Origin of the sequence: Mitsuaria sp. CC2, from assembly GCF_048957715.1 — a bacterium.
Lineage (GTDB): Bacteria > Pseudomonadota > Gammaproteobacteria > Burkholderiales > Burkholderiaceae_C > Roseateles.
This window is the reverse complement of the sequence record NZ_JARVXN010000018.1, coordinates 1-55183: the sequence shown is the minus strand read 5'-3', so window position 1 is coordinate 55183 and position 55183 is coordinate 1. Positions and strand designations below refer to the sequence as shown.

Annotated in this window: 57 protein-coding genes (1 of these 57 cut by a window edge); 48 read left to right on the top strand and 9 right to left on the bottom strand. The window is 69.5% G+C overall.

Features of this window, described 5'->3' with window-relative positions:
* Together fghA and PV762_RS12915 are read left to right on the top strand one after the other, a co-directional pair.
* A protein-coding gene (gene fghA, locus PV762_RS12920) for an S-formylglutathione hydrolase (protein ID WP_421035417.1) crosses the window boundary here: on the top strand, window positions 1-800 show its 3' portion. The gene continues 61 nt to the left of window position 1, outside the view; only the last 800 of its 861 coding nucleotides appear in the window; its start codon lies beyond the left edge, outside the window; it ends in the stop codon at window positions 798-800.
* A 43-nt stretch (window positions 801-843) separates the two neighbouring features.
* The gene (locus tag PV762_RS12915) at window positions 844-1587 is read left to right on the top strand and encodes a metallophosphoesterase family protein (protein ID WP_421035416.1); all 744 of its coding nucleotides are present in this window, start codon (window positions 844-846) and stop codon (window positions 1585-1587) included.
* 202 nt (window positions 1588-1789) lie between these two features.
* Here the strand turns inward: PV762_RS12915 and PV762_RS12910 are convergent, their stop codons facing one another.
* Window positions 1790-3076 carry a flavin-dependent oxidoreductase gene (locus PV762_RS12910; RefSeq protein WP_421035415.1) on the bottom strand — a complete coding sequence of 429 codons (1287 nt, stop codon included), beginning with the start codon at window positions 3074-3076 and terminating at the stop codon, window positions 1790-1792.
* A 125-nt stretch (window positions 3077-3201) separates the two neighbouring features.
* Here PV762_RS12910 and PV762_RS12905 point away from each other — a divergent pair, with 125 nt between their 5' ends.
* Together PV762_RS12905 and PV762_RS12900 are read left to right on the top strand one after the other, a co-directional pair.
* Window positions 3202-3720: a MarR family winged helix-turn-helix transcriptional regulator gene (locus tag PV762_RS12905; protein ID WP_421035414.1), complete on the top strand. Its 519-nt coding sequence runs from the start codon at window positions 3202-3204 to the stop codon at window positions 3718-3720.
* Between the two features lie 67 nt (window positions 3721-3787).
* Window positions 3788-4783 (top strand): Bug family tripartite tricarboxylate transporter substrate binding protein, encoded by a 996-nt coding sequence (locus tag PV762_RS12900; protein ID WP_421035413.1) that lies wholly within the window; start codon window positions 3788-3790, stop codon window positions 4781-4783.
* Here the strand turns inward: PV762_RS12900 and PV762_RS12895 are convergent.
* Entirely contained in the window at window positions 4705-5925 is a 1221-nt protein-coding gene (locus tag PV762_RS12895) for a CynX/NimT family MFS transporter (RefSeq protein ID WP_421035412.1), read from the bottom strand. The genes PV762_RS12900 and PV762_RS12895 overlap by 79 nt on opposite strands.
* 12 nt (window positions 5926-5937) lie before the next feature.
* On the opposite strand from PV762_RS12895, the gene PV762_RS12890 reads away from it, so the two are divergent.
* Both PV762_RS12890 and PV762_RS12885 read left to right on the top strand, forming a co-directional pair.
* Window positions 5938-6069, top strand: coding sequence for a hypothetical protein (locus tag PV762_RS12890; protein ID WP_421035411.1), 132 nt, complete (start codon window positions 5938-5940; stop codon window positions 6067-6069).
* A complete protein-coding gene (locus PV762_RS12885) occupies window positions 6066-6647 on the top strand; it encodes a helix-turn-helix domain-containing protein (protein WP_421035410.1) in 582 nt (193 codons plus the stop codon). Before PV762_RS12890 ends, PV762_RS12885 begins: the two co-directional genes overlap by 4 nt.
* 146 nt (window positions 6648-6793) lie before the next feature.
* Here the strand turns inward: PV762_RS12885 and PV762_RS12880 are convergent, their stop codons facing one another.
* On the bottom strand, window positions 6794-8221 hold the full coding sequence (locus tag PV762_RS12880; RefSeq protein ID WP_421035409.1) for a cytochrome P450: 1428 nt from the start codon (window positions 8219-8221) through the stop codon (window positions 6794-6796).
* A gap of 147 nt (window positions 8222-8368) precedes the next feature.
* Between PV762_RS12880 and PV762_RS12875 the strand changes: the two genes are divergently transcribed.
* Together PV762_RS12875 and PV762_RS12870 are read left to right on the top strand one after the other, a co-directional pair.
* Window positions 8369-9283: a helix-turn-helix domain-containing protein gene (locus tag PV762_RS12875; RefSeq protein WP_421035408.1), complete on the top strand. Its 915-nt coding sequence runs from the start codon at window positions 8369-8371 to the stop codon at window positions 9281-9283.
* 99 nt (window positions 9284-9382) lie between these two features.
* Window positions 9383-11260: an ATP-binding cassette domain-containing protein gene (locus tag PV762_RS12870; RefSeq protein WP_421035407.1), complete on the top strand. Its 1878-nt coding sequence runs from the start codon at window positions 9383-9385 to the stop codon at window positions 11258-11260.
* A 451-nt stretch (window positions 11261-11711) separates the two neighbouring features.
* Here the strand turns inward: PV762_RS12870 and PV762_RS12865 are convergent, their stop codons facing one another.
* On the bottom strand, window positions 11712-12497 hold the full coding sequence (locus tag PV762_RS12865; RefSeq protein WP_421035406.1) for a fumarylacetoacetate hydrolase family protein: 786 nt from the start codon (window positions 12495-12497) through the stop codon (window positions 11712-11714).
* A gap of 33 nt (window positions 12498-12530) precedes the next feature.
* Window positions 12531-13973: a PLP-dependent aminotransferase family protein gene (locus PV762_RS12860; RefSeq protein ID WP_421035645.1), complete on the bottom strand. Its 1443-nt coding sequence runs from the start codon at window positions 13971-13973 to the stop codon at window positions 12531-12533.
* 119 nt (window positions 13974-14092) lie between these two features.
* Between PV762_RS12860 and PV762_RS12855 the strand changes: the two genes are divergently transcribed.
* From PV762_RS12855 to ppk2, 40 genes are all read left to right on the top strand, one after another.
* Window positions 14093-15307: a PLP-dependent aminotransferase family protein gene (locus PV762_RS12855; protein WP_421035405.1), complete on the top strand. Its 1215-nt coding sequence runs from the start codon at window positions 14093-14095 to the stop codon at window positions 15305-15307.
* A 157-nt stretch (window positions 15308-15464) separates the two neighbouring features.
* Window positions 15465-16304, top strand: a complete 840-nt coding sequence (locus PV762_RS12850) for a PhzF family phenazine biosynthesis protein (protein ID WP_421035404.1) — start codon at window positions 15465-15467, stop codon at window positions 16302-16304.
* A 10-nt stretch (window positions 16305-16314) separates the two neighbouring features.
* The gene (locus tag PV762_RS12845; RefSeq protein WP_421035403.1) at window positions 16315-16965 is read left to right on the top strand and encodes a VOC family protein; all 651 of its coding nucleotides are present in this window, start codon (window positions 16315-16317) and stop codon (window positions 16963-16965) included.
* 18 nt (window positions 16966-16983) lie between these two features.
* On the top strand, window positions 16984-17703 hold the full coding sequence (locus PV762_RS12840) for an alanyl-tRNA editing protein (protein WP_421035402.1): 720 nt from the start codon (window positions 16984-16986) through the stop codon (window positions 17701-17703).
* Entirely contained in the window at window positions 17700-18335 is a 636-nt protein-coding gene (locus PV762_RS12835; RefSeq protein ID WP_421035401.1) for a glutathione S-transferase family protein, read from the top strand. The genes PV762_RS12840 and PV762_RS12835 overlap by 4 nt, the downstream gene beginning before the upstream one ends.
* 58 nt (window positions 18336-18393) lie before the next feature.
* Entirely contained in the window at window positions 18394-18885 is a 492-nt protein-coding gene (locus PV762_RS12830) for a GNAT family N-acetyltransferase (RefSeq protein ID WP_421035644.1), read from the top strand.
* Between the two features lie 105 nt (window positions 18886-18990).
* A complete protein-coding gene (locus PV762_RS12825) occupies window positions 18991-19935 on the top strand; it encodes an SMP-30/gluconolactonase/LRE family protein (RefSeq protein ID WP_421035400.1) in 945 nt (314 codons plus the stop codon).
* A 343-nt stretch (window positions 19936-20278) separates the two neighbouring features.
* Window positions 20279-20725 carry an ATP synthase subunit I gene (locus PV762_RS12820; protein ID WP_421035399.1) on the top strand — a complete coding sequence of 149 codons (447 nt, stop codon included), beginning with the start codon at window positions 20279-20281 and terminating at the stop codon, window positions 20723-20725.
* 16 nt (window positions 20726-20741) lie between these two features.
* The gene (atpB, locus tag PV762_RS12815; RefSeq protein ID WP_421035398.1) at window positions 20742-21611 is read left to right on the top strand and encodes a F0F1 ATP synthase subunit A; all 870 of its coding nucleotides are present in this window, start codon (window positions 20742-20744) and stop codon (window positions 21609-21611) included.
* A gap of 98 nt (window positions 21612-21709) precedes the next feature.
* Window positions 21710-21979: a F0F1 ATP synthase subunit C gene (gene atpE / locus PV762_RS12810; RefSeq protein WP_421035397.1), complete on the top strand. Its 270-nt coding sequence runs from the start codon at window positions 21710-21712 to the stop codon at window positions 21977-21979.
* 38 nt (window positions 21980-22017) lie between these two features.
* Window positions 22018-22488, top strand: coding sequence for a F0F1 ATP synthase subunit B (locus tag PV762_RS12805; RefSeq protein WP_421035396.1), 471 nt, complete (start codon window positions 22018-22020; stop codon window positions 22486-22488).
* 2 nt (window positions 22489-22490) lie between these two features.
* Entirely contained in the window at window positions 22491-23024 is a 534-nt protein-coding gene (locus tag PV762_RS12800) for a F0F1 ATP synthase subunit delta (RefSeq protein WP_421035395.1), read from the top strand.
* A 91-nt stretch (window positions 23025-23115) separates the two neighbouring features.
* Window positions 23116-24669, top strand: coding sequence for a F0F1 ATP synthase subunit alpha (gene atpA, locus PV762_RS12795; RefSeq protein ID WP_377158330.1), 1554 nt, complete (start codon window positions 23116-23118; stop codon window positions 24667-24669).
* 59 nt (window positions 24670-24728) lie between these two features.
* Window positions 24729-25604 (top strand): F0F1 ATP synthase subunit gamma, encoded by an 876-nt coding sequence (gene atpG, locus PV762_RS12790; protein ID WP_297530792.1) that lies wholly within the window; start codon window positions 24729-24731, stop codon window positions 25602-25604.
* 48 nt (window positions 25605-25652) lie between these two features.
* A complete protein-coding gene (atpD, locus tag PV762_RS12785) occupies window positions 25653-27065 on the top strand; it encodes a F0F1 ATP synthase subunit beta (RefSeq protein WP_421035394.1) in 1413 nt (470 codons plus the stop codon).
* Window positions 27066-27146: 81 nt separating this feature from the next.
* Complete coding sequence (locus PV762_RS12780; RefSeq protein ID WP_421035393.1) at window positions 27147-27563, top strand: F0F1 ATP synthase subunit epsilon; 417 nt, start codon at window positions 27147-27149, stop codon at window positions 27561-27563.
* Window positions 27564-27635: 72 nt separating this feature from the next.
* The gene (locus PV762_RS12775) at window positions 27636-28457 is read left to right on the top strand and encodes a beta-ketoacyl synthase chain length factor (protein WP_421035392.1); all 822 of its coding nucleotides are present in this window, start codon (window positions 27636-27638) and stop codon (window positions 28455-28457) included.
* Between the two features lie 9 nt (window positions 28458-28466).
* On the top strand, window positions 28467-29276 hold the full coding sequence (locus PV762_RS12770; RefSeq protein WP_421035391.1) for a lysophospholipid acyltransferase family protein: 810 nt from the start codon (window positions 28467-28469) through the stop codon (window positions 29274-29276).
* On the top strand, window positions 29257-29523 hold the full coding sequence (locus PV762_RS12765) for a phosphopantetheine-binding protein (protein WP_421035390.1): 267 nt from the start codon (window positions 29257-29259) through the stop codon (window positions 29521-29523). The genes PV762_RS12770 and PV762_RS12765 overlap by 20 nt, the downstream gene beginning before the upstream one ends.
* A gap of 27 nt (window positions 29524-29550) precedes the next feature.
* A complete protein-coding gene (locus PV762_RS12760) occupies window positions 29551-29814 on the top strand; it encodes an acyl carrier protein (protein ID WP_421035389.1) in 264 nt (87 codons plus the stop codon).
* A gap of 17 nt (window positions 29815-29831) precedes the next feature.
* Window positions 29832-30389, top strand: a complete 558-nt coding sequence (locus tag PV762_RS12755) for a hypothetical protein (RefSeq protein WP_421035388.1) — start codon at window positions 29832-29834, stop codon at window positions 30387-30389.
* A 12-nt stretch (window positions 30390-30401) separates the two neighbouring features.
* Window positions 30402-32177: an AMP-binding protein gene (locus PV762_RS12750; RefSeq protein WP_421035387.1), complete on the top strand. Its 1776-nt coding sequence runs from the start codon at window positions 30402-30404 to the stop codon at window positions 32175-32177.
* The gene (locus PV762_RS12745) at window positions 32174-32908 is read left to right on the top strand and encodes a glycosyltransferase family 2 protein (protein WP_421035386.1); all 735 of its coding nucleotides are present in this window, start codon (window positions 32174-32176) and stop codon (window positions 32906-32908) included. Before PV762_RS12750 ends, PV762_RS12745 begins: the two co-directional genes overlap by 4 nt.
* Window positions 32905-33897, top strand: coding sequence for an acyltransferase (locus tag PV762_RS12740; protein WP_421035385.1), 993 nt, complete (start codon window positions 32905-32907; stop codon window positions 33895-33897). The genes PV762_RS12745 and PV762_RS12740 overlap by 4 nt, the downstream gene beginning before the upstream one ends.
* Window positions 33884-35440, top strand: coding sequence for an HAL/PAL/TAL family ammonia-lyase (locus PV762_RS12735; RefSeq protein ID WP_421035384.1), 1557 nt, complete (start codon window positions 33884-33886; stop codon window positions 35438-35440). Before PV762_RS12740 ends, PV762_RS12735 begins: the two co-directional genes overlap by 14 nt.
* Window positions 35430-35906, top strand: a complete 477-nt coding sequence (locus tag PV762_RS12730; RefSeq protein ID WP_421035383.1) for an acyl-CoA thioesterase — start codon at window positions 35430-35432, stop codon at window positions 35904-35906. Before PV762_RS12735 ends, PV762_RS12730 begins: the two co-directional genes overlap by 11 nt.
* A 14-nt stretch (window positions 35907-35920) precedes the next feature.
* The gene (locus PV762_RS12725) at window positions 35921-36610 is read left to right on the top strand and encodes a LolA family protein (RefSeq protein ID WP_421035382.1); all 690 of its coding nucleotides are present in this window, start codon (window positions 35921-35923) and stop codon (window positions 36608-36610) included.
* Between the two features lie 7 nt (window positions 36611-36617).
* A complete protein-coding gene (locus tag PV762_RS12720; RefSeq protein WP_421035381.1) occupies window positions 36618-39008 on the top strand; it encodes an MMPL family transporter in 2391 nt (796 codons plus the stop codon).
* Window positions 39005-40126: an SAM-dependent methyltransferase gene (locus tag PV762_RS12715; RefSeq protein ID WP_421035380.1), complete on the top strand. Its 1122-nt coding sequence runs from the start codon at window positions 39005-39007 to the stop codon at window positions 40124-40126. The genes PV762_RS12720 and PV762_RS12715 overlap by 4 nt, the downstream gene beginning before the upstream one ends.
* Window positions 40127-40134: 8 nt before the next feature.
* Complete coding sequence (locus tag PV762_RS12710; RefSeq protein ID WP_421035379.1) at window positions 40135-40839, top strand: DUF3261 domain-containing protein; 705 nt, start codon at window positions 40135-40137, stop codon at window positions 40837-40839.
* Window positions 40840-40841: 2 nt separating this feature from the next.
* Window positions 40842-42038 carry a beta-ketoacyl-ACP synthase gene (locus PV762_RS12705; RefSeq protein ID WP_421035643.1) on the top strand — a complete coding sequence of 399 codons (1197 nt, stop codon included), beginning with the start codon at window positions 40842-40844 and terminating at the stop codon, window positions 42036-42038.
* The gene (locus tag PV762_RS12700) at window positions 42031-42600 is read left to right on the top strand and encodes a 3-hydroxylacyl-ACP dehydratase (RefSeq protein ID WP_421035378.1); all 570 of its coding nucleotides are present in this window, start codon (window positions 42031-42033) and stop codon (window positions 42598-42600) included. The genes PV762_RS12705 and PV762_RS12700 overlap by 8 nt, the downstream gene beginning before the upstream one ends.
* A 74-nt stretch (window positions 42601-42674) precedes the next feature.
* Entirely contained in the window at window positions 42675-43421 is a 747-nt protein-coding gene (gene fabG / locus PV762_RS12695; protein WP_421035377.1) for a 3-oxoacyl-ACP reductase FabG, read from the top strand.
* Entirely contained in the window at window positions 43418-44647 is a 1230-nt protein-coding gene (locus PV762_RS12690; RefSeq protein ID WP_421035376.1) for a beta-ketoacyl-ACP synthase, read from the top strand. Before fabG ends, PV762_RS12690 begins: the two co-directional genes overlap by 4 nt.
* Before the next feature lie 68 nt (window positions 44648-44715).
* Window positions 44716-45186 carry an excinuclease ATPase subunit gene (locus PV762_RS12685; protein WP_421035375.1) on the top strand — a complete coding sequence of 157 codons (471 nt, stop codon included), beginning with the start codon at window positions 44716-44718 and terminating at the stop codon, window positions 45184-45186.
* A gap of 85 nt (window positions 45187-45271) precedes the next feature.
* Window positions 45272-45694, top strand: a complete 423-nt coding sequence (locus tag PV762_RS12680; RefSeq protein ID WP_421035374.1) for a hypothetical protein — start codon at window positions 45272-45274, stop codon at window positions 45692-45694.
* Between the two features lie 85 nt (window positions 45695-45779).
* On the top strand, window positions 45780-46367 hold the full coding sequence (locus PV762_RS12675; protein WP_421035373.1) for a hypothetical protein: 588 nt from the start codon (window positions 45780-45782) through the stop codon (window positions 46365-46367).
* Window positions 46368-46387: 20 nt separating this feature from the next.
* Window positions 46388-47146 (top strand): 4'-phosphopantetheinyl transferase family protein, encoded by a 759-nt coding sequence (locus PV762_RS12670; RefSeq protein ID WP_421035372.1) that lies wholly within the window; start codon window positions 46388-46390, stop codon window positions 47144-47146.
* Between the two features lie 14 nt (window positions 47147-47160).
* Window positions 47161-48006, top strand: a complete 846-nt coding sequence (locus PV762_RS12665) for a D-hexose-6-phosphate mutarotase (RefSeq protein ID WP_421035371.1) — start codon at window positions 47161-47163, stop codon at window positions 48004-48006.
* A 66-nt stretch (window positions 48007-48072) separates the two neighbouring features.
* Window positions 48073-48957 (top strand): polyphosphate kinase 2, encoded by an 885-nt coding sequence (gene ppk2 / locus PV762_RS12660; protein ID WP_421035370.1) that lies wholly within the window; start codon window positions 48073-48075, stop codon window positions 48955-48957.
* A gap of 5 nt (window positions 48958-48962) precedes the next feature.
* On the opposite strand, the gene PV762_RS12655 is transcribed toward ppk2, so the two are convergent.
* The 4 genes from PV762_RS12655 to PV762_RS12640 all read right to left on the bottom strand — a co-directional run.
* Window positions 48963-51701 carry a hypothetical protein gene (locus tag PV762_RS12655; RefSeq protein WP_421035369.1) on the bottom strand — a complete coding sequence of 913 codons (2739 nt, stop codon included), beginning with the start codon at window positions 51699-51701 and terminating at the stop codon, window positions 48963-48965.
* Window positions 51698-52396 carry a lysoplasmalogenase gene (locus PV762_RS12650; protein ID WP_421035368.1) on the bottom strand — a complete coding sequence of 233 codons (699 nt, stop codon included), beginning with the start codon at window positions 52394-52396 and terminating at the stop codon, window positions 51698-51700. The genes PV762_RS12655 and PV762_RS12650 overlap by 4 nt, the downstream gene beginning before the upstream one ends.
* Before the next feature lie 83 nt (window positions 52397-52479).
* A complete protein-coding gene (locus PV762_RS12645) occupies window positions 52480-53097 on the bottom strand; it encodes an ImmA/IrrE family metallo-endopeptidase (RefSeq protein WP_421035367.1) in 618 nt (205 codons plus the stop codon).
* Between the two features lie 256 nt (window positions 53098-53353).
* Window positions 53354-55183 (bottom strand): 3'-5' exonuclease (locus tag PV762_RS12640; protein ID WP_421035366.1); only part of this gene is annotated, 1830 nt, incomplete at its 5' end.

The window sequence follows — 55183 nt, the reverse complement described above, 5'->3', positions numbered from 1 at the left end:
ATGACTCGGCCGAGATCGGCCTGCCGATGCGCTTCGCGCTGTTCCTGCCGCCGGGTGGCGCGCGGGCGGTGAAGGGGCTGCTGGTGTTCCTGGCGGGGCTGACCTGCAGCGAGGAGACCTTCACGATGAAGGCCGGCGCGCAGCGCAAGGCGGCGGAACTGGGACTCGCGCTGCTGATGCCGGACACGAGTCCGCGCGGCGAGGCGGTGAGCGCGCTGCCGGGCGCGACGGCGTCGTGGGACTTCGGTGTCGCGGCGGGGTTCTACCTCGACGCGACGCAGGCGCCGTGGGCGACGCACTGGCGGATGGAGAGCTACCTGATGCGGGAGCTGATCCCGCAGGTGCAGACGTCGCTGGGGCTGGACGCGACGAAGACGGGCATCGCGGGGCACTCGATGGGCGGCCACGGCGCGCTGACGCTGGCGCTGCGGCATCCGGGCGCGTTCGCGTCCGTGTCGGCGATCGCGCCGATCGCGGCGCCGAGCCGCTGCCCCTGGGGCGTGAAGGCGTTCACCGGCTACCTGGGCGAGGACCGCGACGCCTGGCCCGCGCATGACGCGAGCGCGCTGTTCCAGGCACAGGAGCGCGCGCCTTATCCGCACGGCATCCTGGTCGACCAGGGCCTGGCGGACAAGTTCCTCGTCGAGCAGCTGTGTCCTGAAGCGCTGGAGTCGGCGTGCGCCTCGATCGGCCAGCCGTTGACGCTGCGCCGCCATGACGGCTACGACCACGGCTACTACTTCATCGCGACGGTGATCGACGATCATCTGATGCATCACGCGCGGCAGCTGGCGGGCTGAACGCTCGATCAGGCGCCGTTGCGCTGCCACTCACGAGGCCGCCATGCGCATCGCCTTGCTGTCCGACATCCACGGCAACCTGCTCGCGCTGGAGGCCGTCGCGGCCGATGCGCGGCGACGAGGCGTCGATCAGATCGTGAACCTGGGCGACATCCTGTCCGGGCCGCTGCAGCCGTTGGAGACGGCGCAGTACCTGATGGCGCAAGACTGGCCGACGATCGCCGGCAACCACGAGCGGCAGTTGCTCGCGATCACGGCGGAGAAACCGGGCGGCGCGTCGGATCGCTTCGCGCGTGAGCGTCTGGGCGAGCCGGAGTTGGCGTGGCTCCGCAAGCTGCCTAGGACGATGCAGTTGACCGATGAGGTGTTCCTCTCCCATGGCACGCCGCGCAGCGACATCGAGTATTTCCTCGACACGCAGGACGGTCCGCGATTGCGGATGGCGTCCGCCTCGGAGATCGCCGATCGGCTCGGCGAGCAGGCATCCATGTTGGTCTGCTGCGGCCACACGCACGTCCCGCGCGTGCTGCGCAGCGCGCGAGGACAGTGGCTGGTGAATCCCGGCAGCGTCGGACTGCAAGCGTGGGACGACGACCATCCGATCTGCTATGTCGCGGAGAACGGCTCCCCCGATGCGCGCTACGCGATCGTGGCGCGGACTGCGCAGGGCTGGATGACCGAGTCCATCAGCGTGCCGTACGACCATGAAGCGATGGCGAGCATCGCTTCAAGGAATGGGCGGGAGGATTGGGCGAGGTGGTTGAGGACGGGGTGGGCGGACGAGTGAACTCCAGTGCCAATGCAGAGATGGGCGGCGCCCCGTCATCGTTCCAGTGGGCAGTCAGCGTGGCCAACTCGGCCAGGCGTTCTTCGACGGCCATCTCGAGGTGAGTCGCCTGACGTCTCTCACCTCAATCGGCATGAAATCCAGGCGCAGTCCCCGATCCAAGGAGACTGGGTGACCGAGATGAGCAGGGCGGTTCCGGATGCTACGGCGCGGGCGCCGGAGATGCCTCTGGCGGCTCGTGCGCCACCGCCGTCTGGCGATGCCCCGCCGCCGCCTTGTAGCGCTTGACGAACGCATCCACCTCCGCCGGATCGATCACATCCGCCAGCCGGCCGAAACCGTCCGGCGCGCGTTCCTCGACCATGTCGAGGATGTAGTCCAGCCCCTCCTGCCGGTTCAGCTCGACGATGCGCGCGCACATGGGGCGGCGCTCGGCCTCGTAGTGATCGAGCGCCGTCTCCACCCGTGCCTCCTCGCGCAATGCCCGTGCGATCGCTTCGGCGTCGAGGATCGCCTGCGTCGCGCCGTTCGAGCCGATCGGGTACATCGGATGCGCCGCGTCGCCGAGCAGCGTGATGCGGCCATGCCGCCAGCTCGGCAACGGGTCGCGGTCGACCATCGGCCATTCCAGCAGCTGCGTCGCGCCGCCGATCACGCCCGGCACGTCCAGCCATGGGAAGCGCCAGCCGCCGAAGGTCGGCAGCAGATCGTCGATGGAGCCGGGCTTGTTCCAGTCCTCGCGACCGGGCGCGGTGAGGCCGCCGCCGAGACCATCCTCGCGCAGGCGGCGGTCGCAGATCCAGTTGATCAGCTGCAAGCCGTCCGGTCGCGGCGGCGCGATCGGGTAGACGACGAACTTCGCGCGGCGGTGGCCCGCCTGCACCATCGTGCAACCGTCGAGGAAGGGCGTCGTCAGCGAGGTGCCGCGCCACATCATCATCCCGTTCCAGCGCGGCGCGCCCTCGTCGGGATGGAACTGACGGCGGATCGCCGAGTGGATGCCGTCCGCCGCGATCAGCAGATCCGCGCGTCGCTCGACCGGCTTGCCGCTCGCGTCGGTCCCGTGCACGATGACGCCGTCGCCATCGTTGCGCGCACCCGTGGTGCGCCAGCCGCTGAGAACGCGTTCGGCGCCGAGCCTCGCCGCGGCTTCGCGCCAGAGCATCAGCTGCAGCTCGCCGCGATGCACGCTGAACTGCGGGTGGCTGTAGCCGCCGGCCAGTCCGCGGCGGTCCTCGTAGATGGTCTGTCCGTGCCGGTTGGCGAAGATCAGCGCCGAGGTCGGCACGGCCATCGCCTGCAGCGCCGGCATCAGCCCCAGTCCGTCGAGCACGGCCACCGCATGCGGCAGCAGGTTGATGCCCACGCCCAGCGGCTTGAGTTCCGCCGTGGCTTCGCAGACGGTCACGCGGTGGCCGTCGCGCTGCAGCGCCAGCGCCGCGGCCAGTCCGCCGATGCCGCCGCCGGCGATCAGGATATCGAGGGCCATGGGGATCTCCAGGCGTCGTGGAAGGTGATGTGGTGCGGCCCCGGCGGGCGAGCGACCGTGCCGGTCCGATCGAGTCAGGGTAAGCGAGATAGTTGCGCTATGCAACAGTACCTAAGCTGATGCCGATGAGCCGATCCAAGCCGTCGAATGCCGTTCCCGACCCGCCGGAAGCGCCCTTGCTGCCTGTGCCCGGGCTGGATTACGGCGTCCTCGACGACCTGCTCGGCTACGCGTTGCGGCGCGCTCAGAACGCGCTCTACCTGGACTTCTACCGCGCGACCGCGGAACTCGACGTCAGCCCGCAGCGCTTCGCCGCGCTGGTGCTTGTCGGACGCAATCCGGGCATGCGGCAGGGGCTGCTCGCGCAGGCGATGGGATTGCATCGCAGCGGCGCGCTGCGATTGACGGACTGGCTCACCGACCGCGGCTGGATGGAACGGCGCGACGATGCGGAAGATGCGCGCCGCTGGGGGCTGTTCCTGACGGCGGCGGGCAAGCGTCAGCTCACGGTGCTGGAGCGCCGCGTGCGCGTGCATGACGCGCGCCTGATGAGTGGACTCGGCGAACGCGCCGCGCGCCTGAAGGCGGACCTGGAACGCCTGGCGGAGATCGCCGCGACGATCACGGACAAGAACGACGCATGACGCCGACTGGCGACGACAGACAGCGACGACGGAAAACAACGACGCACAACAACGACGGAGACAAGCGATGAACGACCTCGATCGGAAGCTCACCCGCCGCGACGCGGGCCTGCTGCTCGGCGCGGCGATGGCCGGCCTCGCCGGACCGCTGCGCGCGCAGACCGCGGCGATGCCGCGCATCCTCGTCGGCTTCCCCGCCGGCGGCTCGGTGGACGTCAGCGCGCGGCGCCTCGCCGAAGCCTGGCGCGGGCGCCTCGCGGAGAACGTCCTGGTCGAGCAGCGCGTCGGCGCCGGCGGCCGGCTCGCGGTGACCGCGCTGCGCGACGCGCCGCCCGACGGGGGCACGATGCTGGTGAGCCCGTCCTCGATGTTCACGATTTATCCGCACGTCTACCGCAAGCTGGCCTACAAGCCGGAGACCGACGCGATCGCGGTCTCCCCGATGGCCAACGCGACCTGCGGCTTCGGCGTCGGGCCGATGGTGCCGGCGACGGTGAAGACGATGGGCGATTTCGCCGCCTGGGCCAAGGCGCATCCGGAGCAGTCGTCCTACGCCTCGCCCGCGGCCGGCGCGATGCCGCATTTCCTCGGCGACCAGTTCAAGCGCGCCGCCGGCATCCCGCTGACGCACGTGCCGTACCGCGGCGCCGCGCCCGGCCTGCAGGACCTGATGGGCGGGCAGATCGCCTCGGGCTGCTTCCTCCTGGGCGACCTGCTGCCTTTTGTCGCCGGCGGCCGCGTGCGCATCCTCGGCGTCACCGACCACGAGCGCTCGCGCTTCGCCCCGGAAGTGCCCACCTTCGCCGAGCAGGGCTTCAAGGGCATCATCGGCGTCGAGACCTACGGCCTGTTCCTGCCGCCGAAGACGCCGGCCGCCGTCGTCGACAAGGTCTACGACCTGGTCCGCGTCGCGCGCCGCGAGAAGCAGGTCGTCGAGGGCCTGGCCAAGCTCGGTTGCGAGCCGTTGGCCATGGCGCCGGCGGACTACGCGCGCCGCCTCGCCGCCGAACGCACGCAGTGGGGACCGATCGTGGCGGCGTCCGGTTTCTCGTCGGACGATTGAGCGAGGCGTCGCCAGGCGAAGAGCGCCAGCGGGATCGCCAGCAGCGAGAGCGCGAGCGCCAGACCGCCCGCCGCACTCCACCCCCAGCGCTCGACGACCGTGCCCATCAGCGGCGGCCCCAGCAGCGCGCCCGAAGCGCCAAACTGCGTGAGGCGACCGCTGGCGAGCGACAGGCGCTCCGGCGTGCGCGCGGCCAGCGGCAGCAGCGCGAAGACCAGGCTCGGGAACACGCCCGAGGCCGCGTTGATGCAGATGGCGAGCATCGCTTGCCAGGACGCGTCGCCTGCGTCCCGCATCACGCCGAGGTAGAGCAGCCCCGACGCGCCCAGCGACACCGCCATGCCGACGGCGATCGATCGTGACAGCGCGCCGTGTCGTCGCAGCAGCCAGGCGCCGAGAGCGCTGGCGGGCACGTTGGCCAGCGCCGCCGCGGCGGTCCAGGTGCCTGCCGCGCTCAAGGGCATGCCGCCTTGCGTGAGCAGGCTGGGCAGCAGCGCGAGCAGACCGACCTCGGCGATCGCATACGCGCCGAAGGCCGCGACCAGCGCCCAGAGCAGCGTGCCCGTCGGTCCCGGAGGATGGCGGGACTCGACGGCGTGCGGGTCGTCGTCCACACGGACGGTCCACAGACCGATCCACAGCAGGACGCCGCCCGCGACGCTCAGCGCCTGCGCGGGCCGCCAGCCGGCCCAGCCCGCCGCATGCGCATAGGCCCACGCGCCGATCGCCATGCCCACCGGGAGGAAGGTGCTCCAGAGCGCCATTGCGGCGGCCTGGCGACGGCCGTCGGCGGCGCGGGCGATCAGCACGGGCGCGGCGACCACGATGGCGAGATAACCGAGGCTCTCGACCAGCCGCGCCAGCGCGAGCAGGGCCAGGCCGTGGGCGAATCCCGCCGCGGCTGAGCCGACGGCGAGCGCCAGCACCGCTGCAGCCAACGCGCGCTTGAGCCCGAGTCGCGGTAGCCAGCGACCCGCCGCGCCGCCCAGCGTGGCGCCGCAAACCTCGAGCAGCGAGGTCAACGCCGCCATCGCGGCCAGTCCGAGCTGGAGCTCACGCGCGATCGGCGGCGACAGCGCGGCCAGCTTGCCCAATTGGGCCGCGGCGAACACGCCGCAGAGGTAGTACAGCAAAATCCTCACTTCGGTCCTACGGTGCCGATCGCCCTGAACATCGACATCGACATCGACATCGACATCGACATCGACATCGACATCGACATCGACATCGACATCGACATCGACATCGATCCTTCGTCCTTCCGATTGCCCGCCGCCGCACCATGAACGACTCGCCGCTGCTCTCCTGCGATGCCCGCCAGCTCGGACGAAGCCTGCGCCTGTGGCGCACATTGCGCCGTCTGAAGCAGGGGAGCGTGGCGGCCGAGCTGGGGGTGTCGCAGACGACGGTATCGCGTTGGGAATCGGGGATGGCCGCGCCCTCGCTCGACGAGCAGCAGACCCTGCGCCGGCTGATGGCCGCGCGGCTGGACAGCGCCGCCGACTTCGAGCTGGGCCACCTGGTCGAGCGCGCACCCGGCGCGGTGCATCTGATCTGCGATCTCAGCCATCGTCTGCTGGCGATGTCGCGCGGACGCGAGCGCCATTGCCGTCTGCCACGCTCCGAATTGATCGGACGCGCGCTGTGGTGCTATGCGACGCCGGAGATCGTCGCGCAGGAAGCGCGGCTCGACGCGCTCGGCTGGTACGAGCCGGCGCCCGGCGCGGTCGAGTTCGACACCGGCGCCTCGGTGGAGCAGGACATGCCGATCGTCCCGAGCCGGATGCGCTGGGTGCGCTTCCAGCTGTCCGACGGAAGCTTCGTGCGGCTGACCGAGACGATCTCGGAAGGCCAGTTGTCGTGAGCGGCTTTGGCTGCTGCTGGTGCTGCTGCGGTTTCGGCTGAGGCCTGGGCCGAGCCCGTGGTCTCGGCGACGGCTGTCGTGGGGACGTGGCGCGGTCATGCCGCGACGCTACGGGGCGCGGCGACCGGCGTCCACGAATAAAAGATTCAGCGCGGCAGCAGCCGCAGCCGCAATGACGTCGCCGGCCGCAGCGTGATGTTGAGCACCGGCGACGGCGGCGGTGCATCGGGCACCGGCGCGAGCCGATGGCGTTGCAGCACCATCGCCGCGATCAGCGTGATCTCCATCAGCGCGAAGTGACTGCCGAGGCACACCCGCGGTCCCGCGCCGAACGGCATCCAGGCGCCGCGCGGGATCTCGCGATGCCCGGACGCGGGATCGAAGCGCTCCGGGCGGAAGGCATCCGGTTCGTCGAACCAGCGGGCATCGCGCTGGATCACGCCCGGCGTCAGCCGCAGCATCGCGCCGCGCGGGAGCCGCAGGCCGGCGATTTCCAGCTCGCCGGTCAGCTGGCGCGTGAACAGTGCCGGCGCCGGCGGGTAGAGGCGCAGCGTCTCCTTGATGCACAGGCTCAGCCATGGCAGCCGCGTCAGGTCCGCCGCCGTCGGCGGCCGGCCGCCGAGCACGGCGTCGACTTCGTCGGCCGCACGCTGCTGTGCCTCCGGATGCGCGGCCATGCACCAGCCCCACCAGGTCAGCGCGGCCGCGCTGGTCTCGTGGCCGGCCAGGAAGGTCGTCATGCATTCGTCGCGCAGCGCCGTGTCGTCCAGCGCCGCGCCATCGGCGTCGCGCAGCGACATCAGCATCGCGAGCAGGTCGTCGGGCGACGGCTCGCCGCGTGAGGCGCAATCGCGACGTGCGGCGAGATGGCCGCCGATCAGCGTGTCCAGCGCGCGCAACGCGCGGCGCTTGCCGCGCTTCCAAGGGGCCCACAGCGGCGCGCTGGCCGGCACGTACATCTCGCCCATCGCGACCTTGCCGAGCTCGTGCACCGCCCAGGACGCCTCGGCGACGACGGCCTCGCCGTCGCCGGTCGAGAACAGCGTGCGCAGGATCACGTCCATCGTCAGCAGCGTCATGAGCTGCTCGAAGTCGATGTCGACGACACCGGCGCGATCGACGCCACCGATGCCGCGCGCCGTTCCCGTGTCGCCCGCGGCCGCGTCGGGCAGGCGGTTCAGCGCCCGATGGGCGGCGTCCACCATCAAGGGCAGGAAGCCCTGCACACGCTGCGGCGCGAAGCCTGGTTGCAGCAGCTTGCGCTGCCGCTGCCATGCCGGTCCTTCGGCGACGAGCACGCTCTGGCCGTGCGCGTCGGCGAAGACCTGCGTCGCGCGTTCCCAGCGGATCATTCCGTCGTGGCCGGCGATCAGCAGTTCGCGGACGTGGTCGGGATGGAAGAAGTTGAAGTCGTCCAGGCCCAGCAGCCGCTGGTGGACGACGTCGCCGTAGCGCTCGTGCAGCCGTCGCATGTGGCCGAGGTAGTCGCGGCGCATGGACAGGACTTCGGGCAGACCGGCCCAGCGCGGACGTGGACCTGGCACGGTGTCGGGGATCGCAAGGACGTGGCTCATGAGGTCGCATGATTCGTGCGCCGCTCGTGGGCGTCTTGAATCGAAGCGACATCGTCCGGGCTCGTACTTCCCCCGCCGCCGGTCCTCACCCCCCACCCTCTCCCGCAAGCGGGAGAGGGAGTAAGAAGGGCGCCTAGACTGCGACGCATGGACGCTCCCCTGCATCCCGGCACCGTCGCCCGCCTGCACATTCCGCCTCGCGCGCTGGAGGGCTGCCTCTACGCCTGTCTCTGGCGGGACCTGTCAGCGGCATCCTCGCAAGGCGAGACCTTGACCGACGCGCAATGCCAGAGCTGGTTTCCCGCGACGCCGCTGTGCGGCCTAAGCTGGACCTTGAGCGGGCGCGTACGGGAACTGGACGTCGGGATGCAGGATGCCGGCGATGGCGAAGGCGATGGTGACGCAGAGCCATGGCTTCCCGCCAGCGTCATCGGCGGTCCGCGTGGCGGCCCCAAGCGCTTCCAGGCGACGCCCGACTGCCGGGTGTTCATGGTCGCGATCCGGCCGGAGGCGCTGCGGGCCATGACGGGCATCGATCTCGCGCTGCTCAAGGACCGCATGCTGCCTTTGTCGTTCATCGACGATCCGGCGTGGCGCGCGCTCGATGCCGCGATGCTGAGCTGCCGCGACGAGCAGGAGGCCCGCCGCACGCTGGAGGACTTCCTCCTGCCGCGCTGGCGCGCCGTGCGCGACGAGGTGTTGTCGGAGGATCCACCCCCGCGCGGTTACGGCGGCTGGATACAACACCTGGCGCTGCGCGCGATCGCGGCGGGTCATGGTCGCAGCGTCCGGCAGGCGGAACGTCGCATCAAGCAATGGAGCGGCCAGAGCCTGCGCGCGCTGCGTGTCGTCAGCCGCGCCGAGGCCGCCTTCCAGCAGGTGCGCAAGCTCGACGAGGACGAGGGCGCCGTGATCTGGAGCGCGCTGGCGCAGGACCACGGCTATGCCGACCAGGCGCACCTGTGCCGCGAGACCCGCCGGCTCAGCGGCTTCAGCCCCGAGGAGCTGCGCCGCCGCGTCGCGCAGGACGAAGCGTTCTGGGCCTATCGCGTCTGGGTCTGACCTGTTACTCCCTCTCCCGCTTGCGGGAGAGGGCAGGGGTGAGGGCCAGCGGCGGCGGAAGTGCGGAGGCCCTTCGCGCCATCGAGGACAATCGCCCCCATGGCTGTCCTTTCCCTCTCCAACGCCCACCTCGCCTTCGGCCACGTGCCGCTGCTCGACGGCGCCAATTTCTCCCTCGAAACCGGCGACCGCGTCGGCCTGATCGGTCGCAACGGGACCGGCAAGTCCTCGATGCTGAAGGTCCTCGCGGGCATCGAGAAGCTCGACGACGGGCTGCTGCAGCTCGAAAAGGGCCTGACCAGCGTCTACGTGCCGCAGGAACCCGAGCTGCGCCCCGAGGCGACGATCTTCGACGTCGTCAGCGAAGGCGTCGCCGAAGCCAAGGCGCTGCGCGAACGTTATGAGGCTCACGACGAGAACGACGACCTCGGCTGGGTGCCGGTGCGCATCGAGCAGATCGGTGCCTGGAACTGGGAGCAGCGCGTCGACGAGACGCTGCACCGCCTTGACCTGGACGGCTCGCGCAAGATCGGCGAACTCTCCGGCGGGTTGAAGAAGCGCGTCGCGCTGGCCCGCGCCCTGGTCGCGCAGCCGGACGTGCTGCTGCTCGACGAACCGACCAACCATCTGGACCTCGACGCCATCCGCTGGCTGGAGGAGCTGCTGAACGGCTTCAAGGGCTCGCTGCTGCTGATCACCCACGATCGCGCGTTCCTGGACAACGTCGCCAACCGTATCGTCGAACTCGACCGCGGCCAACTGCGCGGTTATCCCGGCAACTTCGCCGCCTTCCAGGCGTCCAAGGCCTATGAGATCGAGAACGAGGCGCTGGCCAACGCCCGCTTCGACAAGCTGCTGGCCCAGGAAGAGGTCTGGATCCGCAAGGGCGTCGAGGCGCGCCGCACCCGCAGCGTCGCCCGCGTGCAGCGCCTGCACGAGATGCGCAACGAACGCCAGGCCCGCCGCGACGTGCAGGGCAAGGTGCGGCTGGACGTCGCCACCGGCGATTCGAGCGGCAAGATCGTGGCGGAGCTGGAGAACGTCTCCAAGCGCTTCGGCGACCGCGTGATCGTCGACAACTTCAGCGGCACCATCCTGCGCGGCGACAAGGTCGGCCTGATCGGCGCGAACGGCGCCGGCAAGACGACGCTGCTGAAGATGATCCTCGGCGAACTGGCGCCCGACAGCGGCGAAGTGCGCCTGGGCACCAAGATGACGGTCGCCTACTTCGACCAGATGCGCGACGCGCTCAACCTCAACGCGACGCTGGCCGACACGATCAGCCCGGGCAGCGAGTGGATCGAGATCGGCAACCAGCGCAAGCACGTCAAGAGCTACCTGAGCGACTTCCTGTTCTCGCCGGCGCGCGCGGAATCGCCGGTGTCCAGCCTGTCCGGCGGCGAACGCAACCGGCTGCTGCTGGCGCGCCTGTTCGCGCGGCCGGCCAACGTGCTGGTGCTGGACGAACCGACCAACGACCTGGACATCGAGACGCTGGAACTGCTCGAGGAACTGCTGGCCGAATACGACGGCACCGTGTTCCTGGTCAGCCATGACCGGCGCTTCCTGGACAACGTCGTGACCTCGACCATCGTCAGCGAAGGCGCGGGCAAGTGGCGCGAGTACGAAGGCGACATCGAGGACTGGCTGCAGCAGTCGCAGCGCGCCGCCGAGATCCGGGCGCGCCAGACCCCAGCCGCGGCGCCCACGCCGGCACCCGCTCCGGCACCAGCGCCGGCACCGGCGGTGGCGACCAGGCGCAAGCTCAGCTACAAGGAACAGCGCGAGCTGGACGAGATCCCCAAGCAGATCGGCGCGCTCGAGACCGAGCAGAAGCACCTGCAGGCCTTGCTCAACAGCACCGAGCTGTACCAGCAGGGCGCGGGCCGCATCACCGAAGTCACCAACCGCGCCGCCGAGATCGACGACGAGCTGCTGACGCTGATGACGCGCTGGGAAGAGCTGGACGGGAAGTGAGGCCGGTGCCGTCCGGCGGCGGCGCCTGAACCGGCCTTGTGGAAGCGCCGACACAGCGACCTTTCCATACGACCACGGTGCCGCATGTTGCCGCTCCCTTCTCCCTTGGCCTTTTCCGCGTCTTGCCTCGTCCCCGATCAGCCGGGTGGGGCGTCGTCGTCCTCCTCATCGGACCCGAGTCCTGCTACGGGACGGCGGCGGGACCTGTGCGCTCAGGCCACGCTCGGCCGGGCGCCCTCGCAGTCACTCGTGGCCGTGGGGTCCCGGATGCAGCAGGTGTCGGCCCGCCTGGCTCACGCGAACCGGGCCTGGCTCGTCGCGCAAGACCCGGGTGTCATGCCTCCTGCGCGTCGGCGGGGTCCGGTAGTCCGTGGCCCCGCCAGTGGCGGGAGCGGCTGAGCGGATGAGCAGATGAGCGGCGGACGGCCTTGGGAGAAACCGGCCGGAGCCGTCAGGCCCGGACGGTCAACTCGCCCAATCCGTCGTAGCGGGCGGTGACCGTCGCCCCCTTGGCGATCTTCGTCGCGACGCGCCACGAGCCCGTCGTGACGACGCTGCCCGCCGGCACCGTCAGCCCGCCGCGCGTCGCGGTCTGCAGCCAGCCGGCGACGACCCACGCCGGGTCGTTCAGGCCGTGTCCGCCGACGCCGCCCATGGGCGCCTGACCCTCGACGATCAGTTCGCAGGGCTGGTTCGCCCAGTCGTGACCGGGCTTCCACGCCTGCCACGGTCCCAGCGCCAGCGCGCCGTGTGTCTGGGCGTCGGCCAGGCGCAGCGTGTTGTCCGCCGCCAGGCCGCGCTGCCAGCGCGAGCCCAGCCATTCCACCGCGACGCACATCGCGTCGATCAGGTGCTCGGCCTTGCCGGCGACCAGCGCCGCCGCCATCTCCGGGGTCACGTCTTGACCGAGTCGCAGCGCGATCTCGGCCTCCGCGCCGACCAGCGCGAACTCGCTGAAATCGCCGCCGTTGCGCAGTCCGCGCACCTCGCGTGCGCGTTGAGGCGGCAGCGGCGAGCTGCCCAGCGCGCCTTCGCGCGACGAGCCGCCGCACTTCCAGAACTGCGCCCGGCCGGGCGACAGCCAGTCGAGCCGCTTGGCCAGTTCGGCCTGCGCCACATAGGCGGCGGCCTCGTCGGGCAGCGACCACGCGGCGTCATCGAGCAGGGTGTCGTGGGTCCAGGCCTCGGCCAGCGCGGCACCGAGGTCGACGGGGGAGGAGGCGTTGAGGGTCGTCATGACTGCGGATCTTAGTGCCGGCACCTCAGCGAATCAGCGCTTGAGCGCCTCGCGCGCCCGCTCCAGCGCGTGCCAGAACTTCGGATCCTGCGAGGTCGCGAAGTTGATCCGCATCAGCGTGCCCGGCGTGCGCGTCGGGCTGAACAGGATGCCGGGCGCGATCAGCCAGCCCTGGTCCATCATCACGGGCGCGAGGCGCTCGGTGTCGGCACCCACGTCGACCCAGCCGAACAGGCCGGCGGGCGTCGCGGCAAAGCGGCAGCCGGCTTCCTCGGCCAGCCGCACGCAGCGCTGACGCGCGGAGACCAGCTGCGCCGCGATCCGCTCGGCATGCTTGCGCAGCAGGCCCTGCTCCAGGCACAGCGCGACCGCGCGGTCCATCAGCGGGCTGGTCGTCAGCGACGCCAGCAGCTTCAGGTCGGTCAGGCGCGCCATGCGGTCGGGGCTCGCCGCGACGAAACCGACGCGCCACGCCGGCGACAGCATCTTCGAGAAACCGGAGACGTAGATCGTGCGCCTCAGCTGGTCGAGCGCCGCCAGCCGCGGCGCGTGGTTGGGCGCGAACAGCGCGTAGGTGTCGTCCTCGACGATCAGCAGGTCGTGCTCGTGCGCCAGCTGCAGCACCTGGTGCGCATGCGCCAGGTCCAGCGTCGCGCCGGTCGGGTTGTGCAGCACCGACACCGTCACGTACATGCGCGGCCGGTGTTCCTCGATCAGCCGGCGCATCACCGCCATGTCCGGTCCGTGGGCGCCGCGCGGCACCGGCAGCAGCCGCATGCCGGCCTGCGACAGCCGCGCGTATTCGATCGCCCAGCCCGGGTCGTCCACCAGCACGGCGTCGCCGGGCTCCAGGAAGGCCCGGGTGATCAGGTCCAGGCCGTGCGTCGCGCCGACGGTGCTCATGATCTGGTCCGGCGCGGCCTGGACGGCGATGTCGAGCAGCCGGCGCGATAGCGCGCGCCGCAGGCGCTCATCGCCAAGCGGCTCGCCGTAGCCGGATAGCAGCGCGTCGTCCGCGTTCGCGGCGAGCCGGCGCAGGGTCGACTGCAGCAACCCGAGATCCAGCCATTCCGCCGGCAGCGTGCCCAGGCCCGGCGAACGCCGCGCATCCGCCTGGAACATGCCGCGGATCAGCGCACTCGCGTCGACCGGCGGCGGGAGTGGCGCCGGAGCGACGTCATGGGCGAGCGGCGCCCGGGGCGCGGGCAGCCGGGTTTCGCGAACGAAAAACCCTCGCTTCTTCCGCGCCTCCAGCAGGCCCTGCGCGAGCAGCTGGTCATAGGCCGCCACCACCGTGTACGGACTGACGCCGTGATGCCGCGCGCAGTCCCGCACCGAGGGCAGCCGCGCCCCCGGCAGCAGCAGCCGCTGCTGGATCCGCGCCGCGAAGCGCTGTGCCAGCTGCTGCGCGAGCGGCTGGCTGGCGTTGCGGGAGAGGGCGACCGGCGCGACATTCGCGCTGTTGGGAGCGCTCATGCTGCCGTGGGCTGTGCTGGTGTCCATGCCGATACAGATCATGCGGTGGTATGGCGCAGTGTATTGGTGCTGTGCTGGTCGACCCCTTAGACTGGTCCGCTCAACCGGAGACAACCCCCATGAACCGCAGTCCCTGGACGCAGGCCCGCCGCGCGGCGCGCATGAATCCGTCCATCATCCGAGAGATCCTGAAGGTCACCGAGAAGCCGGGCATCCTGTCCATGGCCGGCGGCCTGCCCAGCGCGGACACGTTCCCGGTCGACGCGATCAAGACGGCCTGTGACCGCGTGCTGACGAACAACGCCAAGGAGGCGCTGCAGTACGCCGCCAGCGAGGGCTTCGCGCCGCTGCGCGAGTGGGTCGCGGCCAAGGTCGCGACGCTGGGGATCAACGCCTCGCCGGACCAGGTGCTGATCACCAGCGGATCCCAGCAGGGCCTGGACCTGGTGGGCAAGCTGCTGTGCGATTCGGGCGCGCCCGTCGCGGTCGAGACGCCGACCTACCTCGGCGCGCTGCAGGCGTTCACGCCGTACGAGCCGATCTTCGCCAGCCTCGCCAGCGACGACCAGGGTCCGCTGCCGTCGGCCATCGAGGCGCTGCCGCACGACGCGCCGGGCACGCGCTTCGCGTATCTGCTGCCGAACTACCAGAACCCCACCGGCCGCGTGATGAGCCTGGAACGCCGCCAGGCCGTGGTCGCCGCCGCCCGCAAGGCCGGCGTCCCCATCGTCGAGGACAACCCCTACGGCGACCTGTGGTTCGACCAGGCGCCGCCGGCCTCGCTCAGTTCGCTGTGGCCGGAAGGCAGCATCTACCTGGGCTCGTTCTCCAAGGTGCTGACGCCGGGTTTCCGCCTGGGCTACATCGTCGCGCCGACCGAGCTCTATCCGAAGCTGCTGCAGGCCAAGCAGGCCGCCGACCTGCACACCCCGGGCTTCAACCAGCGCGTGGTGCATGAGGTCATCAAGGGCGGCTTCCTGGACGAGCATGTGCCCAAGATCCGCGCCCGCTACAAGGCCAACCGCGACGCGATGGCCAAGGCGCTGGAAACGGCGCTGCCGCCCGGCTGCGAGTGGCAGACCCCGGAAGGCGGCATGTTCTTCTGGATCCGCCTGCCCGAAGGCCTGGACGCGATGGCGCTGCTGCCCCGCGCGGTCGACGCCGGCATCGCCTACGTCCCCGGCGCCGCGTTCTACGCGCACCAGCCGGACACGCGCACGCTGCGGCTGTCCTTCGTGACGCTCACGCCCGACCTGATCGCCGAAGGCGTCGACAAGCTGGGTCGCGTGCTGCACGAGGCGCTCGCGCTGACCACGGCCGAAACGGCGCCCTGATCGACGAGCCGTCATCGGTACCCGCACGGGCATCGATACCGACCCCGCCCGGGGTCGGGGCTTGTCCCCTGTTCCCGTCACCCGTCACCGCCCCGTCAGGCGGAACGGATCGACTCGCCTTGCTTTTCCGAGTCTCTCGAGTTTCCCGAGGTTTCCCATGTCCGAACTCCGCCGCTTCGTTCAAGTCGATGTCTTCACCGCCGAGGCGTTGAAGGGCAACCCGCTGGCCGTCGTCATCGACGGCGCCGGCCTGGACGACGCCACGATGGCGAAGTTCGCCGAGTGGACGAATCTCTCCGAAACGACCTTCCTGCTGCCGCCGACGCATCCGGACGCGGACTACCGCGTCCGCATCTTCACGCCGGGCGGCGAGCTGCCCTTCGCGGGGCATCCGACGCTGGGTTCCTGCCATGCGTGGCTGTCCTCCGGCGGCGATCCGAAGCGGCCCGGCGAGGTGGTCCAGGAATGCGCCATCGGCCTGGTGTGCATCCGCCGCGACGGCACGCGGCTGGCCTTCGCCGCGCCGCCGCTGCGGCGCGAAGGCCCGGTCGAACCGGCGTTGCGCGACCAGGTGGCCCGTGCGCTGCGCGTCCCTGACGCCGACCTGCTGGACGTCGTCTGGGTGAATAACGGCCCGGACTGGATGGCGGCGCGCCTGGCTTCGGCCGAGGCGGTCCTCGCCATCGAACCGGACTACGTGTCCATGGGGCGACTCAAGCTGGGCGTCGTTGGCGCTTATCCTGCGGGCTCGCCGCTGCAATTCGAGGTGCGGGCCTTCGTGCCCGGTCTCGGTCCCGCTGAAGACCCGGTGACGGGCAGCCTCAACGCGGGTCTGGCACTATGGCTGCAAGGCGCCGGTCTGGCGCCCGACAGCTACGTGGCCGCCCAGGGCGCCGCCCTCGGGCGTGCCGGCCGGGTGCATGTGGCGAAAGAGGGCGGACATTGCTGGATTGGCGGCGATGTCACGCCATTGATCCACGGTCAGGTGAGGTTGTGAAGCCATGAGCATGGAAGTCGATCATCTCGTCGTCGCCGCGAACACCCTGGAAGAGGGCCGCGCCTGGTGCGAGCGCGTCCTCGGCGTGTCGCCTCAACCCGGTGGGCGCCATGCGCTGATGGGCACGCACAACCTGCTGCTCAACATCAGCGGGCCGCCGACCTATCCGCGCTGCTACCTGGAGATCATCGCGATCGACCCGGAAGCGCCGGATCCGGGACGGCCGCGCTGGTTCGACCTGGACCAGCCCGCCGTGCGCGAGCGTCTGAAGGAGGACGGCCCGTCGCTGCTGCACTGGGTCGCGCGCGTGTCCAGCCTGGACGCGACGTTGGCGACCTGGTCGGGCGAGGGCGTCGACGCCGGCGAGGCGGTGGAGGCCGCCCGCGGCGACCTGAGCTGGCGCATCGCGCTGCGCGAGGACGGCCGCCGGCTGCGCAAGGAAGGCCTGCCGGTGCCCATCGAATGGAAGGGCGACGCCCATCCGACCGACAAGCTGCCCGAGAGCGGCGTGCATCTGCTCGGCTTCGAGGCCCGCGACGGTCTGCGCGCGCAGCTCTCGACGCCCAAGGGCACGGTCGAGCTGGAGGCGATCGAAGGGACCTTGTCCGATGCGCCGACGCAGTCGGGCGACCTGGACGATGTCCTGCCGGCCGCCCGTTGAACTGACGACAAGGACTCGATGAGTACGCTGGATCTGTTCCGCGAGGATGCGCAGCTGCGCGAGTGCGACGCGACGCTGCTGCGCGCCGACGAACGCGGCCTGCTGCTGGACCGCACGGTGTTCTATCCGCAAGGCGGCGGGCAGGCCGGCGACGCCGGCACGCTGACGCTGCCCGGCGGACGCGAGCTGCTCATCGCCGACACCCGCAAAGGCGAAGGCGGCGAGATCCTGCATCTACCCGCGCCGGACCAGGACCTGAGCGGACTCGACGCCGGCACGCCGGTGACGGCGCGCATCGACTGGACGCGTCGTCATGCCCACATGCGCTTCCACACGGCGACGCACCTGCTGTGCGCGCTCGTGCCGCATCCGGTCGACGGCTGCTCGATCACTGCGGGGTATGCCCGGCTCGACTTCCACATGACCGATGCGCTCGACAAGGACGCGCTGACGGCCGGCATCGCCCGGCTCGTTGCCGAGGCGCATCCGGTCGGTCATCGCTGGATCAGTGACGAGGACCTCGACGCGAATCCGACGCTCGTGCGCAGCATGAGCGTGCAGCCGCCGCGCGGCACCGGCCGTGTCCGGTTGCTGGAGATCGACGGCGTGGACCTCCAGCCCTGCGGCGGCACGCACGTCGCCAATACGTCGGAGATTGGCGCGGTCGTCGTCACCAAGATTGAAAAGAAGTCAGCGAAGACGCGGCGCGTCGTGCTCGGCTTCGCGACATCCCCATGAGCGGACTCCGCGTGCTCGGACGCGCGGCGTCCATCAACGTCCGCAAGGTGTTGTGGACAGGCGTCGAGCTGGGCCTGGACCTGCAGCGCGAAGACTGCGATGTGAAGGCTGAAGCCTTCCGCGCGCTGAACCCCAACGCGATGATGCCGGTGCTGATCGACGGGGTCGACGAGCGCGAAGCATCGTTCTCGATGTGGGAGAGCAACAGCATCTGCCGCTACCTCGCACATCGCGAGGGACGTGTCGACCTGCTGCCCGACGACCCCCGGCAGCGCGCGCTCGTCGAGATGTGGATGGACTGGCAGGGCGGCGAACTGAACAACAGCTGGCGTTATGCGTTCATGGGCACCGTGCGCAAGAGCGCGCAGCACCAGGACCCCGCGGCGATCGACGCCAGCGTGGCGAACTGGAACCGGCACATGGCGATGCTGGACGCCCAGTTCGTGCGCTCGGGCGGTCCGTTCGTGCTCGGCGAGACGTTCACGCTGGCCGACGTGGTGCTCGGCCTGTCCGCCCATCGCTGGCGCGCCGCGCCGATCGCGCACGCGGATCTTCCGGCGGTCGAGGCCTGGTACCAGCGACTGCTGGCCCGGCCCGGCTTCGCGGCCCACGGGCCTGCTGCCGGTCCTTGACGAGCGCCCCTAGACGCGACGCTTGCTCGCCGGAACCGTCTCGCTACACTCGCCCGCTGTGGATACGCCCGAGATACGACTGATCTGCCCCGATTCGCCCCTGTTGTGGGAAGAAGCGCGGGTGATCATGCGCGAATACGCGCAGAGCCTGGACATCGACCTGGACTTCCAGAACTTCGACCAGGAACTCGCTTCCCTGCCCGGCGAGTACGACGCGCCGCAGGGCACGCTGCTGCTGGCGCTGGTCGACGGCCAGATCGCGGGTTGCGGCGGATTCCGGCCGATGACCGATTCCGACTACGCCAACGCCTGCGAGATGAAGCGCCTGTTCATCCGGCCCGCGTTCCGCCGCTTCGGCCTGGGACGCACGATGGCGCAGGCGCTGATCGATCGCGCCACCACCGCCGGCTACTCCAGCATGCTGCTGGACACGCTGGACGACATGGAAGCTGCGCGGGACCTGTACGAGAGCCTGGGGTTCGAAGAGATCCCGCCGTACTACTTCAACCCGATCGCCGGCGCGCATTACCTGAAGGTCGATCTGGACTGAGTCCGGAACGACGCCGGCGCGGTCCCGGCGCGGTCCCGGCGCGGTCCCGGCAGTTCGCCGGCAGGGTCATCCGGTTTCGTCGGGTTACGGGCATAGCATGGGGGCATGAGCCAACAGCCCCATGCCGCTTCGACGACGTCCTCGGACGACCTCTACCGCCTTGAGCCCGCGTCGCTGACGCCGGCGCTGCTCGGGGAGTCGCCGTTCTGGCACCCTCTGGAGCAATGCCTCTATTACGTCGACATTCCGGGCAAGGCGTTGTTCCGGCTCGACAACGGCGCGGACACGCCGACCCGCTGGCCGCTCAACGACGAGCCGGGCTGCGTCGTGCCGCTGCCCGACGGGAAGCTGCTGATCCCGCAGCGCAACGGCCTGTGGCGCTTCGATCCGGCGACCGGCGCGTACGACAAGCTGCTCGATCCACCCTATGACGCCGCCAAGCGCCGGTTCAATGACGGCAAGGCCGACGCGATGGGCCGGCTGTGGGTCGGCACGATCGACGACGCGCGTCAGCCGGAATCGGCGCTCTACTGCCTGCGCAACGGCGCGTTCGAGCAGGTCCAGGACGGCATCACCGTGTCCAACGGCCTGGCCTGGAGCCCGGACGGCCGCACGATGTATTGGGCCGACACCAAGGCCCATGAGATTTACCGGTTGAGTTTCGATGTCGAAACCGGCACCGTCGGGCCACGCGAAGTTTTCGCCAGCTTCGAGAAGCGCGCGCCGGAACAATCGCTGGAAAGCTACGGCGGCCGGCCGGACGGCGCGGCGGTCGACGTCGAAGGCGCCTACTGGATCGCCATGATGGAAGGGCAGCAGCTGTTGCGGCTGTCGCCGTCGGGCGAAGTGCTCCAGCACGTCGAACTGCCTGTGCGATGCGCGACCATGCCGACCTTCGGTGGTGCGGACATGCGCACCCTTTTCGTCACCACCGCACGGGAAAAGCGCAGCGAGGCCGAACTCGCCGCCCAGCCCTGGGCGGGCTGTGTGCTGAAGATGCGCGTGGCCGTGGCGGGGCTGCCGGTTCAGTTCGCCCACTGGGAAGACTGAGGGCATTTGCGCGGACATTCCCGGCGACGGGTGGGGCCAGGTGTTGCGCGCACACCGCGCGCGGGCCTGTGCTGGAAGTGATGCGAAAGCCGATGAACAGGGCTCGGGAGAGCCCTAGGCGTGGATCGCACAGACTGTCAAGTCTGCGGGGATGGGCCAGCGCGACGGCCTGTTAAGGGTCTGTAAGGCCAGAACCCCTATAATCCCGTGGTTTTGCAGCTCGCCCCCTGACGCCGTGAATCCCGATCCAGCGCACGCACCGGTTGCGTCGCCCGCAGAGCCGCCCCGGCCCGTTCCGACGAACGACCGCGGCACCGCCAGCCAGGATCCCTGGGACGATGGAATGGAAGGAGATGCGGCTGCCGAACCGGCTTTCAAGCCCCTGACGCGAGAAGAAGCGCAGGACTTGCGGGCCCGGCTCCCGGTGATGTCCGTCTGGTCCTTGTTGGCCTGGCAGGCCGCAGCGGGGGTGGTCATGGTCGCGCTGTGGGGACTGCTGTCCCTGCAGGCCGACAAAACCTGGTCGGCGCTGTTCGGTGCCGTCTCGGTCGTCGTGCCGAACGCCCTGATGGCGTGGGGCATGACGCGGCAATCAGCCAGGGACGCGGGCACGCCGATGCTCACGTTCGCGGTCTGGGAGCTGGTGAAGATCATTCTGGCGGTCGCCATCCTGGTGGCGGTCGTCGCGGGTTTCGCATCGTTGAGTTGGGCGGCATTGCTCTCGACCCTCGTCGTGACCCTGAAGGCAAATTGGCTGGCCCTGCTTCGGCGGGGTCGAATCAGAAAATAGAGACGGAAACACCACCATGGCAGCAGAAGGGCACGCGCCGACTTCGGGTGAATACATCACCCACCATTTGCAGCATTGGCAGAAGAATTTCGCCTTCGAAGATGTGAAGCAGACGGGCATCGTCGACTTCAGCGTCTTCAACTTCGATTCGCTCATCTATTCGACGGTGCTCGGCCTGCTGGCCGTGTTCCTCCTCTGGCGTGTCGCACGCAAGGCGCATGCCGGCGTGCCGGGCCGCTTCCAGGCCGCCATCGAGATCCTGGTCGAGATGGTCGACAACCAGGCCAAGGCGGTCATCCACAACGAGAAGAGCCGCAAGGTCATCGGCCCCGTCGCCCTGACCGTGTTCGTGTGGATCTTCTTCATGAACTTCATGGACATGCTGCCGGTGGACTGGCTGCCGACGCTGTTCACCAACTATGTCGCCCACGATCCGCACCACGCCTATCAGCGCGTCGTGCCGACCGCCGACCTGTCGACCACGCTCAGCATGTCCACCTTCGTGCTGGTGCTGGTGTTCTTCTACAGCGTGAAGATCAAGGGCCTCGGCGGCTGGGGCCATGAACTGATCTCCGCGCCGTTCGGTGCCCATCCGGTGCTGTGGCCGTTCAACTTCGCCATGCAGGTCATCGAGTTCATCGCCAAGACGGTGTCCCATGGCATGCGACTGTTCGGCAACATGTTCGCCGGCGAACTCGTGTTCATGCTGATCGCCCTGATGGGCGGCGGCTGGGCCCTCACCGGAACCGGCATCGGCCTGGCCATCGGCCATGTCCTGGCGGGCACGGTGTGGACGCTGTTCCACATCCTTGTGATCACGCTGCAGGCCTTCATCTTCATGATGCTGACGCTGATCTACCTGGGCCAGGCGCACGACGCGCACTGATCCGGACGGACAGCCGCGATCTCTCGCGATTTCTCGATTCCTCGATTCCTCGATTCCTTTTCCCTTTCACCTTTATCTAACTCTCTCAGGAGCAAAACATGGAAAACATCCTCGGTCTGGTCGCTCTGGCTTGCGGCATCATCGTTGGTCTGGGCGCGATCGGCGCTTCCATCGGCATCGCGCTGATGGGCGGCAAGTTCCTGGAATCGTCGGCCCGTCAACCCGAGCTGATGAACGAACTGCAAACCAAGATGTTCATCCTGGCCGGCCTGATCGACGCGGCCTTCCTGATCGGCGTCGCCATCGCGCTGCTGTTCGCGTTCGCCAACCCGTTCGCCGCCACCTTCCTGGCCACCGTCGCTCGTTGATCGAGCCCGAACCCTTTCACGTCTGAAAGGATCGTGCCGTGAATATCAACGCTAGCCTCTTCATCCAGTGGATCCCGTTTGCACTTCTCGTGTTCGTCACGATGAAGTTCATCTGGCCACCGATCGTGAAGGCTCTGGACGAGCGCGCGGACAAGATCCGCGCCGGCCTCACCGCCGCAGACCAGGCCAAGGCCGAACTGGCCAACGCCAACAAGAAGGTCGACGAGCAACTGGCGCAGACCCGCAACGAAACCACCAAGCTGCTGTCCGACGCTGAAAAGCGCGGCGCTGCGATCGTGGACGAAGCGAAGAAGCGTGCGGAAGACGAAGGCGCCAAGATCATCGCCGCTGCCAAGGCCGAAGCCGAGCAGCAGTCGGTGCGCGCCCGCGAGGCCCTGCGCGAGCAGGTCGCCGCGCTGGCCGTCAAGGGCGCCGAGCAGATCCTGCAGCGCGAGGTCAATGCCAGCGTGCACGCCGAATTGCTGAACCGTCTCAAGACGGAGCTGTAATCATGGCTGAACTCGCAACCATTGCCCGTCCCTACGCCGAAGCGCTGTTCCAGGTCGCGTCCTCCCAGGACCTCAAAACCTGGAACGAGCAGCTCGCCGCGCTGGCGCTCGTCGCCGGCGACAGCCAACTGCGCCAGTTCGCCGAAGACCCCAAGGTGACCACCGAACAGGTGTTCCAGGTGGTGTCCGCGGCGAGCGGCCAGTCGCTGGTGCCCGGCGTTCAGAACTTCCTGCGCGAGGTGATCGCCAACGGCCGCCTGTCGGCGCTGCCGGCGATGGTCCAGCAGTTCCACGAACTGGCCAACGCCGCTTCCGGCGTGTCCGATGCGCACATCTTCAGCGCCTTCCCGATCGAGCCGGCCCAGTTGGCCGACGTGGTCGCGTCGCTGGAGAAGCGTTTCGGCCGCAAGCTGCAAGCGCAGGTTGAGCTGGAGCCTGGCCTGATCGGCGGTATCCGTGTGGTGGTCGGCGACGAGGTGCTGGACACCTCGGTGAAGGCCCGTCTGGAACGCATGAAAGTGGCGCTCACTGCCTGAAGCCTCGGCTTCAGGCTTCGGCCCGACTGCCTGAGATCCCCCCGATTCACCCTGGTGTCCCGCTTCGGCGGGATGCCGCTGGGAGCAAGCAATGCAACTGAATCCTGCTGAAATTTCCGAACTGATCAAGAGCCGCATCGAAGGCCTTGGCGCGTCCACCGACGTGCGCAACCAGGGCACCGTCGTGTCCGTGTCCGACGGCATCGTGCGCGTGCACGGCCTGTCCGACGTGATGCAAGGCGAAATGCTGGAATTCCCGGTCGCCCCGGACGGCACGCAGACCTTCGGTCTGGCGCTGAACCTGGAGCGCGACTCCGTCGGCGCCGTGATCCTGGGCGCTTACGAGCATATTTCCGAAGGCGACACCGTCAAGTGCACGGGCCGCATCCTGGAAGTGCCGGTCGGCCCCGAGCTGATCGGCCGCGTCGTGAACGCGCTGGGTCAGCCGATCGACGGCAAGGGCCCGATCAACGCCAAGATGACCGACGTCATCGAGAAGGTCGCCCCGGGCGTGATCGCCCGCAAGTCCGTCGACCAGCCGGTGCAGACCGGCCTGAAGTCGATCGACTCGATGGTGCCCGTCGGCCGTGGCCAGCGCGAGCTGATCATCGGCGACCGCCAGACCGGCAAGACCGCCGTGGCGATCGACGCGATCATCAACCAGAAGGGTCAGAACATGACCTGCGTGTACGTCGCGATCGGCCAGAAAGCCTCGTCGATCAAGAACGTCGTGCGCGCCCTGGAAGCCGCCGGCGCGATGGACTACACCATCGTCGTCGCCGCGTCCGCGTCGGAATCCGCCGCGATGCAGTACGTGTCGGCCTACTCCGGCTGCACGATGGGCGAATACTTCCGCGACCGCGGACAGGACGCGCTGATCGTGTACGACGATCTGTCCAAGCAGGCCGTCGCCTACCGTCAGGTCTCGCTGCTGCTGCGCCGCCCCCCGGGCCGCGAAGCGTTCCCTGGCGACGTGTTCTATCTCCACAGCCGTCTGCTGGAGCGCGCCGCCCGCGTCAACGCCGAGTACGTCGAAGCCTTCACCAAGGGTGAAGTCAAGGGCAAGACCGGCTCGCTGACCGCGCTGCCGATCATCGAGACGCAAGCCGGCGACGTGTCCGCCTTCGTCCCGACGAACGTCATCTCGATCACCGACGGCCAGATCTTCCTGGAAACCAACCTGTTCAACGCCGGCATCCGTCCCGCGATCAACGCCGGTATCTCGGTGTCGCGCGTCGGTGGCGCTGCGCAGACCAAGCTGATCAAGTCGCTGTCCGGCGGTATCCGTACCGACCTGGCCCAGTACCGTGAGCTGGCCGCGTTCGCGCAGTTCGCCTCGGACCTGGACGCCGCGACCCGCAAGCAGCTGGACCGCGGTGCCCGCGTGACGGAACTGCTGAAGCAGGCCCAGTACAGCCCGCTGTCCATCAGCCTGATGGGCGCATCGCTGTACGCCGCGAACAAGGGCTTCATGGACGACATCGACGTCAAGAAGGTCCTGCCGTTCGAGCACGGTCTGCACCAGTTCCTGAAGTCCTCGCACGCCGCCCTGCTGACGAAGCTGGAAAGCGACAAGGCCATGGACAAGGATGCCGAAGCCGAACTGAACGCCGCGATCACGTCGTTCAAGAAGTCCTTCGCCTAAGCAACCCATGACCGGGTCTCGTTGAAGTCAGGCAAGACCCGGCCCTCACAGGAGAAATCATGGCAGCAGGCAAGGAAATTCGCGGCAAGATCAAGTCGGTCGAGAACACCAAGAAGATCACCAAGGCCATGGAGATGGTCGCCGCTTCGAAGATGCGCAAGGCGCAGGATCGGATGCGCGCGGCCCGTCCGTACGCGGAGAAGGTCGGCAACATCGCCGCCAATCTGTCGAAGGCCAATCCGGAGTACCGTCACCCGTTCATGGTGGCGAACCCGGACGCCAAGTCGGTGGGCTTCGTGGTGGTCACGACGGACAAGGGTCTGTGCGGCGGTCTGAACACCAACCTGCTTCGCGCGGCGACCGGCAAGCTCAAGGAAGTTGAGTCCGCGGGTCAGAAGTCCGAAGTGGTGGCGATCGGCAACAAGGGTCTGGGTTTCATGAACCGGATCGGCGCCAAGGTCGTCGCGCATGCGACGCAGCTCGGCGACAGTCCTCAGCTCGAGAAGCTGGTCGGCCCGGTCAAGACGCTGCTGGACGCGTATGCGGACGGCAAGCTGTCGGCGGTCTACCTCTGCTACACGCGCTTCGTCAACACGATGAAGCAGGAGCCGGTGGTGCAGCAGCTGCTGCCGCTGACGGCCGAGTCGCTGGAGACGGATGCCGCGGGTCACGCATGGGACTACCTGTACGAACCCGACGCCCCGACCGTGATCAACGAGCTGCTGGTGCGCTACACCGAAGCCCTGGTCTATCAGGCCGTGGCCGAGAACATGGCGTCTGAGCAATCCGCGCGGATGGTGGCCATGAAGGCCGCGACCGACAACGCCGGAACGCTGATCGGTGAGCTGAAGCTGGTCTACAACAAGACCCGCCAGGCCGCGATCACGAAGGAACTGTCGGAAATCGTCAGCGGCGCGGCCGCCATCAGCGGTTGATCTCGCGATCGATCGCAGGCAACAGATTTGAATTGAAGGAACGAAGAAATGGCTAACACTCAATCGGTGGGCAAGATCGTTCAGTGCATCGGCGCCGTGGTGGACGTGGAATTCCCGCGCGACCAGATGCCGAAGGTGTTCGACGCCCTGAAGATGGAAGGCTCGACCCTGACGCTGGAAGTTCAGCAGCAGCTGGGCGACGGCGTGGTGCGCACCATCGCGCTGGGCTCGTCCGACGGCCTGCGCCGCGGCAGCGAGGTCTACAACACCGGCGACATGATCCAGGTCCCGGTCGGCCAGCCCACGCTGGGCCGCATCATGGACGTGCTGGGCAACCCGATCGACGAGCGCGGCGAAGTCTCGCGCGCGCAGACCGCGTCCATCCACCGCAAGGCCCCGGCCTACGACGAGCTGAGCCCGTCGCAGGAGCTGCTGGAAACCGGCATCAAGGTCATCGACCTGATCTGCCCGTTCGCCAAGGGCGGCAAGGTCGGCCTGTTCGGCGGCGCCGGCGTCGGCAAGACCGTCAACATGATGGAGCTGATCAACAACCTCGCCAAGGCTCACTCGGGTCTGTCGGTGTTCGCGGGTGTCGGCGAGCGTACCCGTGAGGGCAACGACTTCTATCACGAGATGTCCGACGCGGGCGTCGTGAACCAGGAGGACCTGAGCAAGTCGAAGGTCGCGATGGTCTACGGCCAGATGAACGAGCCCCCGGGCAACCGCCTGCGCGTGGCGCTGACCGGCCTGACCATGGCCGAGTCCTTCCGCGACGAAGGCCGCGACGTGCTGTTCTTCGTGGACAACATCTACCGCTACACGCTGGCCGGTACCGAAGTGTCCGCGCTGCTGGGTCGCATGCCGTCCGCGGTGGGCTACCAGCCGACGCTGGCCGAGGAAATGGGCCGCCTGCAGGAGCGGATCACGTCGACCAAGGTCGGCTCGATCACCTCGATCCAGGCCGTGTACGTCCCTGCGGACGACCTGACCGACCCGTCGCCCGCCACGACCTTCGCCCACTTGGACGCCACCGTCGTGCTGTCGCGTGACATCGCGTCGCTGGGCATCTACCCGGCCGTGGACCCGCTGGACTCGACCTCGCGTCAGATCGACCCGAACGTCATCGGCGAAGAGCACTACAACGTGACGCGTTCGGTGCAGTCGGTGCTGCAGCGCTACAAGGAACTGCGCGACATCATCGCGATCCTGGGCATGGACGAGCTGTCGCCGGAAGACAAGCAGGCCGTGGCCCGCGCTCGCAAGATCCAGCGTTTCCTGTCGCAGCCGTTCCACGTCGCGGAAGTGTTCACCGGCGCGCCCGGCAAGTACGTCCCGCTGAAGGAAACCATCCGTGGTTTCAAGATGATCGTGAACGGCGAATGCGACCACCTGCCGGAGCAAGCGTTCTACATGGTCGGCACGATCGACGAAGCTTTCGAGAAGGCCAAGAAGATCCAGTAAAGCCCGTTCGACGACGCGGTCCTGACGGACCCGTCGTCGATGAGCTGAACGGACTTCCCACCTTTCGATCAAGGAAACGCAATGGCAACCCTCCACGTGAACGTGGTCTCGGCGGAAGAGCAGATCTTCTCGGGCGAGGCGAAATTCGTGGCGCTGCCGGGCGAAGGCGGCGAGCTGGGCATCCTGCCCAAGCACACCCCGCTGATCACCCGCATCAAGCCGGGCGCGGTGCGCATCCAGCGTCCTGACGGCAACGAGGAATTCGTCTTCGTCGCCGGCGGTCTGCTGGAAGTGCAGCCGGGCGTCGTGACCGTGCTGGCCGACACCGCGATCCGCGGCAAGGACCTCGACGAGGCCCGAGCCCAGGCCGCGAAGCAGGCCGCCGAGGAAGCGATGAAGAACGCCAAGAGCGACATCGACTTCGCCAAGGCGCAAAGCGAATTCGCCGCGATGGCCGCGCAGATCGCGGCCCTGCGGAAGTTCCGCGCCAAGCGCTGAACCCACGCCGACCCTCTCCGGCCACCCCGCCGAGCGGCCCGCCTCGCACCATCGAGGCGGGCTTTCTTCATCATGACTCACCGCTTCCGCGTCGTTCGTTGGGCCGCCTGGGCCCCGGGTCTCGATTCCCCGGACAGCTGGTGCGCCTGGCTTGCCTCGCCCGCGCCTATCGCGGCCGAGGGCCAGCCGCCGCTCGCCGAAGTGCCGGCGATGATGCGCCGACGCATCGATCCGCTGGGCCGCGCCGCGCTGCAGGCCGCCTGGTGGGCGCAAGGCACGCCGGAAGAGGGCGCCGGCACGATGCCGGTGATCTTCGCCTCGCGCTGGGGTGAGATCGCCCGCTCACTGACGCTGCTGCAGCAACTGGCCGGCGGCGAGCCGCTGTCTCCCACCCACTTCAGCCTGTCGGTGCACAACGCGTCGGGTGCGCTGTATTCAATGGCGCGCCAGGACAGACAGAACTACCTCGCCGTCGCCGGCGGCGAACACAGCGCGGAAGCGGCCTTCTGCGAAGCCCTCGGCCTGCTGTCCGACGGTGACGCTCAGGTTCTGGTCGCGCACGTCGATGCGCCGCTGCCCGGGGCCTACGCGGCGCTCGGACAGATCGAGCCTTCGACCGCCGATCCCGCGCTGATGTCGTGGGCCTGCGTGCTGGCGCCGGCCCAGGACGGGGCCACGTCCTTTGCGCTCGAGCCGATGACCGCGGACGCGCTGACACCCGAAGCGCCATCGTCGCCGTGGCTGAGTGGCAGCCTGCCGGTGCTCGCGCTGCTCGCCGCGGCGGAGGCGCCCGACGGCACCGTGACGTCCACTTCGCTGGACCGGTTGATCGCCGGCCAGCCCGGCGGCTGGCGCTGGACGCGCCATCCCGCCCGTCGCGTAGACGCGCGCTGAGCCAATGCCATGGGCCTCCTGCTCGATATCCTCGACCGCACCGTCGGCCGCGCCTGGCGCGTGCTCGCGACGGCGATCGCCTTCACCAGCTTCGGTCTCGGCGGACTGATCCTCTGGCTGCTCTGGTTCCCGGCGCTGGACCTCCTCGTGCGCGATCGCGACCGTCGCATCGCCTGGGCCCGCTGGTCCATCCATCGAACATTCCGCGTGTTCATTGGCTGGATGCGGTTGCTGGGGCTGATCAGCTTTGACATCCGCCATCGCGAACGTCTGCATCGCGGCGGACTGCTGATCCTGGCGAACCACCCGACGCTGATCGACGTGGTGTTCCTGATCGCCCTCGTGCGAAACGCAGACTGCGTGGTGAAGTCCACGCTGGCGAGCAATCCCTTCACCAGGGGCCCGGTGCGGTCAACAGCATACATCTGCAACAATTACGGGTCGGAATTGCTGCAATCCTGTATGGACAGCATGGCGGCGTCTGGCAATCTGATCATCTTCCCGGAAGGTACGCGGACGCGGCCCGGCGAGCCGGTGCGCATGCAGCGCGGCGCCGCCCAGATCGCGACGCGCGCCGTCCGTGACATCACACCGGTGACCATCCGATGCACCCCGCTGGGCCTGACCAAGGGCCAGCCGTGGTGGCAGGTGGCATCGCGGCGCCTGCACTTCGACCTCTGCGTGGGTGAAGACATTGCGGTGGCGCCGTTCCTGGCGGCCAGCGGCGGCGAACCCGCACTGGCGGCCCGGCGGTTGACGGACCATCTGACCGATTATTTTTCGAATGAACGAGGGAGCCATGCAGGCGCTGGAACGTGACATCAAACTGCTATTGATCGAGGCCTTGAATCTCGAGGACCTGACGCCCGAGCAGATCGCCTCCGAAGACGCGCTCTTCGTGACCGGCCTGGGCCTGGATTCGATCGACGCGCTGGAACTGGGACTGGCGCTGCAGAAGAAATACGGCGTGAGCATGGCCGCGGACTCGGAAGAGACGCGCCAGCATTTCGCCAGCATCAGCGCGCTGGCCCGCTTCGTCGCGGCGCACGGCAAGGTCGCGGCTTGAAGCAGGCCGGCAGGGAGGATCCACGACATGACGAATGAAGACATCTTCGCGCGCCTGCGCGACATCCTGATCGAGACCTTCGACATCGAAGCCGGTCGCATCACCCCCGAGGCTCGCCTGTACGAGGACCTCGACATCGACTCGATCGACGCGGTCGACCTGATCGTGAAGCTCAAGCCGATGGTCGGCAAGAAGCTGCAGCCCGAGGCCTTCAAGGCCGTGCGCACGCTGCAGGACGTCGTCGACGCGTTGCAGGGCCTGATCAAGACGCCGGAGACCGCCGGCGCCTGAGGCTGACCGGAGTCGTCATGGCCCGTGCCGCGTTGTGGTTGCTGACGGCGGCCTATCCACTGCTCGTGTACCTCGGACTGGCGCATGCCCAGCCGCGCGATCTCGCGCTGCTGCTGGCGGCGCTGGCCGCGCTGCGCGCGCTCGCCCGCCGAGGCCGCGCGGAGGCGCGCCTCTGGTGGCGGCGCGCCGCCGGCGCCGCGCTGCTGGCCGGCGCCGCGGCGTTGATGAACGAAAGTCTGCCGCTCAAGCTCTACCCGGTGCTGGTGAACGCTGGCCTGCTGGGCCTGTTCGGCGTGAGCCTGTGGCACGGACCGCCCGTCGTCGAGCGCCTGGCGCGCCTGACGGAGCCCGATCTGGATGAACGCGGCCAGCGCTACACGCGCCGTGTCACGCAGGTCTGGTGCGGGTTCTTCGTGATGAACGGCGGCATCGCCCTGGCGACGGCCTTCTCGGCCGACGACCGGGTCTGGGCGCTGTACAACGGCCTGGTGTCCTATCTGCTCATCGGGCTGCTGATGGGCGGCGAGTACCTGGTGCGCCTGTGGGTGCGCCGGCACGACGCGGTCCGGGCCTGATCCTCTTTCCCCATGAGTCTGCTGAAGTCCCTGTGCGCGCTGATGAGCGCGCCCGACAGTCCCCGCCGACCCGTCGCGCGCCGTGCTGGCGCGTTGGTGGATGAAGCCGCCTTCCGCGCCCAGGCGCGTCGCTGGAGCGCGGCGTTCGCGTCGATGGCGGCGGGCGACCGCATGGCCGGTGCGCCGCACGTGGCGCTGCATTTCGAGGACACCCTCGAATTCGCTGCCGCGCTCTTCGGTCTCTGGGCCGCTGGCGGCACGGCCTGGCTACCTGGGGATCTCCAGCCTGCGACGCTGCAGGCGCTGCGCGGGCGCGTGGGCGCGCTCGCCAGCGACGCACCGATGACGGTGACAGGTCTTGTCGAGGACGCCGCGCTGCGGCGCATCGAGGCGGCCACGGCGCCTGATGAGCGGACGTTCGAGCCGCTCGATGCCGAAGCCGAACGGCTCGTCATCTTCACCTCCGGCAGCACCGGCCAACCGGGTGCGATCCCGAAGCGGCTGCGCGAGCTCTTCGCCGAGGTCGACGCGCTCGAGCAGGCCTTCGGCGCGCGCCTGGCTGGCGCAGAGATCCTCGGCCTGGTGTCCCACCAGCACATTTACGGTCTGCTGTACCGCGTCCTGTGGCCGCTGGCCGCGGGCCGGGTCCTGCATGCGGAGCGCCTGCCCTATGTCGAGACCCTGCTCGCCGCGCTGCGCGAGGGACCGCGTTTCGCCGTCGTCGCCAGTCCGGCTCACCTGAAGCGTTTGCCGCCCGCCGACAGCGCGCCTCAGGTCGAGGCCGGTCATCTCGCGCTGATCTTCTCTTCTGGCGGCCCGCTGCCCGACGACGCGGTGCCCGATTGCCGGCGCCTCTTCGGCCAGGCGCCGCTGGAGGTCTACGGCAGCAGCGAGACCGGCGGCGTGGCCTGGCGCCAGCGCGACGACGGCGCGCCGACGACGTGGACCGCGCTGCCCGGCATCGAATGGCGGGCCGATGAATCCGGCACGCTGCGCATCCGCTCGCACCACTTGCCCGATCCCGCCGAATGGTTCGAGAGCGCCGATCGCGTGCGCCTCACCGCCGACGGCTTCGAGCTGCTGGGTCGCGCCGATCGCATCGTGAAGATCGAAGGCAAGCGCGTGTCGCTGCAGACCATAGAGACGGTGCTGCGCGACAGCGGCTGGCTGGACGAGCTGCGCGTCTTCGTGCTGGAGTCGGGCGCGCGCGAGCAGCTCGCCGTGGCCGCGCAGCTCAACGAAGCCGGCTGGGCCGAGCACGACGCGCGCGGCAAGGCCGCGTTCGCGCAAGTGCTGCGGGACCGCCTCGCGCCCCACCTGGAACGCATCGCGTTGCCGAGGCGCTGGCGCTTCCTCTCTCAGCTGCCGGTGAATGCGCAAGGCAAGGTCACGGTCGCCGCGCTGACGCGACTCTTCGATCCCCGACGCCCGGGCGTGCGCCTCCTCGCGCGTTCGTCGAACGAGGTCACGCTGCGACTCAGCGTCGACGCGAGCCTGCCGCAGTTCGACGGCCATTTCCCCGGCCACCCGATCCTGCCCGGCGTCGCCCAGCTCGACTGGGTGATGCTGCTCGCCCGCGAGTGGCTGCCGTTGCCGCCCGCGGGACAGGCCACCGGTCAGGCGGACTTCGCGGGCATCGACAACCTCAAGTTCCAGCAGGTGATCTCGCCCGGCATGACCGTGGAGCTCACGCTCGCCTTCAGTGCGCCGCTGCTGAGCTTCAGCTATCGCTCCGCCGCCGGTTCCCACGCCGCCGGCAAGATCCGCCTGCAAGGCACTGCACCATGAACCTCACCGCGGTCGTGCCCGTCTACAACCATGGCGGCCCGGTGGGCGGCGTCGTGCGGGCCCTGCGCGCGTGGGGACTGCCGGTCCTGCTGGTCGACGACGGCAGCGAGCCCGGCTGCGCCGCCGTGCTGGACGCATTGGCCGCCGCCGATGCGGAGGTGCGCCTCCTGCGTCTCGCGGTCAACCAGGGCAAGGGCGGCGCGATGATCGCCGGCCTGACGGAGGCGCAGCGCCTGGGCTTCACGCACGCGTTGCAGATCGACGCCGACGGCCAGCACGATGTCGCCGACCTGCCGCGCTTCCTGGCCGAGGCCGAGACCTTCCCCCACCACTTCATCTGCGGCTGCCCCGTCTATGACGCGTCGGTGCCCAAGGGCCGTCTCTACGGCCGCTACGCGACCCACGTCTGGGTGTGGATCAACACGCTGTCCTTCGCGGTGAAGGACTCGATGTGCGGCTTCCGCGTCTATCCGCTGGCGCCGACCGTGGCTCGTCTGAAGCGCACGCGCATCGGCCGGCGCATGGACTTCGACGTCGAGATCGCGGTGCGCCTGGTCTGGGACGGCGTGCGCGTGCGCAACGTGCCGACGCGGGTGCGGTATCCCGAGGACGGCGTCTCGCACTTCCGCGCGCTGCGGGACAACGTGCTGATCTCGTGGATGCACACGCGGCTGTTCTTCGGCATGCTGCCGCGCCTGCCGCTGCTGCTGTGGCGCAAGGTGGCGGCATGAGCGATCCGCACGCGACGGCGGCGTCGGGCGGGCCGGGCGAACCGAGGGAACCGCGGCATTGGGCCCAGTTCGGCGAGACGACCTTCGTCGCCGGCATCTGGCTGCTCTATGCGCTGCATCGCGTGGCGGGACGATGGCTGTTCCGCGCGGCGATGTTCCCTGTCGTGTTGGTGCACTGGCTGAGCCGTCCCGCGCTGCGTCGCGACAGTCTCGACTACCTGCGCCGTGTGCATGCGCAGACCGGCCGTGCGGCGCCGACCTGGCGCGACAGCGTCGCCCATGTCGCGCTCTTCGCCGACACCATGCTCGACAAGCTGCTGGCGATGGCCGGCCGCTATCCCGCGGAGCGCGTCAGCGTGGACGGCAAGGACGAGGTCCTGGCGCACCTGCGCACGGGCCAGGGCGTCGTGCTCGCGACGGCCCACATCGGCTGCCTGGAGCTCTGCCGGGCGCTCGCCGGCCGGATGCCGGGCCTGCGCCTCAACGTGCTGGTGCACACGCGCCACGCGCAGAGCTTCAACCGCATCCTCGACCGGCTGCAGGGCGCCGACGCCATCGCGGACGGCGCGAGCGTGCGCCTGATCGAGGTCACCGGCATCGACCCCGCGCTGGCGATGCAGCTGGCCGAGCGCATCGCCGCCGGCGAGTGCATCGTCATCGCCGGCGACCGCGTGCCGGTCAACAGCGGCCGCACGCTGACGCTGCCCTTCCTGGGCGCGCCGGCACGCTTCCCGATCGGGCCCTACCTGATCGCCGGGCTGCTCAAGTGCCCGCTCTTCTTCATGGGCTGCGTGCACGAGGGCCGCGGCTACGCGCTGCGCTTCGAGCGCCTGGCCGAGCGCATCGCGCTGCCGCGCGGCGACCGCGAGGGCGCGATGACCGCGCCCGCGCTCGCCTACGTCGACGCGCTGACGCGCTGCCTGCGGCGTTCGCCGCATGACTGGTTCAACTTCTTCCCGTTCTGGAATCAACCCGATGTCGAGTCCTGAGACCCCGCTGCCCCTCGTGACCTTCGACGGCGGGCCGCTTCGCATCGAGGACGTCGCCGCGCTGGCGGAACGCCGCGCGGAGGCTCGCCTGTCGGCCGATCCCGCCTTCCAGGCGCGCATCCGGGCCGGCGCCGACTTCGTCGCCCGCCTGCTGGCCGAGGACGGCGTCATCTACGGCGTGACGACCGGCTACGGCGATTCCTGCACGGTCGAGATCCCGCCGCACCTGGTCACGGAGCTGCCGCACCACCTCTACACGTACCACGGCTGCGGCGCGGGGGCCTACCTCACGGCGGAGCAGACACGCGCCGTGCTGGCCGCGCGGCTGAACTCGCTGGCGCAAGGCATGTCGGGCGTCAGCCTGGAGCTGTTGCAGGGCCTGGAGCAGCTGCTGCGCCACGACGTGCTGCCGCTGATCCCGTCCGAAGGTTCGGTCGGCGCGAGCGGCGACCTGACGCCGCTGTCCTACGTCGCCGCGGTGCTCTGCGGCGAGCGCGAGGTGATGTGGCGCGGCGAGCGCATGGCCGCGGCCGACGCGCTCAAGGCCATCGGCCTGGCGCCGCACCGGCTGCGCCCGAAGGAGGGCCTCGCGATCATGAACGGCACGGCCGTCATGACCGGCCTGGCCTGCCTGGCGTGGATGCGCGCCGACTACCTGAACCGCATGGCCACGCGCCTGACGGCGATGAACGTCGTCGCCAGCGCCGGCAACGCGCATCACTTCGACGAGACGCTGTTCGCCGCGAAGCCCCACCCGGGCCAGCAGAAGATCGCCGCGCGCCTGCGCGCCGATCTCGCGGTCGACGCGCCCAGCCGCAATTCGCATCGCCTGCAGGACCGCTACTCGCTGCGCTGCGCGCCGCACGTCATCGGCGTGCTCGAAGACAGCCTGCCCTTCCTGCGCCAGCTGATCGAGAACGAGCTCAACAGCGCCAACGACAACCCGCTGATCGACGCCGAGAACGAACGCGTGCTGCACGGCGGCCATTTCTACGGCGGCCACATCGCCCTGGCGATGGACACGCTGAAGAACGCCGTCGCCAACGTCGCCGACCTGCTGGACCGCCAGCTCGCGCTGCTGGTGGACACCCGCTACAACCACGGCCTGCCGTCCAACCTGTCGGGCGCCTCCGGCGAACGCGCCGCGATCAACCACGGCCTGAAGGCGCTGCAGATCAGCGTCTCCGCCTGGACCGCCGAAGCGCTCAAGCAGACGATGCCGGCGTCGGTCTTCAGCCGCTCGACCGAGTGCCACAACCAGGACAAGGTCAGCATGGGCACGATCGCCGCGCGCGACTGCCTGCGCGTGCTGGAGCTGTCCGAGCAGGTCGTCGCCGCGATGCTGATCGCCGCGCGCCAGGGCCTGGCGCTGCGGGCGCGCCAGCAGCCGGAGCCACTCGCGCTGGGCGCCGAGGCGGCGGCGATGTTCGAGGAACTGTCGACGCGCCTGCCGCTGATCGAGGAAGACCGCGCGCTGGACCGCGAACTGATCGCGCTGGTGCAGGCGCTGCGCGAGCGGCAGTGGAGGCTCCATGACGACTGACGCCGCCGACGACGGCTCGGATCGCAGCGCCGACCGCAAGTCCGACCACGCGCCCGATCTCAGCCATGAAATCGAGCTCTCGCCGGCCTTCCACGACATCGACGTCATGGAGATCGTCTGGCACGGCAACTACGTGAAGTACCTGGAGCTGGCGCGCAGCGCGCTGCTGCAGAAGTTCGACTACGACTATCCGCAGATGCGGGCGTCGGGCTACGCCTGGCCGATCGTCGACATGCGGCTGAAGTACGTGGGCACGGTCGAGTACGGCCAGGCCGTGCGCATCCGCGCCGAGATCGTCGAGTGGGAGAACCGCCTGAAGGTCGAGTACCAGGTGCGCGACGCGGCGACCGGCCGCGTGCTCAACAAGGCCTACACGATCCAGGTCGCGCTGGAGATCGCGTCGCGGCAGATGCAGTACGTCTGCCCGCGCGTGCTGTGGGACAAGCTCGGTGTGAGGCCGGCATGACGACGATGGGCAAGATGGCTCCGATGGATTCGATCGATCCGATGTACTCGATGGGCACGATGCCCACGACGAGCGTGGATCCGGGCCGTCGCCGGCTGCTGGCGCTCGCCGCGTTGTCGGCGATCGGGCTGCCGGCCACCGCGCTCGCGGCGACCGACGAAGCCACCCTGATGAAGGGCGTGCAGGCGCGCCTGCGCCAGCCCGAGTGGCTGCGCGGCGACTTCGAGCAGTCGAAGCAGGTGCCCGGCTTCAAGAAGCCGGTGGTCTCGCGCGGCGATTTCGTCGTGGCGCGCGGCCGCGGTGTGCTGTGGCGCACGCGCACGCCGTTCGAGAGTGAGCTCCGTCTGACGCGCGACGAAATCCGCGCCAGCCAGGGCGGCGCGACGTCGATGAAGATGGACGCGCAGCGCGAGCCCGCGCTGCGGCTGGTCAACGAGATGATGTTCGCGCTGCTCGGCGGCGACGTGGGCGCGCTGTCCAAGCTCTTCGCGATGGACGGCGAGTTGACCGGCCCGGCTGCCTGGAAGCTGGATCTGCGACCGCGCCAGGCGGCGTGGCTGCAGGTCCTGCAGCGGCTTGCGCTCAGCGGCGACACGCATGTGCGCGCGGTCGAGCTGGTCGAGGCCGGCGGCGATGTGACGCGCATCGGCTTCTCCAATCTGCGCGACACCGCCCCCGAGGGCGGCGCCCGGCTCTTCGACTGATCCTCCCATGACTGCCTTCATGTCGCGTCCTCCGCGCGGGCATCGCCTGCTGGCCTGCTTGTGGCTGGCGGTGGTGCTCGTCATCGCGGCACATCAGGCGTGGCTGTGGACGCGGCCCGCCGGCGTGCTGGACAGCGACGTGCTCGCGATGCTGCCGCGCGACGAGCGCCGCCCCGCCGTCGCTGAAGCCACGCGCGCCCTGGCCGATGCGGGCGAGCGACGCGTCGTCGTGCTGATCGGTGCGAAGGACCTCGCGCAGGCGCGTCGGGCGGGCGATGCGTTCGCCGGCGCGTTGGGCGACGGCGTCGCACTGCGCTGGCGCGTCGACGAGGGCGAGCAGAACACCTGGCTGGACTTCTACGCACCGTGGCGCGCCGCGTTGCTGACCGAGGCGGACCGGAAGACCCTTCAGACACAGCCGACGGAGGGACTCGCCCATCAGGCGCTGCGCGCGCTGCACCAGCCGGTCGGTCTGCCGCGCATCGGCTCCTGGGCCGAGGATCCCTTGAACCTGCGCGGCCGCTGGCTGGCGGAGCGCGCCGGCATCAGCCGCGTGCGCGTCCAGGACGGCCGCCTCACGGTGACCGACGGCGACACCACCTATGCGGTGCTGATGGCCGAATCGACGGCGCCGGCTTTCGCAGTCTCGGCGCAGCGCGCGCTGGTGGCGCGGCTCGAAGCGGCCGGCGACGCCGCGCGCAAGGTCGTGCCCGACGCGCGCGTGCTCATGGGCGGCGTCCCGCTGTTCGCGGCCTCCGCCGCGGCGCAGGCCGAGCGCGAGATCCACACCATCGGCGCCGGCTCGCTGATCGGCATCGTGCTGCTGACGTGGTGCGCGTTCCGCTCGCTGCGGCCGCGCGTGCTGGTGACGCTGTCGATGGCGGTGGGCCTGGCGGCGGCGGTGTCGGTCACGCACGCGCTCTTCGGCGGACTGCACCTGATCACGCTGGTCTTCGGCGCGACGCTGCTGGGCGTCGCGGAGAACTACGGCAGCAACTACTTCTGCGCCCGCATGGGCCTGGCGCGCGCGGCGCGCTGGGACATGCTGCGGCGCCAGTGGCCGATCGTCAGCCTGGCGATGCTGACGACGGTGATCGCCTACGCGCTGATCGGCATCGCGCCGTTCCCGGGCCTGCGCCAGATCGCGGTGTTCTCGTCGGCCGGCCTGCTCGGCGCCTTCGCGACGGTGATGCTCTGGTTCCCGTGGCTGGACGGCGAGGCCGCGCCGGCGACGCGCTTCGGGCTGTGGCTCGGCGGCCTGCGCGCGCGCGTGCCGTCTGCCGCCTCCGGCCGTCGGAAGCGGGCGGGGTGGGCGAGCGCGATCGTCGTCGCGACCTTGTTCCTCGCGATCGGCCTGTCCCTTCTCACGCGCAACGACGACATCCGCCAGCTGCAGAGCGCGCCCGCCGCGCTGATCGAGCAGCAGCGCGAGGTCAGCCGCGTGATGGGCCTGCCCGGGGTCGCGCGCTTCGTGCTGGTCGAGGGCGGCAACGAGGAACAGCTGCTGACCCGCGACGAAGCCGTGGTGCGCGCGCTGGGCGCGTCGGGCGTCGAGTCGCAGGCCGTGTCGCAATGGCTGCCGTCGCTGCAGGCGCAGCGCGAGGACGCCGCGTTGATCGGACGCCGTGCGACCGAGATCAACGGCGCCCTGTCGACGATGCTCGACGAAACCTTGCCCGCGCCGACTGCCGCCTCGTCGCCGCTGCTCGCGGCGCAGTGGCTCGCGTCGCCGGTGTCCGAGCCGCTGCGCCACCAATGGCTGGGCCGCGGCGCGGACGGCGTCTGGCGCAGTGCCGTGCTGCTGCGCGGCGGCGACACGAACCTCGACACCGCGCGTCTCTCGTCGGCGATCGGCCAACTGCCCGGCGCGATCTGGGTCGACAAGGTCGGCGAGATCTCCGCGCTGCTCGGCCGTTATGCGTCGCTGTTCGGCCTGATGGTCGTGGCCGGACATCTGCTGGTGTGGCTCGCGCTGCTGCCGCGCTTCGGCCGCCGGGCGTGGCGCGCGCTGATGCCGACCTCGCTGGCCACGCTCCTCACGCTCGCCGTCTTCGGCGTCGCGGGCGTGCCCGTCACGCTGTTCCATCTGCTGCCGCTGCTCATCCTGCTCGGGCTGGGCGTCGACTACGGCATCTTCCTGCTCGAACAACCCGGCCGCCACGAGATCCAGCCCTTCCTCTCCGTGAGCCTGGCCGCGCTGTCCACGCTGCTGGCTTTCGGCCTGCTGGCGCTGTCGACCACACCGGCGCTGCGCGCCTTCGGGCTGACGCTGCTGATCGGCGTCACGCTGGCCTGGTGGCTCACGCCGCTGTTCATGCCGACCGACGCCATCGACGAATCCGACGATCCGAGCGGCGCCATCGCGCCCATACCACCTTCATCACAAGGGACTCCATGACCACGACCCCGACCCAGGACACCGCAGCGAACGGTGCCGCCGAGGCCCTCGACAAGCGCTTCTCCCCGCCCAAGCAGAGCGCCTTCGCCGCCCGCTACGAGGCGCAGAAGATCGCCTTCGGCCCGGTCGTCTTCCAGTGCGTGCGCTACGCGTGGAAGCGCGGCATGCTGGAGACGCTGGCCGGCGCCGGCGACGCCGGCCTGAGCATGGAGCAACTGGTGGCCGACGGCCGCTGGACCGCCTATGCGCTCAAGCTCGCGCTCGAGTCCTGCCTGTCGGCCGGCGTGGTCGAACTCAAGCAGGGCCGCTGGGCGCTGGACAAGACCGGCTACTGCCTGATCAGCGACCGCATCACGCAGATCAACATCAACTTCGTCCAGGACGTCTGCTACCAGGGCCTCTTCGACCTGGAGCGCTCGCTCGACGAGGAACGTCCGCTGGGCCTCGCCCACCTCGGTCCGTGGCCGACGATCTATGAAGGCCTGTCGACGCTGCAGGAGCCGGCGCGCACGAGCTGGTTCGAGTTCGACCACTTCTATTCCGACACGTCCTTCCCGGACATCCTGCCCGACGTCTTCGCCACCGCGCCCAAGCGGGTAATGGACATCGGCGCGAACACCGGCAAGTTCAGCCGCGCGGCGCTGGCCTACAACGCCGACTTCGAGCTGAACCTGGTCGACCTGCCCCAGCAGCTCGAACTGGCCCGCGCCACGCTGACGGAGGCCGGCAGCGTCGACCGCGCGAAGTTCCACGGTCGCAACATGCTGGACGACGGCGCCGCGCTGCCCGGCGGCATGGACCTCATCTGGATGAGCCAGTTCCTGAGCTGCTTCGGCGAACCGCAGATCGCCAGCATCTTCCGCCGCGTGGCCGACGCGCTGGCGCCCGGCGGCCAGGTGCTGATCCTGGACACGCTGTGGGATCGCCAGCGCTACGACGTCGCCGCGTACTGCCTGATCAACACCTCACCGTACTTCACCGCGATGGCCAGCGGCAACTCCAAGGTCTACCAGAGCGGCGACTACCTGCGCCTGGCCGCCGAGGCCGGCCTGAAGCTGGTCACGATGCGCGACAACATCGGCTACTGCCACAGCCTGATGCGGCTGACGAAGGCGTGAGGCTTCCGATGAATCGCCGGACTCACCGGACGCTGCAGGCGTCGCTCCTCGTCCCGTTCGCCGCAATCGTGGTGGCGATGACGGGGTGCGCGTCCACGCAGGCGCCCGTGGCCCCGCCGGCCCCCCCTGTCTCGTCGACTGCCGCATCGACCTCTACCTCGACCTCGACCTCGACCTCGACCGCGATGCCGACCCCGGACGTCGAGGCGATGCCGCTGCCGATGCTGCGACTCGCGCCCCTGCTGCTCAAGCGCAACGTGAGCCTGAGCCAACGGCTCACGGTCACGCCGCTGGACGACAGCGGACGCGCGCCGCAGGTCGTCGACGTGCAGCTGGAGATCGACCCCGAAGGACTGCGCCTGGCCGCGTTCGCGGTCGGGCAGCGCGTGCTGCTGATGGTGTGGGACGGCGTCGAGCTGCAGACGCGGCGCCATCCCCGTCTGCCCGCCGAGGTCGACGAGCAGCGCATGCTGCGCGACTTGACGCTGGTCTACTGGTCGGCCACCGCGCTGCGCGGCGAGCTGCCGCCGGGCTGGACGCTGCGCGACACCCCGGGCCGTCGCGAGCTGATCGCGGGCGCGGACCTCGCACGCCCGGTCATCGATGTCGCCGTCTCCGGGGACCTCGCCGGGGACAGCCGGATCGTCATCACGAATCAGCGGGAGCACTATCGGCTCCTGATCGAATCCCGACCCCTGGAGTCCGGCCGATGAGCGTGGCCGTCTATCTGCATGAGCTGGGCGTCGTCTGCGCCCTGGGCAGCGGCGTCGAGGCGCTGCGCGCCGGCGTCTTCGCGGACGCCCCCGGCGGCGTCGCGCCGAACGAAGCGATCTGGCCCGGGCGCTCCCTGCACCTGGGCGCGGTGAACGCCGAGCTGCCGGCCGTCGACGTGCGCCCGCTCGCCGAGCGCAGCCGCAACAACGCGCTGCTGCTGGAGGCGCTCGCCCAGATCCGTCCCGCCGTCGACGCGGCGATCGCGCGCTTCGGCGCGGGCCGCGTCGGCGTGGTGCTCGGGACCAGCACCTCGGGCGTCGGCGAAGCCGAGCAGGCCTGGATCGCTTCAGCCGATGCCGGTGGCAAGACGCCCCAATTGCCCGCGTCCTTCCACGTCGGCCAGCAGGAGATCGGCGCGCCCGCGCTGATGCTCGCGCGCGAGATCGGCACCGCCGGCCCGCGCCATGTGATCTCGACGGCCTGCTCGTCCAGCGCGAAGGCGCTCGCGAGCGCCGCGCGGCTGCTGCGCGCCGGCCTCTGCGACGCCGTCGTCTGCGGCGGCGCGGACTCGCTGTGCCGCTTCACCGTCGCGGGCTTCGCGGCGCTGGAGTCGGTCGCGGAGGCGCGCTGCAACCCGATGAGCGAAGGCCGCGAAGGCATCAACATCGGCGAGGCCGCCGCGCTGTTCCTGATGACGCGCGAGCCCGGCCCGGTCCGACTGTCCGGCTGGGGCGAGACCTCGGACGCGCATCACATCTCGGCGCCGGAACCCAACGGCACCGGCGCGCTCGCGGCCATGCATGCGGCGCTGACGCAGGCCGGCCTGCAGCCGTCCGACATCGACTACCTCAACCTCCACGGCACGGCCACGCCGCAGAACGACGCGATGGAGAGCCGGGCGGTGGAAGCGCTGTTCGGGCTCGACCTGCCGTGCAGCTCGACCAAACCGCTGACCGGCCACACGCTCGGCGCCGCCGGCGCGTTGGAGGCCGCCATCGCCTGGATACATCTGCGCGACAACCCGGACGGCCGGCTCGCGCCACACTGGTGGGATGGTCGCCGCGACCCGACGCTGCCCGCGATCCGGCTGGCCGCGCCGGGCGAGCTCCTGGGCCGCGCGCCACGCCACGTGCTGAGCAACTCCTTCGCCTTCGGCGGCAGCAATGCCGCGCTGATCTTGAGCCGACACGATGTCTGAGCCGATGATCCCGTCGATCCCGTCGATCCCGTCGACGCCGTCGAATTCGTCCGACGCCGCCTTCGACCTCGTGTTCCCGATGCCGGCGGCGGAACTCGTGCCTCACGCCGGACGCATGAGCCTGCTGACGCGCGTGCTGTCCTGCGAGGGCGACCGCCTCGTCGCCGAGGCGGCGCTCACCGGCGACCAGCTCTTCCACGACAGCCAGGGCGACGGCACCGGCATCGGCGGCTGGATCGGCATCGAGCTGATGGCGCAGGCGGTGGCCGCATGGGCGGGCGTGCAGGGCCGCGCGCGCGGCGAGCCGCCGCGCATCGGCCTGTTGCTCGGTTGCCGCAAGTACCGCAGCACGCGCGCCCGCTTCGAGGCCGGCGAGACGTTGCGCATCGAGATCGCGCGCGAGTTCCAGGCCGACAACGGCCTCGGCCAGTTCGCTTGCATGCTCCACCTGGCCGGCCCCACGCCGCCGGCCCCGGACGAGCCGCCGCTGGCCCAGGCGCAGCTCACGGTGTTCGGGCCGCCGGATCCGGCGGCCTTCCTGGCCGGGGCGGCGACAGGATGATGCCGTGAAGATGGCGTGAAGAGGCGCTCCGCGCGCCCGACGAGAATTCAAGAAAAGACCGCTTACCGAGCTTCATGAAGAACGACAACGATTCCAAGGACACCGTCCTCGTGACCGGCTCCAGCCGGGGCATCGGGCGCGCGGTGGCGCTGCGCCTGGCGCGCGACGGCTACGACGTGGTGGTGCACTGTCGCAGCCGCGTCGAGGAAGCCGACGCCGTCGCCGCCGAGATCACGGCCCTGGGTCGCCAGGCCCGCGTGCTGCAGTTCGACGTCGCCGACCGCGAGGCCGCGTCGACCGCGCTGCTGGCCGACGTCGAGGCGCATGGCTGCTACTACGGCGTCGTCTGCAACGCCGGCATCGCGCGCGACGGCGCCTTCCCGGCGCTCAGCGGCGAGGACTGGGACCAGGTCATCCACACCAACCTGGACGCCTTCTACAACGTGCTGCATCCGCTGACGATGCCGCTGGTGCGCCGCCGCAAGCCGGGCCGCATCGTGACGCTGGCCTCCGTGTCGGGGGTCATGGGCAACCGGGGTCAGGTCAATTACAGCGCCAGCAAGGCCGGTATCATCGGCGCCACAAAAGCGTTGGCGGTCGAATTGGCCAGCCGGCAGATCACGGTGAACTGCGTCGCGCCCGGCCTGATCGCCACCGAGATGGTGGACGAACGGATCCTCGAGGAAGCGATGAAGCTGATCCCGGCGCAACGCGTCGGGACACCGGAGGAGGTGGCCGCCACGGTCGCCTTCCTGATGGGAAAGGACGCGGCCTACATCACCCGGCAGGTGATCTCGGTCAACGGAGGAATGGTGGGATGAGGCGCGTCGTCGTCACGGGCATTGGGGCGATCAGCCCGTTGGGCTGCGATTGGACCTCGGTGCTCGCTCATCTGCGCAGCGGCCGCAATGCGGTCCAGCACATCGACGAGTGGGACCTCTACGAGGGCTTGAACACCCGCGTCGGCGTGCCTGCCGCGCCTTTCTATCTGGATCCTGTCCGCTACAACCGCAAGACCACGCGCAGCATGGGCCGCGTCGCGCTGATGGCGGTGCGTGCCAGCGAGATGGCGCTGGAGCAGGCCGGCCTGCTCGGCGATCCGGTGCTCAAGGGCGGCAAGGTCGGCGTGTCCTACGGCTCGTCCGCCGGGACGCCCAAGGCCATCGGGGACTTTGGCCGCATGCTCATCGAGAAGAGCACCGAGGGCATCAACGCCACGACCTACATCAAGATGATGTCGCACACGGCGCCGGTGAACATCGGCGTCACCTTCGGCCTGACCGGCCGTGTCGTCACGACCAGCAGCGCCTGCACGTCCGGCAGCCAGGGTCTGGGCTACGCCTACGAGATGGTTCGCAGCGGCCAGCAGATCGCGATGCTGGCCGGCGGCGCCGAGGAACTCGACGCCACCGAGGCGGCGGTCTTCGACACACTTTTCGCCACCAGCGTCAGGCACAACGACAGCCCGTCGCTGACGCCGCGGCCGTTCGACGTCCATCGTGACGGCCTGGTCCTGGGCGAGGGCGCCTGCACCTTCGTGCTGGAGGACTACGAACACGCCAAGGCGCGTGGCGCGACGATGCTGGCCGAGGTGATCGGCTTCGGCACCAACAGCGACGGCTGCCACGTCACGCAGCCCAACGCGCCGACGATGGCGCAGGCGATGCGCCTGGCGCTGGAGAGCGCGGGCCTGGACGCCGCGGCGATCCCCTACGTCAACGCGCACGGCACCGCGACCGAGCACGGCGACGTGGCCGAGTCGCGCGCGACGAACGAGGTGTTCGGGTCCAAGGTGGCGATCTCGTCGCTGAAGAGCTACATGGGCCACACGCTGGGCGCGTGCGGTGCGCTCGAAGCGTGGATGACCATCGAGATGATGCGCGAGGGCTGGTTCGCCCCGACGCTCAACCTCACCGAGGTCGACCCGCGCTGCGGCGAGCTGGACTACCTCACCGGCGACGGTCGCGCGCTGCAGACCGACTTGGTGATGAGCAACAACTTCGCGTTCGGCGGCATCAACACCTCGCTGATCTTCCGCCGGATCTGAGGCCGCGACCGCGGGCCGCGCACCACCACCGTCCTCCACCACCACAACGTCCTCCAGAAAGGGAACCCATGACCTCGAAGAACACGTACGCCCTCGTCCTGAAGCGATCGCTGGCCGTCGGCGTCGCCGCGCTGGGCCTGGCCGCCGGAGCCGCGCAGGCGCGCGACACGGTGCTGCACATCCCGCTGGCCGACGTGCTGGCCATGCCGGAAGCCCAAGGCAAGCTCGACGGCTCGGTCAAGTTCTTCCTGGCCGGCGCGAAGACGCCGCGCATCGAGAAGCGCATGGGCTCGGACAGCTCCAACCAGAAGACCAACGGCGTCGGGAAGTCCGACGAGTTCGGCTGCAAGTGGGCCGCGCTGAGCGCCCTGATCGCGTTCCAGAACAGCGCCAAGCGCGAAGGCGCGAACGCCGTCGTCGACCTGGTGAGCTACTACAAGAAGAACGAGACCAAGAGCGACACCACCTTCGAGTGCCACGCCGGCGCCATGATCATCGGCGTCGCGCTGAAGGGGACCTACGCCAAGATCGCCGAGTAAACGGCGGACTGCTTTGCCCCTCGCGTCGCGCAGGACGGCGTGCGCGGGGTTGATCCACCATACCGTCCGACAGAGGGAGTACCGAATGAAGAAGCTGTTGATCTCCGCCCTGATGGCCGCCGCGCTGGGCGCCGCCGCCACCAATGCCCTGGCCGCCCGCAGCCCCGCGCCGCTGCTGGAGCCGGAGCGCGTCACCGTGACCGACGCCGCCGGCCAGGCCCCGGGTGCCGAAGCCATCAAGGCCGCCATCATCCGCGGCGGTGCCAAGCGCACCTGGCAGGTCCGCGAAGAGAAGCCCGGCGAAGTGCTGCTGGTGCTGGACAAGCAGAACGGCAAGCATGAGGCGGTGGTCTCGGTGACCTACGACGACTCGAGCTTCCAGATCAAGTACGTGTCCAGCAAGGACCTGCTGTGGGGCATGAAGGACGGCGTGGCCCAGATCCACCCGCTGTACAACGGCTGGGTGATCAACCTGGGCAAGGACATCCAGGAAGAGTTGCGTCGCTGAGCGGCCGGTTCCGCCTGCGTTCACGACACCAACACCCACACCAACACCACCAACGACACCAACCACACACCGAGGGAGTATTTCAATGCGTCGTCACATGCTTCGCGTCTTCGCGATCGCCGGCCTGATGGGCCTGGCAGCCCTGCAAGGCTGCGCCACCAAGATCAAGGCCTCCGCCGCGGAGAACCCGCCGCCGGCAGAGGCGTTCCAGGCCTTCGGCCGCATCGAGGTGCAGCCCGTGCGCGTCGCCAACGGCATCAAGGCCAGCCCCGGCGCGGTCACCAAGATCCAGGAGAACCTGGACAAGGGACTGTCCTCCGCCAAGCTCGACTGGAACGCCAAGCCGGACAATGGCCGCAAGCTGACGATCACCCCGGTGATCGAGCAGATGGAGTTCACGCACGGCGCGACCCGCGTCATGTTCGGCCCGCTGGCCGGCAGCTCTGGCGTGCTGCTCAAGCTCACTATCGTCGACGACAAGGGCCGTGTGGTCGCCACGCCGGAGTTCTTCCAGCGCGCCGACGCCTGGGCGGCCAGCTTCACGATGGGCGTGCATGACAACCTGATGCTGACCCGCGTGGCCGATCTGGCGAGCGGCTATCTGCGCAGCAACTACGAAGTGGCTCGCGGCGGCCCCACCGGCGCCGACAGCAAGGGCATCGCGGCCAAGTGAGGACGGCGGCGGAAGACGGCATGAGCGCCGCGCTGCCGCCCCTCCTGCGCCTGGCGCTGACGACGCGGACCGGCCTGTCCGGTCCGCCGCTGTCGCCCGAAGACCTGCTGCCGGGCGAGCGCGCCCGGCTCGCGGGACGCCGCAACGACGAAGCGCGGGAGCGCTTCGTCGAAGGACGTCGGTTGCTGCGGCAACTGACGGCCGTACCGCCCGACATCGATGCCGACGGACGCAGCACGCTGCCGTCCGGGCACATCAACCTGTCCCACAGCGGCGACTGGCTGTTCGCCGGCGCTTGCGCGCTGCCGATCGGCGTCGACATCGAAGTACTGCGACCACGTCGCGGCGATCTGCTCGCGTTGTCGCGGCAGGTGCACGGCGAGGCGCAATGTGCGGAGATCGAGCGGCTGCGGACCCAGGGCCGCGACGCCGACGCGCTCGCGGTCTTCTACGGCTGGTGGACGCTCAAGGAAGCCTGGCTGAAATGCCGTGGACGCGGCCTCGACTTCGCGCAGATGCGTGCGCTCGACTTCCTCCCGCTCGACGACCTCGGCGCGTCAGCTGATGCCGAACCGAATGCCGATGCCGATGCCGATACCGATACCGACGGGCCTCGCGCGGACTGTGCCTGCGCCCGCGCGGAAGGCCTCGGCCTGATGCTCGCCGTCGTCGTGGACGGCGATCCTGCAGGGCGCGGTCTGCGCCCGCATGACCTTCCCGCGGAGATGGCCGGCGAGCACGTGCGCTGGCAACTCCTAGAATCGCGGCCCTCCGCCTGAAGTTGTTCCCGCCCATGTCCACTCCGATCGCCATCACCCGCCACCAGGGCCTCGAAGCCCTTGAACTGCGCGCGCCCGGCGGCGCCTGCGCGACCCTGCTGCTGCACGGCGGCCATCTGGTGTCGTGGGTGCCTGCGGGCGCCGACGAGCAGCTCTTCCTCTCGCCGAAGAGCGCCTTCACCACCGGTCAGGCGATCCGCGGCGGCGTGCCGGTGATCTTTCCGCAGTTCGCGACCCGCGGCCCGTTGCAGCGCCACGGCTTCGCGCGCGGCAAGCCCTGGCAGCTGGTCAGCGCCGAGTCGGGCAAGGAAGACGCGCTCGCTGTCCTGCGCCTGAGCGACGACAACGCCACCCGCATGGTCTGGCCGCATGCCTTCGAGGCCGAGATCAGCATCCGCATCGCCGGCCGTGCGCTGCAGATCGAGCTCGCTTGCGAGAACAAGGGCGAGGCGCCGCTGAGCTTCACGGCGGCGCTGCACACCTATCTGCGGCTGACGCAGATCATGTCGGCGTCGGTGCAGGGCCTGTCGGGTCTGGCTTACTGGGACTCGGCCGCGGAACGTGCCGGCACCCAGCACGAAGACCTGCTGCGTCTGGATGGCGAGATGGACCGCATCTACCAGGACGCGAAGCACGACCTGACCCTGCGCGACGGCGACCGCCGCGTGGCGATCCGCCAGCAGGGCTTCACCGACGTCGTGGTCTGGAACCCCGGCCAGGCCAAGGGCGACGCGCTGCCCGACATGCCCGAAGGCGGCTGGAAGCAGATGCTTTGTGTCGAGGCCGCGCAGGTGCTCAAGCCGATCGAGCTGCCGCCCGGCGAGACCTGGGCGGGCATGCAGACGCTCGAACTGCTCTGAAGCCGCGCCGCCGCATCGACGGCGAGGCGCGGTAAGCTGGCCCGTCCTTCACTGCACGGAGTCAGCATGGCCGGGAAGAAGTCCAAGAACAGCGGCAAGCGCAGCGACGAAAAAAGCGACCGGGACGCCAAGAGCGCCAAGAGCGCCAAGAGCGACAAGAGCGACAAGAGCGACAAGAGCGACAGACTCTCGAAGTCGGACTACCTGGAGCGCCTGCAGCCGATGCAGGTGGAGCTCAACAACCTCGGCCGCTGGCTGCAGCACACGCGCAAGCGGCTGCTGGTCATCGTCGAGGGCCGCGACACTGCCGGCAAGGGCGGCGTCATCAGCGCGATCTCCGAGACGCTGAGCCCGCGCCAGTGCCGCACCGTCGCGCTGGGCAAGCCCGGCGAACGGGAGCAGGGCGAGTGGTATTTCCAACGCTACCTGACCCACCTGCCGGGGGCCGGCGAGATCGTGCTGTTCGACCGCAGCTGGTACAACCGCGCCGGCGTCGAGGCCGTGATGGGCTTCTGCACGCCGCAGCAGACCGAAGACTTCCTCAAGCAGGCGCCCGCGCTGGAGCGGCTGCTGGTCGACGACGGCCTGCTGCTGTTCAAGTACTGGCTGACGGTCGATCAGCGCCAGCAGGAAGAGCGCTTCGCCGAGCGCGCCGAGGATCCGCTCAAGCAGTGGAAGCTGTCGCCGATCGACCTGGAGGCGCGACAGCATTACGACGACTACGGCCGCGCGCGCGACCGCATGCTCGAACACACGCACACCAAGCACGCGCCCTGGGCGCTGGTGGATTTCAACGATCAGCGGCGAGGCCGACTGACCTTGATCCGCCATCTGCTGGATCACCTGCCGGATGTGAGCGTGCCAGCGAAGGAACTCCAGTTCCCGCCGGTGGCCGGTGGCCTGAAGGAAGAGCGCTTCGGTTGGAAGCTGAAGCCGATCAAGAGCCTTTGACGGCGTCAGCGGTGGGGGCGTTTCGGTGTCGCGGGGCCCTTGAGCTTGACGCCCGCCGCCGCCATCGCGCGGCGGACCTCGGGGGCGGCTTCGAAGGCGGATTCCAGCTCGGGCTGCAGCGTCTCCAGCTCCAGGCGGGAGTCGGGGTCGCCCGGCCCCTGCGACTTGCGCGACGAGGCGCGCAGTCCCAGCCCCAGCGCCATTAGCGCATAGAACAGGAAGGCGATCCGCGGCGCGTCGATGAGGCTGTCGAACAGGCCGACGATCACGAAGCCCGCAAGCCCGCCCGCGACCGCCGGCGCCAGCGGATGGTGACGACCCGCGCCGAAGCTTAGGCGTACCAGCACCGTCACCAGCAGGCTGGTCCAGAGCGCGAGGCCGAACAGGCCCTGCTCGAAAAGCACATGCCCCGGCAGGCTCTTCATGTGGAAGGGCATGTGGTTGCGGTCGCTGGTGAAGAACCAGCGCGCCAGGCCCTCGCTGAAGTCGCCGTTGCGCAGCACCGGACCGTGCACGCTATCGACGATCGACACGGACGCGATCTCGATCACCCCGCCGCGCCAGTTCTGCGTCACCGACGCCACCAGTCGCCGCGGCGCCCAGGACGGCCCGCCGAAACCGGCCGGTGTCTGGCCGAGCTTGAGCTGCACCGACTGCCAGGCCCCGCCCTTGGGCTCGACCATTTCCTGGCGGATCACGCATTGCAGCGGGTAGAGCAGGAACTTCTCGCAGACCTCGACCCGTACCTGCGTCTTGAACTGCGTGCGCAGCACCACCGTCGCCGCGACCTCGCCGGACACCGCCGGCACGCGCTGGCTGAGACGGAACATCTCGCCGTTGCCCATCATGTGCAGGCCGCTGGTCAGCGTCACGGTCGGATGGGGGAAGGGCTCCGCGCCCGGCAGACCGGAGGCGGGCACCTCCGACCGGGGCGGATTCAGCCGGTAGTCGCCGACGCGCTCGTCGAACGGGCCGCCGTTGGCGAAGCTCGCCGGGAACCGTCCGCTGCCCTTGCCCAGCAGCCATTCGTCCATGGACTTGAGCAGGCCGAGCCCGATGCGCCAATGCTCGAGGCGGCCGTCGAAGTCCTGCTGTCCGGTCGACATCCGCTGACCGATGTACGCGCCGCCACCCAGCGCCGCAACCACCGCGCAGGCGAGCAGGCAGGCGGTCCACACCAGGCCCCGGGCGCGCCAGCCCGCGTTGCGCAGGCCCGCACCGACGCGCGGCGACCATTGCGTCGCGATCCATGCCACCGCCAGCAGCGTCAGCACGGCGGCGATGCCGATCACGTCCCGTCCGCCGCCCCAGTGCGCCGCCACCAGCCCTGCGCCGGCCAGCGAGGCCATCCACACGACCGCCAGCGCGAAAGCCTGCGACGGCTGCGTCAGTCCGCCGCGCCACAACCAGGCCAGGCCCAGCCCGAGCAGCACGACGGCGCCGTCGATCAGGTACGCCCCCTTGGGGACGAGGTCGATGAGCAGCCCGCCGAGCAGCGCCAGCAGCAGCGCCGGCACGGTCGCCACCACCAGCAGCGCCCGCATCTGGCCGCGCGGCCAGGCGGCGCGAGTGGCCGGCATCGCCAGCAGCACCGCGGCGCTGCCGGCCAGCGCGAGCATCGCCCGATAGCCGCCGGCGCCGAAGAGCACCCAGGCCGCCGCCGCGGTGCCCAGGACCACGCCGATCGCGCCGCCCAGGGGGACCCTGCCGCCCGCACCAGGCAAGGCGCCGTGGAACGAACTGGGACGAGCGCCGGCGAAAGCGCTGGATCGAGCCCCGGGGAACGCACCGGCCGCCGAGGCATCCTGCCGGGACGCTTCAGGTCCTTCCCGGCGTTGCACCGCCCACAGGATCGCGCACAGCGCCATGCCGGCGGGCACGGCCAGATAGACGCCGCGGGAGAAGGTCGTCAGCGACGCGTAGAACGCCAGCAGCATCACGGCGAGCGCGGCCACGAAGCGCAGCGGCCGGCGTTCCCGCATCGCCCAGAGCAACGCGAACGGCACGCTCAGCGCCAGCGCGCCGTCCAGCGACGCGCCGCCGACGTTCATCTCCCAGAACAGCGAGGTCGTGCGGTAGTCCGACGAGAAGTCCAGCAGCGCCGTGTAGACCCACCGCTCCCACAGCGCGCCCAGCGAGGTCGCGATCAGCACCAGCACCCAGGCGGCGCGCGACAGGCGCTGCACCGCCGTCGGCCGCAGGTCCGACGCCTTCTGCCACAGCGGCAGCAGCAGCAGGACCAGGAAGAAGCTCTTGCCCGCGCGCAGGCTGTTCATCGGCTCCTGGAAGCCTTGCCAGAACCCGAACTCCACCCCGCCGGCCTGATCGAATCCGCGCCAGATGGCGATGAAGGTCGACAACGCGAACACCGCCATCAGCACCCGCACGGCGGCGCGCCAGCGCAGCGTGCGGTAACGCCACGCCACCGGCTTGTGCGGCGGCGCGGTCAACGCGATCGCGGTATAGCCGCCCGCGGCGACCGCCAGCACCAGCAGGTCGAGTTCCTCGAAGGTGATCCAGCCGGTCCACGGGGCGAAGCCGATCACCGGCACCAGCGCGGGCACCAGCAGCGGCAGGACCCGCCAGCCGAAGAAGCCGGCCACCGCGATCGCCGTCCACAGCGCGGTGGCGGCGATCGGCTCGACCGGGTAATGCCGCATGAGCCAGAGGCCCAGCACGGCGCAGGCAAGGCCTGTCGCCAGCGAGGCGAGGGCGGCGGGACGTCGGGGCAGGACGAAGTTCATGCGCGGCGCCGCTCCAGGCTGCTCGCGATGCACCACTGCGCCGGCCAGTAGCTGGCGAGCACCCAGAAGCTGGCCATCTCCAGCGGCCCGGCGAACTTGTTGATCGCCAGCATCGCGTCCGACAGCACGAACAGCGTGCCGCCCCAGGCGGCCCACCGCGCCCGCGGTTCATCGGGCTGGCCGACGCTGCCGCGCCACCAGGCCCAGGCCTGCGCGGCCATCACCGACAGGCAGACGACGTACACCACCACCGGCGCCCTCAGCTCATCCGGGATGTGCGGCCAGAGACGGCCCAGCACCACCGCCGCGATCACGCCGAACATCAGGAAAGGCCAGCGCACCGCGCCCAGCCGCTTGCGCGTGCAGAAGCCGACGATGTAGCAGACATGGGCGGCCAGGAAACTCACCAGCCCGGGCAGGAACCCCTGCTCCGGCCACAGCAGCGCCACGTCCCCCGCCAGCGAGCACAGCAACCCCGCGCGCAGCCAGCGGGCCAGCCGCGGTCGATCCGCGCCCCGCGGCCAGGCGTAGAGCAGGATCAGCACCGTCGTCAGCGGCTTGAACAGGAAGGCCAGGGCCGGCGGCAATTGCGCCGGCTGGGACAAGGCGAGGATGGCGGCGGCCGCGCTGAGCAAGGTCAGCAGCGGGAGCGCGGCGGCGAGCCTGATAGCGGACTTGGCGGCGGAGGCTGTCATGCGCCCGCATTCTGCCGTTTGCCGATCGCCCCCACCCCCCGGATCCGGGTGATATGGCAGACCTTACAGGGGGGTTTCCCATGTCACAGGTGCGACCAGTGGCGATCGAGGGCTTGCAGGCGTTCGTGCATGGCGGACTCGGGCACCAGGAATTTCTCCGACAGCCGACGCGCGCTGACCACGCCCTGGTTCATCAGCCGGTAGATCGCGAAGTCCGGCATCAGCAGGTCGAGCGCGAAGCGATGGGCTTCCTGCTCGATGCGATGCGGGCTGTGGCTGGAGAGATTCGGTGCGGTCTCCGGCGGCACCAGGCCGTGCCCGAGCACGTGGTGGCCCAGCGCGTGGGCCAGCACGATGCGTCGCCGCATCGGTTCCTCCGCCAGATTGAGCTCGATCACCGGGCGGTCGTCCAGATAGAGGAGCCGGCCGCGATAGGGGTACATCGGCTCCTGCGCTCCGCCGCGATCGCGCACCTCGACGCCGGCGCCGTCGGCCAGTTCGTGGGGATCCAGCGGCAGCGTGGCCTGGTCCCAGTGCGCCTTGCGCAGCTGGTCGACGAGCGCGTCGATGGTGCGATGCCGCTCTGCGACCTCCGCCGGTGAGCGGGCATCGCGGCACTGGGAAGAAGGCGTCAGGGACGGCGCAGGGGAAGGGGATGGGGACGGGGAAGGTGGGGAACAGGACAGCGGGGCATCGGCCATGGTCGGTCTCCTCGGCGGGCGCAGAGGGACCGGATGCTAGGAAGGTGTGCGTCGCTGCGAAATGACTCGAACCAGTAAGAATCGTTCGCCCACGACCGTCACTGACTGTTCGAGTGACAGGTCTTGCCATCCCTGGCTCAACGGTCGTCGACAGCGTGCGGTCAGCGAGTGAGGGTGGGGCCGGCATGATGCTTGGGGTTCGCGGACGCGAGGCCCCATGCATCGTGGCGAGCCCGCGCTTGGCCTCTCGCGGGAATCAGCGGTCGTCCTTCGCCGCCTGAGCCTGCTTCGCCGCGGTATCCGCGGCCTTGGCGGCGAGCTGCTCCCGCATGCGCTTGAGCTTCTCCCGGGGGTCTTCCTTGACGCCCCCCTCGCCGAGTTTCATTTCCGCGATGAACCGGCTGGGCACGCCCACGACGGTTTCCCGGTTCTTCTTGCGCCGCCGCAGCGTCGACACCGCCAGCGTGCGCCGCGCGCGGGTGATGCCGACGTACATCAGGCGGCGTTCTTCCTCGACGCGCTGCGGGGTGAGCTCGTCGTTATCCGCCTTGAACGGCAGCAGCCCTTCGTTCACGCCGGCCAGCACCACGTGCGGCCATTCGAGGCCCTTCGAGGCATGCAGCGTCGTCAGCACGACCTGGTCCTGCTCTTCCTGGCGTTCTGCCAGCGACAGGATCACGCTGATGGTCTGCGCCACTTCCAGCAGCGTCTGGCGGGGGCTTTCGGTGGTGATGCCGCCGTCGGTCGAGATCTCCCCGCCGCAGCGTTTGGCGACCCAGTCGACGAAGTCGAGCACGTTGCCCCAGCGGGCTTGCGCGACCTTCTCGTTGTCTTCCTGGTCGATCAGGTACTGCTCGTAGGCGATGTCCTTGAGCCACTCCATGATCAGCGCCTTGCCTTCCTCCGCACCGACGGCGTGGCGCGCGCGGTACTCGAGGTCGACGACATAGCGGCCGAACTCGTGCAACCCGTGCAGCGCCTTGCTCGACAGCGTCGCCTTGAGCGACTCGGCGAACAGCGACTCGAACATCGACAGTTTCCACTTCGCCGAGAACTCGCTCAGATGTCCCAGCGTCTGGTGGCCGATGCCGCGCTTGGGCGTCGTCACCGCGCGCAGGAACGCCGGATCGTCGTCCTGGTTCACCAGCAGCCGCAGCCAGGCGCAGAGGTCCTTGATCTCGGTGCGGTCGAAGAAGCTCTGGCCGCCGGAGACCTTGTACGGGATCTCGGCGCGGCGCAGCGCCTGCTCGAAGATGCGCGACTGGTGGTTGGCGCGGTAGAGGATCGCGAAATCCGAGAACTTCGTCGCCGGCTCGTTGGCCCGGATCGCCTGGATGCGGGCGACGGCGCGCTCGGCCTCGTGCTCCTCGCCGTCGGCCTCGATCAGCGAGATCGGATCGCCCTCGCCGAACTCGCTCCACAGCGTCTTCGGGAACAGCTTGGGATTGCCGCCGATCACGTTGTTGGCCGCGCGCAGGATCGCGCTGGTCGAGCGGTAGTTCTGCTCCAGCGGAATGATTTTCAGCTGCGGGAAATCGACCGGCAGCTTCTTCAGGTTCTCGATGGTCGCGCCGCGCCAGCCGTAGATGGACTGGTCGTCGTCACCCACCGCGGTGAACATCGCCCGGTCGCCGACGAGGCACTTCAGCAGCTCGTACTGGACCGCGTTGGTGTCCTGGTACTCGTCCACCAGCACGTAGCGCAGCGTCTCCTGCCACTTGCCGCGCGCCTCCTCGTTCGTCTGCAGCAGCTTCAGCGGGAGGCCGATGAGGTCGTCGAAATCCACCGCCTGGTACGCGGTCAGCCGCTCCTGGTAGCGCTGCATCACCACGGCGGCGGCGCGCTCCATGTCGTCCTTCGCGTAGGCCAGCGCCTGCTGCGGACTCAGGTTCTGGTTCTTCCACAGCGAGATGGTCCACTGCCAGGACTTGGCCGTCGCCGCGTCGGTCGTGCCGCCCGCATCGCGCAGCACCGACAGCACGTCGTCCGAATCCAGGATGGAGAACTGTTCCTTGAGCCCCAGATGCCGGCCGTCCTGGCGCAGGATGCGCACGCCCAGCGAGTGGAACGTCGACACCAGCAGCTC

Excerpts from the sequence above, each read along its gene's own strand:
- PV762_RS12915 (WP_421035416.1), top strand. The coding sequence starts at position 844 with ATGCGCATCGCCTTGCTGTCCGACATCCACGGCAACCTGCTCGCGCTG.
- PV762_RS12910 (WP_421035415.1), bottom strand. The coding sequence starts at position 3,076 with ATGGCCCTCGATATCCTGATCGCCGGCGGCGGCATCGGCGGACTGGCC.
- PV762_RS12905 (WP_421035414.1), top strand. The coding sequence starts at position 3,202 with ATGAGCCGATCCAAGCCGTCGAATGCCGTTCCCGACCCGCCGGAAGCG.
- PV762_RS12900 (WP_421035413.1), top strand. The coding sequence starts at position 3,788 with ATGAACGACCTCGATCGGAAGCTCACCCGCCGCGACGCGGGCCTGCTG.
- PV762_RS12885 (WP_421035410.1), top strand. The coding sequence starts at position 6,066 with ATGAACGACTCGCCGCTGCTCTCCTGCGATGCCCGCCAGCTCGGACGA.
- PV762_RS12880 (WP_421035409.1), bottom strand. The coding sequence starts at position 8,221 with ATGAGCCACGTCCTTGCGATCCCCGACACCGTGCCAGGTCCACGTCCG.
- PV762_RS12875 (WP_421035408.1), top strand. The coding sequence starts at position 8,369 with ATGGACGCTCCCCTGCATCCCGGCACCGTCGCCCGCCTGCACATTCCG.
- PV762_RS12870 (WP_421035407.1), top strand. The coding sequence starts at position 9,383 with ATGGCTGTCCTTTCCCTCTCCAACGCCCACCTCGCCTTCGGCCACGTG.
- PV762_RS12865 (WP_421035406.1), bottom strand. The coding sequence starts at position 12,497 with ATGACGACCCTCAACGCCTCCTCCCCCGTCGACCTCGGTGCCGCGCTG.
- PV762_RS12860 (WP_421035645.1), bottom strand. The coding sequence starts at position 13,973 with ATGAGCGCTCCCAACAGCGCGAATGTCGCGCCGGTCGCCCTCTCCCGC.
- PV762_RS12855 (WP_421035405.1), top strand. The coding sequence starts at position 14,093 with ATGAACCGCAGTCCCTGGACGCAGGCCCGCCGCGCGGCGCGCATGAAT.
- PV762_RS12850 (WP_421035404.1), top strand. The coding sequence starts at position 15,465 with ATGTCCGAACTCCGCCGCTTCGTTCAAGTCGATGTCTTCACCGCCGAG.
- PV762_RS12845 (WP_421035403.1), top strand. The coding sequence starts at position 16,315 with ATGGAAGTCGATCATCTCGTCGTCGCCGCGAACACCCTGGAAGAGGGC.
- PV762_RS12840 (WP_421035402.1), top strand. The coding sequence starts at position 16,984 with ATGAGTACGCTGGATCTGTTCCGCGAGGATGCGCAGCTGCGCGAGTGC.
- PV762_RS12835 (WP_421035401.1), top strand. The coding sequence starts at position 17,700 with ATGAGCGGACTCCGCGTGCTCGGACGCGCGGCGTCCATCAACGTCCGC.
- PV762_RS12825 (WP_421035400.1), top strand. The coding sequence starts at position 18,991 with ATGAGCCAACAGCCCCATGCCGCTTCGACGACGTCCTCGGACGACCTC.
- PV762_RS12820 (WP_421035399.1), top strand. The coding sequence starts at position 20,279 with ATGGAAGGAGATGCGGCTGCCGAACCGGCTTTCAAGCCCCTGACGCGA.
- atpB (WP_421035398.1), top strand. The coding sequence starts at position 20,742 with ATGGCAGCAGAAGGGCACGCGCCGACTTCGGGTGAATACATCACCCAC.
- atpE (WP_421035397.1), top strand. The coding sequence starts at position 21,710 with ATGGAAAACATCCTCGGTCTGGTCGCTCTGGCTTGCGGCATCATCGTT.
- PV762_RS12800 (WP_421035395.1), top strand. The coding sequence starts at position 22,491 with ATGGCTGAACTCGCAACCATTGCCCGTCCCTACGCCGAAGCGCTGTTC.
- atpA (WP_377158330.1), top strand. The coding sequence starts at position 23,116 with ATGCAACTGAATCCTGCTGAAATTTCCGAACTGATCAAGAGCCGCATC.
- atpG (WP_297530792.1), top strand. The coding sequence starts at position 24,729 with ATGGCAGCAGGCAAGGAAATTCGCGGCAAGATCAAGTCGGTCGAGAAC.
- atpD (WP_421035394.1), top strand. The coding sequence starts at position 25,653 with ATGGCTAACACTCAATCGGTGGGCAAGATCGTTCAGTGCATCGGCGCC.
- PV762_RS12780 (WP_421035393.1), top strand. The coding sequence starts at position 27,147 with ATGGCAACCCTCCACGTGAACGTGGTCTCGGCGGAAGAGCAGATCTTC.
- PV762_RS12775 (WP_421035392.1), top strand. The coding sequence starts at position 27,636 with ATGACTCACCGCTTCCGCGTCGTTCGTTGGGCCGCCTGGGCCCCGGGT.
- PV762_RS12770 (WP_421035391.1), top strand. The coding sequence starts at position 28,467 with ATGGGCCTCCTGCTCGATATCCTCGACCGCACCGTCGGCCGCGCCTGG.
- PV762_RS12765 (WP_421035390.1), top strand. The coding sequence starts at position 29,257 with ATGCAGGCGCTGGAACGTGACATCAAACTGCTATTGATCGAGGCCTTG.
- PV762_RS12760 (WP_421035389.1), top strand. The coding sequence starts at position 29,551 with ATGACGAATGAAGACATCTTCGCGCGCCTGCGCGACATCCTGATCGAG.
- PV762_RS12755 (WP_421035388.1), top strand. The coding sequence starts at position 29,832 with ATGGCCCGTGCCGCGTTGTGGTTGCTGACGGCGGCCTATCCACTGCTC.
- PV762_RS12750 (WP_421035387.1), top strand. The coding sequence starts at position 30,402 with ATGAGTCTGCTGAAGTCCCTGTGCGCGCTGATGAGCGCGCCCGACAGT.
- PV762_RS12745 (WP_421035386.1), top strand. The coding sequence starts at position 32,174 with ATGAACCTCACCGCGGTCGTGCCCGTCTACAACCATGGCGGCCCGGTG.
- PV762_RS12740 (WP_421035385.1), top strand. The coding sequence starts at position 32,905 with ATGAGCGATCCGCACGCGACGGCGGCGTCGGGCGGGCCGGGCGAACCG.
- PV762_RS12735 (WP_421035384.1), top strand. The coding sequence starts at position 33,884 with ATGTCGAGTCCTGAGACCCCGCTGCCCCTCGTGACCTTCGACGGCGGG.
- PV762_RS12730 (WP_421035383.1), top strand. The coding sequence starts at position 35,430 with ATGACGACTGACGCCGCCGACGACGGCTCGGATCGCAGCGCCGACCGC.
- PV762_RS12725 (WP_421035382.1), top strand. The coding sequence starts at position 35,921 with ATGGCTCCGATGGATTCGATCGATCCGATGTACTCGATGGGCACGATG.
- PV762_RS12720 (WP_421035381.1), top strand. The coding sequence starts at position 36,618 with ATGACTGCCTTCATGTCGCGTCCTCCGCGCGGGCATCGCCTGCTGGCC.
- PV762_RS12715 (WP_421035380.1), top strand. The coding sequence starts at position 39,005 with ATGACCACGACCCCGACCCAGGACACCGCAGCGAACGGTGCCGCCGAG.
- PV762_RS12710 (WP_421035379.1), top strand. The coding sequence starts at position 40,135 with ATGAATCGCCGGACTCACCGGACGCTGCAGGCGTCGCTCCTCGTCCCG.
- PV762_RS12700 (WP_421035378.1), top strand. The coding sequence starts at position 42,031 with ATGTCTGAGCCGATGATCCCGTCGATCCCGTCGATCCCGTCGACGCCG.
- fabG (WP_421035377.1), top strand. The coding sequence starts at position 42,675 with ATGAAGAACGACAACGATTCCAAGGACACCGTCCTCGTGACCGGCTCC.
- PV762_RS12690 (WP_421035376.1), top strand. The coding sequence starts at position 43,418 with ATGAGGCGCGTCGTCGTCACGGGCATTGGGGCGATCAGCCCGTTGGGC.
- PV762_RS12685 (WP_421035375.1), top strand. The coding sequence starts at position 44,716 with ATGACCTCGAAGAACACGTACGCCCTCGTCCTGAAGCGATCGCTGGCC.
- PV762_RS12680 (WP_421035374.1), top strand. The coding sequence starts at position 45,272 with ATGAAGAAGCTGTTGATCTCCGCCCTGATGGCCGCCGCGCTGGGCGCC.
- PV762_RS12675 (WP_421035373.1), top strand. The coding sequence starts at position 45,780 with ATGCGTCGTCACATGCTTCGCGTCTTCGCGATCGCCGGCCTGATGGGC.
- PV762_RS12670 (WP_421035372.1), top strand. The coding sequence starts at position 46,388 with ATGAGCGCCGCGCTGCCGCCCCTCCTGCGCCTGGCGCTGACGACGCGG.
- PV762_RS12665 (WP_421035371.1), top strand. The coding sequence starts at position 47,161 with ATGTCCACTCCGATCGCCATCACCCGCCACCAGGGCCTCGAAGCCCTT.
- ppk2 (WP_421035370.1), top strand. The coding sequence starts at position 48,073 with ATGGCCGGGAAGAAGTCCAAGAACAGCGGCAAGCGCAGCGACGAAAAA.
- PV762_RS12655 (WP_421035369.1), bottom strand. The coding sequence starts at position 51,701 with ATGAACTTCGTCCTGCCCCGACGTCCCGCCGCCCTCGCCTCGCTGGCG.
- PV762_RS12650 (WP_421035368.1), bottom strand. The coding sequence starts at position 52,396 with ATGACAGCCTCCGCCGCCAAGTCCGCTATCAGGCTCGCCGCCGCGCTC.
- PV762_RS12645 (WP_421035367.1), bottom strand. The coding sequence starts at position 53,097 with ATGGCCGATGCCCCGCTGTCCTGTTCCCCACCTTCCCCGTCCCCATCC.